Source organism: Hydrogenophaga sp. GW456-12-10-14-TSB4 (assembly GCF_059424305.1).
This window is the reverse complement of the sequence record NZ_JBWKZH010000043.1, coordinates 1-52,675: the sequence shown is the minus strand read 5'-3', so window position 1 is coordinate 52,675 and position 52,675 is coordinate 1. Positions and strand designations below refer to the sequence as shown.

The window sequence follows — 52,675 nt, the reverse complement described above, 5'->3', positions numbered from 1 at the left end:
GCGCCGGCCCGGCCACCTTGGTCGCCAGCACCACCCTTGGCACGCCAGCGCTTGTTCGCAGGACAGTGGCGGTGCCCGCAGGCGCAGGCCCTATTCGCGGTGGCCACAGAGGCTGAGTGCAGGGATGGTGTTGACGAGGTGATATGGGCCTGCCTGGGCAGGCGCCCGCGAGAGGCCGGAGGCCTGCGGGCACCGCCACTGGCCTGACGCGAGGTTCCCGCCGGAAACGCCCCAAAAATCAAGGGAACCGCCGCACCAACTCCACCCCGACGTACAGCGACCGACCAGCCCCAGGCTCGAAGAACCGGTTGTTCCCCTCGTTGACGATCACCGACCCCGCATAAGCCCGGTCGGCCACGTTGTCGACGCGCACGAACTCGCGCCAGGTCCAGTCGCCCCGCTGCTGCTCGAACCGCACCCCCAGGTTGAACACCGTGCTCGCGGACGTGAAATCCGTGTTGCGGTCGTTCACCGCCATGCGCCCGGTGTGCAAGGCCTCCAGCGTGAACACACTGTTGGCCCAGCCCGGCTCCCACGCCACCTGCAGGTAGGCCTGCTGCTTCGCCAGCCCCGGCAGGCGGTTGCCCGCCGCCACCGGCACGTTCGGCGCCGCACATGGCGTGGCCACACAGGTCAGGAAACCGTCGCGGTACCGCGCATCCATCCAGGTGTAGGCCGGCGTCACCGTGACCTGCCCCCACTGCATCACACCCGCGAGCTCCAAACCATGGCGGCGCGTGCGCCCCGCGTTCTGGAACGTGGACCGCCCGCCCGTGTTCGACAGCACCACGATCTCGTCCTTCGTGCGCGTCTCGAACAGCGTGGCGCTCCAGGTGCCCCAGGACTGGCGCCCCCGCAAGCCCGTCTCCGCGCTCAGGCTGCGCGAGGCGTTCAGCGACGGGTTGAGCCCGGTCAGGCCCGAGGCGCGGTACGCCACCTCATTGAGCGTGGGCGTCTCGAAACCCCGCCCCACGCTCGCAAACGCCTGCAACTGCGGCGTGATCTCGCGGCGCACGCCCAGCACCGGGCTCCAGCCGTCGAACGCCACCGCCCCGCTGTCGTCCGGGTTGCCCGCCACGATGTAGCGGTCGGCCGAGTTGAAACGCACCCGCGAATGCCGCAGCCCGGCCATGAGGGTGGTGGCCGGCGTGCGCCACTCGGCCTGGACATACGGGTCCAGCGTGCTGGCGCGGTTGGTCTCGTCGCGGCGCAGCCGGCCCTGCACCCCCAGCGCGGGGCCGATGAAGTTCTCGTACCCCAAACGGTCCTCGGTCTGCCGGTCGCCCGCCAGACCTGCCGCCACGGTGAGCCGGCCGCTGTCGTAGCTGCGGTCCAGCCGCCAGCGCGCGTTCCAGCCCCAGTAGTCGCGGTCCAGATCGATCACGCCGCCCGCGCTGCCGGCCGGCGTCTGCGCACCGGTGGGAATGGCCTGGAACTGCCGCACCGCGCGCTGACCGCCGTAGCCCATGAGTTCGATGCGGTGGCCCTGCCCCAGCGCCTGCTCCCAGGCCAGCCCCGCCTGCGTCTGCGACACGCTCTTGCGCGTGCGAAACTGCGTGGCCGCCGCGGTGGTCTGGCCGGGGTCGGCGTCGAACTCGGCGCGCGTGAGGCCCAGCGGGTCCAGCGCCTGGCTGCTCTGGCGGTTGAGCACGAGCACCGTGCGCCCGCCCTCGTGGGCGCGGCTGAGCTTGAGGTTGCCGCTGCTGCGCGAGGCGGCCGATTGCGGGCGCTCGCCGTCGGTGGCGAACTTGCCCGCGTCCAGCGTGTACGACCAGCCCGGCTGTTCGGCGCTGCCGGTCTGCCCGCTGAGCTGGGTGGAGAAGCGCCACAGGCCGTTGGCGCCGGCCGCCACACCGGTGCGCCACTCGGTGGGGCGCTGGCCGTCCAGCGTGTAGAGCGCGATCACGCCGCCGGCCGAGGCGCCGTACAGCGCCGAGAACGGACCGCGGATGACTTCGATGCGGTCGGCGCTGCCGATCGGGAAGTTGGCCGCCTGGCCCTGCCCGTCGGGCGCGCTGGCCGGGATGCCGTCCACATACAGGCGCACGCCGCGCACCCCGAACGGTGCGCGTGCGCCATAGCCGCGCAGGGAAATCTGCAGGTCCTGCGCGTAGTTCTGCCGGTTGCGCACCACCAGGCCGGGCACGCGGCCCAGGCCCTCGGACAGGTTGATCTGCAATTGGCCCGCGCGCAGTTCCTCGCCGTCCACCACCTCGACCGAACCTGCCGCGAGCCAACGCTCCTGCCAGATCCTGCTGCCGGTGATCACCACCGGCGCGAGCGCGCCAGCGGTGTCACGGTCCGACTGGGCCAGCGCGGGCGGCGCCAGCAAGCTGGCAACCGCCCCGAGAAGAAGGCCGCTAGTTTTTCGGCCGAATGGCATCGGCCGTGCCTTGAATGAACGCCTTGATTTTCTGGACATCGTCTTGGCTGAGTTTCCCGGTGAAGTCCGGCATGCCGCGCGCCATGGCGGGGCCGGCGAACACGAACTTGTCGAGATTCTCGATGAAGGCCGAATCCATGTAGCCCAGATTGGGGATGTTGCCGCCTCGGTCCACACCGGGCACGCCATGGCAGAACACGCAGTTGCTCACGTACAGCGCGGTGCCGGCCGGCACGTGGGCCGGGTCGTACTTCACGCCGGCCACGAGCTTGCCGAGCTGGTAGTTCACGAAGGCCGGCGGTTGCGCCTTGCCGCCCACGGCGAAGGTGTAGACCGTGCCCGGGCCCTGGCGGTCGGTGGCGCGCTGCGCCAGGCCGTAGACACCGCCCCAGCCGACCGCGATCGACACGTACTGCTTGCCGTCCACCATGTAGGTCGAGGGCGCGGCGATCACGCCGGTGCCGGTGGGCGTTTCCCACAGCTTCTCGCCGCTGGTCGCGTTGTAGGCGATGAAGCGGCCGTCAGCCGTGCCCTGGAACACCAGGTTGCCGGCGGTGGTGAGCGTGCCACCGTTCCACGGCGAAATCTGCTCCTGCGTCCAGCGCGCCTTCTGCTGCACCGGGTCCCAGGCCACGAGGCGACCGAAGGGCTTGCTCGTCGGCGGTTCCACGTTGGCGAAGGTGGCCAGGTTCCAGCCCATGTTGGCGTGCGGCTCGCCGGGCCGGTCGGCGTTGAACTTCCAGTCCTTGTTGTCCATCAGCGTGAGCGGCACGCTCTGCACCGGCATGTAGACCAGGCCGGTGGCCGGGTTGTACGACATGGAGTGCCAGTTGCGCGCGCCGAAGGCGCTGGGGATGATCTCGCGCGGCCGGTCGGCGGTGCGCGCGGCCGGGGTTTCGATCGGGCGGCCGTTCTTGTCGTAGCCGGTGGCCCAGTTCACGTCGACGAAGTTCTTGGCCGAGATGAACTTGCCGTTGGTGCGGTCGATCACGAAGAAGAAGCCGTTCTTGGGCGCGTGCAGGATCACCTTGCGCGGCTTGTTGTCGAGCTTGATGTCGGCCAGGATCATCGGCTGCGTGGAGGTGAAGTCCCAGTTGTCGCCCGGGGTTTCCTGGTAGTGCCAGACGTACTTGCCGGTGTCGGGGTTGAGCGCGACGATGGACGCCAGGTAGAGGTTGTCGCCACCGGCCGGGCTGCGCTTGCTGCGCGCCCAGGGCGAGCCGTTGCCGGTGCCGATGTACATCAGGTTGAGCTCGGGGTCGAAGGTCATGGTGTCCCAGGCCGTGCCGCCGCCGCCGGCTTCCCACCACTTGCCGGCCGGGTCCCAGGTCTTGGCGGCCTTGGCCATGGACTCGTCCTCGAACGGTTTGCTCGGGTCGCCCGGCACCGTGAACCAGCGCCACTTCTGGTCGCCGGTCTTGGCGTCGTAGGCGGTGATGTAGCCGCGCACGCCGTACTCCGCGCCGCCGTTGCCGATGATCACCTTGCCTTTGAAGACGCGCGGCGCGCCGGTGATGGTGTAGCTGAACTTGCGGTCGATGATGGTGTCCTTGGACCACACCTGCTCACCGGTGGCCGCGTCGATCGCGATCAGCCGGCCGTCGTAGGCGGCCACGAAGACCTTGCCCTCGTGCAGCGCCACGCCCCGGTTGACCACGTCGCAGCAGCCCTTGTAGCCCGCTTCGCGCGAGACCTTGGGGTCGAAGGTCCACAGGCGCTTGCCGGTGCGCACGTCCACCGCATGCACCACGCTCCAGGACGCGGTGACGTACATGATGCCGTCGACCACCAGCGGCGTGGACTCCACCCCGCGCGAGGACTCGAGGTTGTACGACCAGACCAGGCCCAGGTCCTTCACGTTGGCGGTGCTGATCTGGTTGAGCTTGGAGTGGCGCGTCTCGGCGTAGTCCAGGCCGTAGCTGGGCCAGTCCGGCGTCTTGCCGGCGTTGGCTTTCATGAAGGTGGCGTTGACCTTGCCCACGGCCGCGCGGATGTGCTCCTGCGAGCCTTTGATGGGCGCCGGCAGCTGCGCGAACGCGGCACCGCCGAGCGTGAGCGCGGCGAGCAGGCAGGCGGCTGCGCGGCACCTGACTGAAACAAGTGGTGTCGGTTTCATCGTGTCTCCTTGTGCTGCCTGCGGCGCGCAGGCCTGTTTGTGGGGCTGCCGGGCCGGACCGTGCTCGGCCCAGCGTTGCCATCTTCTGCCTCTCCGGGAGCCGATTCATCTTCGGGATTTCCCTGAAGCCGATGTGTTCCGGCGTGGAACATCCGACCGACGGCAGGCAGGGCTTACCCGCATGCCGCCGCGAACCGATGGACGGGATACTGGAAAAGGAGACGCCCCGCAGGACCAGAACATGCCCCACCCCGTGAACGGGCAGGCGAACACGCCGCGCCAGCTCTTTTTCCAGACCACCGAACAGCGCACCGCGCTGGCGCGCCAGCGCTTCTTCGACGAGGGCACCCGCCCGTCCGGCCTGGTGGGCGAGGCGGTCATCCAGTCCTGGTTGCGCTGCACCTCGGCGCACCAGTTGCCCACCGATCTCGTGAGCTTCGAGCAGGTCACGCGCAGCCGGGCCCACGCCAGCCTGAACCGCAACCGGCAACTGCTGCAGGCCGGCAACCTCGAACTCAACCACATGGAAGCCGCGCTGGCTGGCACCGACTGCCGCGTGCTGCTGACCGACGCGCAGGGTGTGATCATCCACGCCACGCAACTGCCCGCCGCCCGCGAGCATCCCCTGCTCAAGACCGCCTCGCGCGTGGGGGTGAACCTCACCGAAGGCCAGGTCGGCACCAACGCGCCCGGCATCGTGGTGCGCACCGGCGAAGCCTGCACCGTCACCGGCGCCGAGCATTTCTTCCAGTGCCTGCAGACCCTGCATTGCGCGGCCGCGCCGATCCGCGACATCCACGGCCAGCTCGCCGGCGTGCTGGACGTGTCGATCGAGGCCGGGCGCTTCCACTTCGACGCCGCGTCGGTGGTGGGCATGTACGCCACCACCATCGAAAACCGCCTGCTGCAGCTGCAATCGGTCGAACACCTGGTGCTGCACTTCCAGGCCAGCCCCACGATGCTGGGCACGCCGATGGAGGCCCTCGCGGGCATCGACGCCGGCGGGCGCGTGCTCTGGCTCAACGGCGCGGGCCGCCGCCTCACCGGTTGCCGCATGGATCAGCGGCACACGGTGGACGAAGTGTTCGGCGTGGCGCTGGAGCGGTTGCTGGCGCTCTCACGCCAGCACCAGGCACAGACCCTGCGCCTGCCCAACGGCCTGGGCGTGTGGATGACGGGCGCGCTCACCACCGGCGACGGCGCCGACTTCAAGCACGCGGTGGCCGTGTCGCAACCCGCGCCCGAAGCCGTCGAAGCGGTGGCACCACCGGCCGTCGAAACGCCGGCCCCTGCCGAGGCCGTTCACGAAGGCACACCGCAGGCCACCCTGCTGGACCACAAGCAGCGCCTGATCGAAAGCACGCTGGCCGCGTGCGGCGGCAACATCGCCAAGGCCGCACGTGCGCTCGGCGTCTCGCGCGGCATGCTGTACCGGCGATTGCAAAAGGCGCCAGCGCAGGACGCGGGTTAGGGCGCTGACCAGACGGCCAGTTCGTGCCCGTCCGGGTCCAGAAAGTGGAAACGGCGCCCGCCGGGAAATCCAAACACCGGCCTGGAGATCCGGCCACCCGCCGCCTCGATGCGCTGCTGCGCGTCGGCCAGGTCGTCCGCATACAGGATGACCAGGGCACCACCGGGACGGACGGGCTCGCCCGTGGCGAAGCCGCCGGTCATGCGGCCGTCGTTGAACTCGCAGTAGCCCGGCCCGTAGTCGGTGAAGCTCCAGCCGAACGCCGCCCCGTAGAAGGCCTTGGAACGCCCGATGTCGCTCACGTTGAACTCGATGTAGTCGATGCGCCGATCGCGGCCTGGCTGGTCCATGGGGTCTCTCCTTAGCGGGTGCGCAGGCGCTCGATGTCGGCCCGCAGGTCGTTGGCCCAGGTGCGGCGGTCGCGCCCCTGGTCCCGTTGCGGTTCACCGTAGCGCACCACGGCCTGCAGGCCGTCGGCATTGAGGGTGGCCCAGATCGAACCGACCAGGGTGGTGTCGCCCACGAACACCGGCGCCGGGTGCGGCTCGCCGGTGTCGCGCTGCACGAAACGCAGGGCGATGGGCAGCACCGGTGCACGCGCCGCGATGGCCGCCTGCAGCAGGTTGGCGTGGAACGGCAGCAGGGCCCGGCCGTCACCCGTGGTGCCCTCGGGGAACACCGTCAGCACATCCCCCAGCTCCAGCCGCTCGGCCATGTGGTGCACCATGCGCATGGCCGCGCGGCGGTTGCCGCGTTCGAGGTAGAGCGTGCCCGCGCCGGTGATGAGCGAGCCCAGCAGGGGCCAGTGCTCGGCGTCGGCCTTGGAAACGAAGCGGCTCGGGCGCGCGGCGTTCATCACCAGGATGTCCAGCCACGACATGTGGTTGGCCACCTGCAGCAGCGGGCCGTGTTCGGGCGGTGTGCCCTCCACCACCAGCTCCACGCCCATGATGAGCAGCATGCGGCGCGTCCACTCGCGCACCAGCAGCTCGGTCTGCGGCGGGGTCAGGCGGCCGAACTCGGTGCGGATGGTCCACAGCCCGCGCACCACGTGCGCCGTGGCCCGCAGAGCACGCCAGAGCGCGCGCAAGGGTTTCACGCGTGCGCGGCCTCGGCCTGCTGGTAGGCGATCTGCCCGCCCACCAGCGTGGCGTGCACGCGCACCGGCAGCTCATGGCCACCGAAGGGGGTGTGTTTGCCCTGGCTGCGCAGCGCCTCGGGGCGCACCGCCCAGGCGCTGTTCGGGTCGAAGATGCACAGGTCGGCGACACCGCCGACGGCGATGCGGCCCACGCTGGCCTGCAGCGTGCCCAGGCTCGCGCCCAGCACCGACTGCGGGCCGACGGTGAGCACGCCCAGCGCCTGCATCAGGCCCAGGCCGTCCTGCTGCGCCCACGTGCAGGCCAGGCCCAGCAGCAGCTCCACCGCCGTGGCGCCCGGCTCGGCCTCGGCAAACGGCAGCGTCTTGGCGTCGCTGTCCACCGGGTTGTGGTCGGACACCAGCGCATCGACGGTGCCGTCGGCCAGGCCGGCGCGCAGCGCGTCGCGGTCGCGCTGCTGGCGCACCGGCGGCTGCAGGCGCAGGCGGCTGTCGTAGAAGCCGATGTCCACGTCGGTGAGGTGCAGGTTGTGCACGCTCACGTCGCAGGTGACGGGCAGGCCCTCTGCCTTGGCCTGGCGCACCAGCGCCAGACCGGCCGCGCTGCTGATGCGGCAGAGGTGGACGCGCGCGCCCTGGCCACTGCCCTTGGCGCTGCGCATCAGCTCGAACAGCGTGTGCAGCGCGATGGTTTCGGCCGCCGCGGGAATGCCGGCCAGGCCCAGGCGCGTGGCCAGCGGGCCGCTGGCAGCCACGCCCTTGCCGAGCCAGAAGTCCTGCGGGCGCAGCCAGACGGTGTAGCCGAAGGTGGCGGCGTACTGCAGCGCGCGCTGCAGCACCTGCACGTTGACGATGGGCACCTCGGCCTGGCCGAAGCCGATGCAACCGGACTCGGTGAGTTCGGCCATTTCCGTGAGCACCTCGCCCTGCAGGCCGCGCGTGAGCGCACCCAGCGGGAACACGCGCGCCAGGTGCAGCTTCTCGGCGCGGAACTTGAGCATGTCCACCAGGCCGGGCTCGTCGAGCACCGGGTCGGTGTCGGGCGGGCAGACCAGCGAGGTCACCCCGCCGGCCACGGCGGCGGCCATTTCACTTTCCAGCATGCCGGCGTGTTCCTGGCCCGGTTCGCGCAGGCGCACCGCGAGGTCCACCAGGCCGGGCGCGACCACGCAGCCGCGGGCGTCGAGGGTGCGGTTGGCGTGAAAGTCGGGCGCCACGTTGCCGATGGCGATGACGCGGCCGGCGGCGATCGCCACATCGGCGATCTCGTCGCGGCCACTGGCGGGGTCCATCACCCGGCCGTTCTGAATCAGGATTTTCATCTCGTTATGCCTCGTTCCCTGCAACGATGCCCATGACCGCCATGCGCACCGCGATGCCGTAAGTGACCTGCGGCAGGATCACGCTCTGCGGGCCGTCCACCACGGCCGAATCGATTTCCACGCCGCGGTTGATCGGGCCCGGGTGCATCACGATCGCGTCGTCCTTGGCCCAGCGCAGGCGCTCGGGCGTGAGCCCGAAGCTCTTGAAGTACTCCTGGCTCGACGGCAGCAGGGCGCCGCTCATGCGCTCGTTCTGCAGCCGCAGCGTGATCACCACGTCGCAGTCCTTGATGCCCTCTTCCAGCGTGTGGCACACGCGCACGCCCATGTGCGAGAGGTCGCTGGGCACCAGCGTGCGCGGGCCGACCACGCGCACGTCGGGGCAGCCCAGCGTGGTGAGCGCGTGGATGTCCGAGCGCGCCACGCGCGAGTGCAGCACGTCACCCACGATGGCCACCGAGAGCTGGGTGAAGTCCTTCTTGTAGTGGCGGATGGTGTACATGTCGAGCAGCCCCTGCGTGGGGTGGGCATGGCGCCCGTCGCCCGCGTTGACCACGTGCACGTGCGGCGCCACGTGCTGCGAGATCAGGTAGGGCGCGCCCGACTCGCTGTGGCGCACGACGAAGATGTCGGCCGCCATCGCGCTGAGGTTGGCGATGGTGTCGAGCAGCGACTCGCCCTTGGCGGTGGAGCTGCGCGCGATGTCGAGGTTGATCACGTCGGCGGAGAGGCGCGTGGCCGCGATCTCGAACGTGGTGCGCGTGCGCGTGCTGTTCTCGAAGAACAGGTTGAACACGCTCTTGCCGCGCAGCAGCGGCACCTTCTTGACCTCGCGGTTGCTCACGCTCGTGAAGTTGGCGGCGGTGTCCAGGATCTGCGTGAGGATGTCGCGCGACAGGCCCTCGGTGGAGAGCAGGTGAATCAGTTCACCGTTCTTGTTGAGCTGGGGGTTCTTGCGTTGCACGGTCAGGCTTCCTTGGTTTCCAGCACGAAGCTCAGGCGGCCGCTGTCGGCATCGCGCGCGAGTTCGAGTGAGCGGCCCGCCGGCACGTCCACGCGCGCGGCGCACAGGTTGGCCTCGATCGGCAGTTCGCGCCCGCCCCGGTCCACCAGCACCGCCAGGCGCACGCTGGCCGGGCGGCCGTAGTCGAAGAGTTCGTTGATCACGGCGCGCAGCGTGCGGCCGGTGTAGAGCACGTCGTCGATGAGCAGCACGTGCGCGCCGTTCACCTCGAAGGGCAGCACGGTCTGGGCGCTGGAGGCCAGGCCGCGCTGCGCGAAGTCGTCGCGGTGCATGCTCGACGAGATCACGCCCGCCGGCCCGCTCAGGCCCAGGTCGGCCTGCAGGCGCTCGGCCAGCCAGGCGCCGCCGGAGGTGATGCCGACCAGCACCACCGGGGCGGGCGATGCGACCAACAGCTGTTTCACCGCGCGCGCGAGCTCCGCGTAGAGCGCCTCGGCATCGGGCAGGTGGGAAGACAACGACGTCAAGGCAGGCTCCTCAAAAACTGTTCCAGGATGATGCAGGCCGATGCGGCATCGGCGTCTTTGGCCCCCAGGCTGTGGGCCTCGGTGGTGCTGTAGCGCTCATCCACCTCGAACACCGGCAGGCCGTGGCGCCCGCGCAGCTGGCGCGCGAACTTGAGCGCGCGCGCGGTGTTCTCGTGCGGGGCGCCGTCGGGGTGGTAGGGCACACCCACCACCAGGGCGTCGGGCTGCCATTCCTTCAGGCGCTGCGCGATCTGCGCGAAACGCGCGTCGCCTTCGGCGGCGATGGTGGGCTGCGGCGTGGCGCTGCGCGTGAGGCGGTTGCCCGTGGCCACGCCGGTGCGCTTGAGGCCGAAGTCGAACGCCAGAAACACCTGGCAATGCGCCGGGACTTCAATGGTCGTGGGCGCCGGTGCGTTCACGGTCATGCGTGACCTGCGTCAGGCGACAACATCCAGGGCTGCAGGCCCAGCAGGGCCATGGCGCGCTCGTAGCGCTCGGCCACCGGCGCGTCGAAGATCAGGTTGGGGTCGGCTTCCACCGTGAGCCAGCTGTTCTCGGTGATTTCCGATTCGAGCTGGCCCTGACCCCAGGAGGCGTAGCCCAGCGAGACGAACACGCGTCGCGGGCCGGCACCGGAGGCCATGGCCTCGAGCACGTCCTTGGAGGTGGTCATCTCCAGGCCACCCGGAATGGACAGGGTGGAGGCATACACCGACTCGCCCTCGCCCGAGACCGCCTCGTGCAGCACGAAGCCGCGCTCGGTCTGCACCGGGCCGCCCTGGAACACGGGCAAGGTGGCCAGGTCGTCGCGGCCCATGGGCAGGTCGACCTTCTCGAACAGGCGCGACAGCAGGATGTCGCTGGGTTTGTTGATCACCAGGCCCAGGGCGCCGCGCTCGCTGTGCTCGCACATGAACACCACGCTGCGGCCAAAAAGCTCGTCGCTGAGGCCGGGCATCGCAATCAGAAAATGATTGGTCAGGTTGATGGGGGCAAAATCAGCAGACATGGCGCGATTTTAAGCCGCCTACTCTGCTGGTCATTGCCCGGCAGGGGCAACCCCCGCCCTGGCCCATGAACAGCTACGACAAAGGTCTGATGTGGTTCCGCCGTGACCTGCGCGCCGAGGACAACGCCGCGCTGTACCACGCGCTCAAGGTGTGCCGCCGGGTCTGGTGCGTGTTCGTGTTCGACACCGACATCCTGGACGACCTGCAGGGACGCGGCCTGCGCGCCGACCGGCGAGTGGAGTTCATCCGCGAATCGCTGGTGGAGCTCGACGAACGGCTGCGCGCGCTGGGGCGCGAGCACGGTGTGGAGGGAGTGGGCCTGATCGTGCGGCATGCGCCGGCCGCGCGGGCGATTCCTGCGCTGGCCCAGCAGCTGGGCGTGCAGGCGGTGTTCGCCAACCACGACGACGAGCCCGCCGCCCTGGAGCGCGACGCCCGCGTGTTCGGCGACCTCGCGCACGCCGGCATCCTGCTGCACAGCCACAAGGACCACGTGATCTTCGAGCGGCGCGAGGTGCTCACGCAGGCTGGCCACGCCTTCGGCGTGTTCACGCCCTACAAGAACGCCTGGCTCAAGGCGCTCACGCCCTTTCACCTCAAGGCCTACCCGGTGGCCCGGTACGCGGGCACGCTGGCCGGCGTGCCGCCCGAACACGCCGCGCCCGTTCCCAGCCTGTCGGACATCGGTTTTGAACCCACCAACCTCGCGCAACTGGCCCTGCCCCCCGGCGCCAGCGGGGCGCACGCGCTGTTCGAGGATTTCGTCGACCGCATCGACCGCTACGAGGGCGCGCGCAACTTCCCCGCCGTGAAGGGACCGAGCTACCTGAGCGCCCACCTGCGCTTCGGCACCATCTCGATCCGCCACCTCGCCTCGGTGGCCTACCAGATGCACCTGCAGGGCATGGCGGGCGCGAGCACCTGGCTGTCCGAGCTGGTCTGGCGCGACTTCTACCACCAGGTGCTGGCCAACTTCCCGCACGTGGTGGACAAGGCCTTCAAGCCCGAGTACGACGCCATCAAGTTCGAGCATGGCAAACACGCCAGGGAGCAATTCGCAGCCTGGTGCGAGGGTCGCACCGGCTACCCGCTGGTCGATGCGGCCATGGCCCAGATCAACCAGACCGGCTACATGCACAACCGGCTGCGCATGGTGGTGGCCAGTTTCCTGGTGAAGGACTTGGGGCTGCACTGGCAATGGGGCGAGCGCTACTTTGCCGACCATCTGATCGACTTCGACCTCGCGGCCAACAACGGCGGCTGGCAGTGGGCCAGCTCCAGCGGCTGCGACGCCCAGCCCTGGTTCCGCATCTTCAACCCGGTGACGCAGAGCGAGAAGTTCGACCCGCACGGCAAGTTCATCCGGCGCTACCTGCCGCAGCTCGCCGGCCTGCCGGACGCGGCGATCCACGCGCCCTGGAAGGCCAACGAGATCGAGCTGGCGGCCGCCGGGCTGGTGCTGGGCGAGGGCTACCCGCCACCGATCGTGGACCACGCGGTGGCGCGCGAGCGCACGCTGCTGCGCTACGCCGTCGTCAAACAGCCGGGCAAGACGCCCCGCTGAGCATCAGGCTTCCGCCGCCGCCTTGGCGTAGTGGCCGATCAGGGCCAGCAGCTCGTCTTCCGAGTACGGCTTGCCAAGGTAGTGGTCCACCCCGAGTTCGCGCGCGTGCTCGCGGTGTTTCTCCGCGATGCGCGAGGTGATCATGATCACCGGCAGGTCGGACAGGCGCACGTCGCTGCGGATGTTGCGCACCAGGTCGAACCCGTCCATGCGCGGCATCTCGATGTCGGACAGCACCACGGTCGGGCGTTCGGCCTGCAGCTTCTCCAGCGCCTGCAGGCCGTCGGCCGCCAGCGTCACGCGGTAGCCCTCGCGCTGCAGCAGGCGCTGCGTCACGCGGCGCACGGTGATGGAGTCGTCCACCACCAGCACCAGAGGCACCGTGTTCACTTCCGCGGCGCTCTGCGCCAGCGCATCGCCCGACGACGCGGCCTGCGGCGCCGCGCTGCGCTGGTTCGCCACCCACTCGGCCACCTGGGCGCCGTACACGGTGGACAGGGCCACCGGGTTGTAGATCAGCGCGACCGCGCCCGAGGCCAGCACCGACATGCCCGCCAGACCCGGCAGGCGCGAGAGCTGCGAACCCAGGTTCTTGACCACGACTTCCTGGTTGCCCAGCACTTCGTCCACGTGCAGGGCCACGCGCTGCGCCGCGCTTCGGAAGATCACCACCGGCTGCGTGCGGCCGTGCACCTCGGTCGATCGCGGCGAGGACTGCAGCAGCGCACCGGACCAGTAGAACGGCACGTCCTCGCCCGCCACGTTGAGGTGGCCGCTGGCGTAGGCCTTGGCGAGGTCCTCGTTGCCCAGGCGGCGCACCACCTCGACCAGGTTGGACGGCACACCCACGGTGAGCCCGCCCGCGCGCAGCATCACCACCTGGGTGACGGCGGTGGTCAGCGGCAGCACCAGCTTGAAGCTGGTGCCCTGCCCGGCCTGCGTGGCGGTTTCGATGCGGCCACCCAGGGCGACCACGTCGTTGCGCACCACGTCCATGCCGATGCCGCGGCCGGCCAGTTCGGACACTTCGCGCGCCGTGCTGATGCCCGGCTCGAAGACGAGCTGGGCGGCTTCTTCGTCGCTGAGCTGCGTGCCCGGCGGGATCAAGCCCTGCGCCTGGCCCTTTTCGCGCAGCCGCACGAGGTCGAGTCCGGCGCCGTCGTCGGTGAACACCAGCGACACGTCGTTGAGTTCATGGCCCAGCACGATTTCGATCTGGCCTTCGGCCGGCTTGCCGGCCTGCTGGCGCCGCTCGGGCACCTCGATGCCGTGGGCCACGCTGTTGCGCAGCAGGTGCTCGAAGGCGGCGGTCATGCGGTCGAGCACGCCCCGGTCCATTTCGATGTTGCCGCCAGTGATGTCCAGCCGCACCTGCTTGCCGGTTTCCTTGGAGGCCTGGCGCACCACGCGGTACAGGCGCTCGGAGATGCCCTCGAATTCCACCATGCGCGTGCGCAGCAGGTCGCGCTGCAGCTCGCGCGTCTGGCGCGCCTGCGCGACCAGGCTGTCTTCGGTGGCTTCCACCGCGCGCTGCAGGTTGCGCTGCACGGTGGCCACGTCGTTGACCGACTCGGCCATCATGCGGGTGAGTTCCTGCACGCGGGTGAAGCGGTCGAATTCCAGCGGGTCGAACGACTGGTCGGCGTCGCGCGCCTGGGCCAGCCGCGACTGCATCTGGGTCTCGGCCTGCAGCTCGATGTCGCGCAGCTGGCCGCGCAAGCGGTCCAGGTTGCCTGTGAGGTCCTTGAGCGAGCCGCGCAGGGTCACCAGCTCGGACTCCATGCGCGAGCGCGTGATCATCACCTCGCCGGTCTGGTTGACCAGTCGGTCCAGCAGCTCGGGGCGCACGCGCACGGCGGCACCGGCACGGGCCTGCAGCACGGCCGGCGCCTGCGGCAGCGGGATGCCGGACAGGCCCCCTTGCGTGGCGGTGGCAGCGGCATCGGCTGCCTCCGGCGCGGCGGCGGCCGGCACCGGCCGGGCGGGCACGGACTCGGGCACCGGCGGCACGATGTCGATGATCTGGGCGTCGGCGTTGCGCAACTGCTCGAAGCGCGCGCTGATGGCGTCGAAGGCGGTCTGCAGGGCTTCGAGGTCGGCGCCCCGCTGAAGATCGGAGCCCAGCCGCTCGGCGGCGGTTTCCATGCGGTGCGCCATCTCGCCCAGGCGCAGGGCGCCGGCCAGGCGCGCGCTGCCCTTGAGCGTGTGCAGGTTGCGCAGCACCTCGGCGCGCGCGCTGCCGTTGTCGGGGCGCGCCACCCACTGGCGCAGGGCGCCATCGAGCTGGGGAATGAGTTCCTGGGCTTCTTCGGCAAAGATCGGGAACAGGTCGACGTCGACGGTGTCGGTCACGTCGATGTCGTCGTCGATGTCCTGCACCGCCTCGTGCGCGCGGCGGATGTCGGCGTGCGGTGCGGTGAAGGCGGTGACGTGTTCGGCCCGGTCGGGCACCTCGAAACCGGTCAGGGCCAGCACCGGCGCGCTGTCGTCCTGGGCCACCGCTGCCTCGGCAGGCGGCTCGAAGACGGGTTCGGGCTCGGGCTCGGCCGGCACGAACTCGGGCTGCGGGTCGTGCACCACGCGGTACAGCGCCTCCATCAGCTCGGCGTTGGGCTCCTTGAGGAAGCCGGCGGCGAACTGGTGCAGCAGGCGGCGGATGTCGTCCGAGGCCTCGACGAACAGCTGGGCCTGGCCGGCGGTCGCCGCGTGCCCAGCGTGCTGGTGAGAAGCCACCGAGCCGATCGCGTGCTCCAGGGCGCGCGCGATGTCGGACAGCGAATCGAAGCCCACCGTGGCCGAACTGCCGGCCAGCGAATGCGCCAGCGCCTCGGCCTGTTCGGGCACCGGTTCGTGGCGCTCCAGCGCCCACTCGGTCAGCACGGTGTTGAGGCGGCGGGACCATTCGTCCGCCTCGTTGAGGTAGACGTTGTACAGCTTGAGGCCGATGCGCAGCGGACCGATGACCTTGGTCTGTTCGTCGGGAATCGCCTCGGGCTCGGGCAACACGACCGGCTCGACCGACTGCACGACCTCCAGGGCCACGCTGTCCTCTTCGGGCACCACCTCGGGGATCACTTCAGGGGTGGCCTCGATGAATTCGGCCACCGGCTCAGCCACGACCTCGGGCTCGGCCGTCGTCTCGGCCGGCTCGGTCTGCGCGGTCGACGACAACGCCGCCAGGCTGCCGAAATCGATGTCGGCCAGCAGCGGTTCGGCGTCCGGGGACAGCTCCGCCGCCGGGAGCTCGACCGGTGCATCCACCACCGGGAAGTCCGGCACGGGCTCGACCGGCACCGCCGCAGCCGCAGCCGCAGCCGCGGCCACGGCATCCAGATCGAGGTCGAACGAAGGCGCGGCCACGGCATCCGCCACGGGCGCTTCCTCGGTCGGCGGCGGTTCGTACACGGCCGCTTCCAGCGGCACGGGTGCGGACACGGTCGCCTCCACGTCCGGCGACGCCAGCGGCAGGTACTGCCCCTGGTCGCGCAGCGCCTCGGCACTGGCGCGGAAGGGCAACGAACGCCAGGGCACGGCGCGGCGCGCCGAGATGTCGTCCACCCAGCGCCCGAATTCCGTCATGGCCTCGCCCGCCAGCGTGAGCAGGGGCGGGCTGGCAGGCCGCTGTTCGGCCAGCACGGTGTTGAGCAATTGCTCCATGGCCCAGGCCGCTTCGCCGAACTCGTCCAGGCCGACCATGCGCGAACTGCCCTTGAGCGTGTGGAACGCCCGGCGCAGGGTGGTGAGGTGCTCCAGATCGCTGGGCTGCACCTGCAGGTGCGACACGGCTTCCAGGCCGTTGGCCACCACCTCGCGGGCCTCTTCCAGGAAGATGTCGAGCAGGTCGTCTTCGTCGTTGTCGGCCTCCGGCGGTGCCGGCGGCTCCGGCTCGTGCGCGGGAAGGGACGACGCGGACAGACCCACCAGGGCCTGCGCGCCGGCGGCGGCATCGTCCTTGACCACCGCCTCGGCCGCTTCGCGCGCGGCGCGCGCCACGCCCGATTGCTCGGCCAGCGAGGCCTGGTCCGCCAGCGAATCGAGTTGCTCGCTCAGATCGACCAGGCTCAGGCCACCCTGCACGCTGTCGACCACGCGCTGCACGCCGTCGCTGATGGCTTGCGCCTCTTCCTGGGCCGGCTGGTGCGCGCTGCCGGTGCCCACCGTGCGGCCCATCAGGGGCAGCAGCTCGCCTTTCTCCTCGTCGAACACGAAGAGCTTCTTGGCCAGCGTGGGCTGGTAGTTGAGCATGTCGACCAGGAAACTCATCGCGCTGAGGTTGTTGCCCAGCTGCTGGAAGGTGCCGGCCTCGCGCGCCAGGGCCTCGTCCACTTCGGTGTCGAGGATCTGGTCCACCGCGTTGCGCATGCGGGCCACGGTGAGCACGGCCTGCTCCAGCCCCAGCACGGAAAGCACGCCGCGCATCTGCCCCAGTTGGGACACCGCCACGTGCAGACCAGCCTTCTCCTGCGGGTTGCGGAAGAACTGGTCGAGTGATTTTTCCGCCTCGCCCAGCGAGGCCTTGAGTTCGCCGACCACGCTGCCCATGGTCTGGCGGTCGCTCACGCGCCGGTACAGCTGCTCCATCCAGACGTCCAGCGGCTGCGCGGGCCGCCCGGCGAGCACGCCTTCCAGGCGTTCGGCCAGGGCCTGCATGCGCTCGGTCAGCTCGGGTGCACCGGGATCGAAATCTTCAAAGGCCGCTTCCAGGTACAGCGTGGTGGTGGCGACTTCCATCGCCAGTTCGGGGCGCACATTCCCGGCTTCCTGCACCGCCTGGTCGGCGGCTTTCACCAGGGCCTGGGCCAGCACGGTGCTGGCCGGGTGCAGCTTGAGCAGCGAATCGCCGATCAGGCTGAACTGGTCGGCGACCTGCCGCGCGCGGCTGTTGTCGCCGCCGGAGTACAGAGACCAGACTTCCTTGGCCGTGTGGATGCGCTTGCGGGCCTGCGCGAGCACCGCCGGGTCGTAGCGGCCCAGCGTGGCCTGGTGGTAGTCCACCGGCGGCAACTCGCCCAGGCCGAAGGCCTCGCGCACCGCCGCCAGGTGGGGCGTGGCGGTGGCGGAGACGGACGCCGGCTGGGCACAGAAGAACAGCAGGTCGTGCAGCAGGGTCTCCGACACCTGGGCCTTGCCCTGGCTGAGGTTGACGAACTGCAGCAGGATGCGCGAGGTCGCGCGCTTGACGTAGACGTCGGGCGGCAGCAGGTGGTTGGCCACCGCCTCGAAGTAGGCAGCCGCCACGCGCCAGAACGTGCGCGCGCGGGCGTCGGCCGCGCCGGCAGACAGACCGCCGCTGAGCTTGGCCAGCTGCTGGGCAGCGGCCACGCTTTGGGTCTTGACGACCAGCAGCACCAGGCGGTCGAACAGCGAGCGCACGGCCGCGCTGGACTCGAGCGGCGTGACGCCGGCCGGCGCGCCGACTTCCTTGCCCCGGTGCTCGAAGGGCCACAGGTCGGCCGGGTGCACGCGCTCGGCCGCCGCCAGCTCCTGCACCTCGCGGTACTGGGCGAACAGCGCCACCGGCTGGATCGGCTTGTTGTTGAGCACCGCCTCCAGGTATTCGATCAGCGCGAAGCTGGCCCGCTCCACCTTGCCCGCGGCTTCTTCGGTGCAGGTGTTCGGTCGCTGCACGAAGCGCTGCACGGCCGCTTCCATGGCACGCAGGACCTGGGCCGGCGAGGTCAGCCCCACCATCTCCAGCGCGCCCACGGCCTGGTGCAGTTGCTGGCGCGCCAGCCGCAGGGAGCCGGGGTCCACCGCCTCCAGGTCGTTGTTGCGCGACAGTTCGGTTTCGCGCACGAAGCGCTTGATGGCCTTGTTGGCACCGTCGAGCGATTTGCGCAGTTCCTCGAAAACCCAGGCCAGGGGGCCGAGGTCGGCGACCGGCGCGTCCGCTGGCAGGCTGTCGGTGTCGATGGCGGAGTCGAGCATGTTGTTCCCGTGGGTTGACGCGGGCGCTGACCGAGGTCAGGCGATCTTGAATCGGGCCACCGACTGGCGCAGCTCCTCGGCCATGGCCGAGAGTTCACGCACCTGCTGGGCCGTGGAACGCGTGCCTTCGCCGGTCTGCTCGGTCACGGCAAAGATGTGCTGGATGTTGCCGGCCACCTCGTTGGCCGAATCGGCTTCGCGGGACGCGGCATCGGAAATCTGCTCGATCAGCTCGGCGAGGCGGCGCGACACGCGGTCGATCTCCGACAGCGCGGTACCGGCGTTGTCCGACAGCTTGGCCCCTTCGACCACACCCTGCGTGGAGCGCTCCATGGCGGCCACCGCGTCCTGCGTGTCGGTCTGAATCGCCTTCACCAGCGCCGAGATCTGGCGCGTGGCATCGGCGGAGCGTTCGGCCAGCCGCTGCACTTCTTCCGCCACCACCGAGAAGCCTCGACCGGCTTCACCGGCCGACGCGGCCTGGATGGCGGCGTTGAGGGCCAGCACGTTCGTCTGTTCGGTAATGTCGGAAATCAGCTCCGTGATTTCACCGATCTCCTGCGACGATTCGCCCAGCCGCTTGATGCGCTTGGAGGTTTCCTGGATCTGGTCGCGGATGGCGTTCATACCGCCGATGGCGTCCTGCACCGCCTGCAGGCCCGACTCGGCGGCCTGCAGCGAGGCACGGGCCACCGTGGCCGACTCCTGCGCCTGACCCGACACCTGGTTGATGCGCTGCGCCATGTCCAGCACCGACTGGCCGGTTTCGCGGATCTCGCGCAGCTGTTCGGTGGACGCCGCCAGCAGCTCGGTCGAGGTGCTTTCCACCGCCGACGTGGTTTGCGCCACGCGGGTGGCCGTGGCCTGCACGTTGCCCACCAGCGATCGCAGTTCCTCCACCGTGTAGTTCACCGAGTCGGCGATGGCGCCGGTGATGTCTTCCGTCACCGTGGCTTCCTGCGTCAGGTCGCCTTCGGCCACCGTCTGCAGTTCGTTCATCAGGCGAAGAATGGCCGCCTGGTTGGCGTCGTTGACGCGCTTGGCGTCCTGCTGTTGCGACTCGGCCGCGAGCCGCTGCGATTCCGCCACCGACTGGCGCTGGCGGCTGTCCAGCAGCTGCACGTAGGCCAGACCGCCGGCGCACAGCAGGGCAAACAGGGCCGAGAGCGCCAGGGCTGCCAGCTGGCCGCCGCCCAGGCCGGAGCGCGAGGACAGGTCGCCCTGCAGCTTCTCCAGGCTCAGGCGCAGGGGTTCGCTGTCGGCAATGATGCCGGCCTGCGCTTCGCGCGCCGACACCAGGCCCTGCAGGTTGCCCAGAATGGCGCCGGCTTCGACGCGCGTGGCTTCGTACAGCTTGAGCAGGGCCTCCAGGCGCTCGCGCACCTGGGGATCGCGCGCGGCGGCCAGGCGCAGTTCGTCGCTGCCCTTGAGCAGGCCTTCGGCGATTTCCTTGAAGGTGTTCAAGTCCTTGCCCAGCAGGAACACCGCCTCGGGGCTCACACCTTCCATAGTCAGGAACTCGTTGGCCGACTTGCCGATGCGCTGGGTCAACATCACCAGCTGGCCCGAAGCGGAAATCTCGGCCGCGGGCGCGTTCTGTTGCAGCTTCAACGAGGAGACCGTCTCGGCGATCTCCAGCAGATCGGACGATTGGCGGTTGATCGTGCGCAGGGCGTTGCCCACCTGGGTCAGGATGTTCTGCTGCGCCAGCACCGCCGCGGCATTGCGTTCGGCCTGATCCACCTTGGGCAGGATCGCGTCGAGCTCTTCCGAGTACTCGGTGCCCAGGGCGTCGAGCGACATCTCGCTGTCGCCGCCCTTGAGGCCGCGCAGGGCGCGGGCCATCACGGTCGAGCTGTCGCGCACTTCGGGGAATGCCGCCGGGCTGCCGATCAGCGCCTGCGAGACGCTCTTGGCCAGCCGCTGCGACTGCATCAGGGCCTGGCCGCTGGCGGCCACCTGCTGACCCACCTTCTCCGTCTGGGTCAGTGCATAGAGCGTCACGCCGCCCAGCGCCACCAGGCCAAGCGCGAGCAGGATGGCCAGCGTGCGCTGGTGCTGCTCGGCGGGTTTGCTGCCCAGCAGCGGCAGGGTCACCTCGCCGCTGAGGTCGGTGCTGTCCTCATCCACCATCGCATTGCCGACGAGTCCTTCCGACGCCAGCGTCGGCGCCAGACGGGCCGCCGCGAGTTCGGCGACCTCCTGGTCGGTGGCATTGGAAAGGTCGGGTTCGTCGCCGGCTTTTTTCTTGAAAAGACCCTGGAATCGATCAAGCATAGCCATGTAAAAACCTTCCAACTGAAAACAGAATGACAAAAGGACCCCATGCGGTCCGCGGGTTCAAGCTTCAGGCGGCGATCGCCAGAAATTCGGGCTCGGCCACCAGCATCTGCAGATCCAGCTCCTGCCAGGCCTGGCCCTGGGCATCGACCAGCGAGCGGGTGAAATACGAAGGCGCACCCTCGGGATTGGTCCCGAGCGCGGTGAACATGGAGGGGTTGCGCAGACCGAGCAGGCGGTCGATCCAGATCACGGCATTGAAGCCGAGCGCGGTGTGCAGGCTGACCAGGCGCGACTCGGAGGTCACGCGCTCGCCACTCTGCGAAGGAAGTGCCTGGGCCGAAGACCCGACCAGCCGGGCCAGGTCGATCACGCCGTGCAGGCCGCCGCGCAGGCTGGCGACCCCGGCGTACCAGGGCTTGGTGTAAGGCACGCGCTGCAGCGCGGACCAGGGGAAAATTTCACCGGACTGCACCAGAGGGAGCAGGTAGCGCCGGTCACCGGCTTCCACCGCCAGCCAGGTGGCGGTCACGGCCTCGGTCTTGGCGGCTGTCAAACGCTGGGCCAATCGTTCCTGGAGTTCCTTGAGTGATTGACGTTTGGCCATGCTCGGTGCGATTCAGGTCGTTGGTGCGATCAACCCAGCGCGCGAATCTTCGACAACAGCTCTTCCGCGTTGACCGGCTTGGTCACGTAATCGCGTGCGCCCTGGCGCATGCCCCAGACGCGGTCGGTCTCCAGATTTTTGCTCGTGCACATGACGATGGGAATGCTCGAATACTGAGGGTCCCGCGTGATGGCACGCGTGAGTTGAAACCCATTCTGACCGGGCATCACCACGTCCATCAGGATCAGGTCGGGCTTTTCCTCGCCAAGCCGACGGAAGGCCTCGTCCGCGTTCTCAGCGGTGGCGACGGTGTAGCCGTTTTTCCCCAGCAGATCGGACAGGACCAGCAACTCCGTTTTCGAGTCGTCCACCACGAGGATTTTCCGAATGGGCATCACACTGCTCCTGTCAGGTTGGCGCCGAACTGCTGCACCGCTTGCAGCAGTTGGTCTTTGGTAAAGGGTTTGGTGAGGTAGTCCTGCGAGCCGACCATGCGGCCGCGCGCCTTGTCGAAGACGCCGTCCTTGGACGAGAGCATGACCACCGGGATGCTGGCGAAGCGGGCGTTGCGCTTGATGATTGCGCAGGTCTGGTAGCCGTCGAGGCGCGGCATGAGGATGTCGCAGAACACCAGATCGGGCTGGTAGTCGTTGATCTTGGCGAGGGCGTCGAAGCCGTCATCGGCGAGCAGCACCTCGTGCCCACCCTGCTTGAGGAAGATCTCGGCACTGCGGCGGATGGTATTGCTGTCGTCAACCACCAGGACTTTGAGGGCAGGCGTTGTGCTCACGTTTCACTAGCTCCAGAGGGTGGGACAGAACGAGGAAAGCGAGACCGGAGAAATACCCCTACCGGGTTCGCCTGGACACCATCAAGCGCGCAGATCCCAACCTCAGATCTGCACCATCTCAAAATCTTCTTTTCGGGCGCCGCACTCGGGACAGGTCCAGTTCATCGGCACCTCAGCCCAGGGGGTGCCGGCGGCCACGCCATGCTCGGGTGCGCCGGCGGCTTCGTCGTAAATCCAGCCGCAGATCAGGCACATCCAAGTCTTCGATTCGGTCATGGTTATAGGGGGCATTGTCTTAGAATGCAAGCATTGTATCGAGCGACCTGCGCCGCTCCGCAAGCCAGTTGGACCGGCTGTCGATCGCGTTTGGCGCCCTGCGCAAACCACCCTCGGGTGACCCGCGCCGCAACCCCTTCCCCCCCACCGTACCCATGCCCGATACACCCGCAACTTCCGAGCCCGCATCGGGCGAGAAGCCCGGCGAGATTTCCCTGCCCTGCGTGCTGACCTTCAATGCCAGCGACCCCAGCGGCGCGGGCGGCCTGAGTGCGGACATCACGGCCATGTCGAGCGCGTCCACGCACGTGCTGCCCATCGTGACGGGCGCCTACGTCCGGGACACCTCCGACATCCACGACCACTTTGCCTTCGACGAAGAGGCGGTGGCCGACCAGGCGCGTTGCGCCCTGGAAGACATGCCGGTGCAGGCCTTCAAGGTCGGCTTCGTGGGCAGCCCCGAGAACCTGAGCGTGATCGCGGAGATCACCACCGACTACAACGAGGTCCCGGTCATCACCTACATGCCCGACCTCTCCTGGTGGGACGAAATGGCGATCGACACCTACCTCGATGCCTGCGCCGAACTGCTGCTGCCGCAGACCACCGTGCTGGTGGGCAACCACAGCACGCTGTGCCGCTGGCTGCTGCCAGAATGGGAAGGGGATCGCCCGCCGACCGCCCGCGAAGTGGCGCGCGCCGCCGCCGTGCACGGCGTGCCATACACGCTGGTCACCGGCTTCAATGCGGCCGACCAGTACCTCGAAAGCCACCTGGCCACGCCCGAGACGGTGCTGGCCACGGCGCGCTACGAACGCTTCGAGGCCACCTTCACCGGTGCCGGTGACACCCTCTCGGCCGCGCTGTGCGCGCTCATCGCCGGCGGCAGCGACCTGCAGGCGGCCTGCGCCGAGGCGCTCACCTACCTCGATCAATGCCTGGACGCGGGCTTCCAGCCCGGCATGGGACACGCCGTGCCCGATCGCCTGTTCTGGGCCCACGACGACATGGACGAGGAAGAAGAGCCCGCGCCCGGCGAGGGCACGCCCGACAGCACGCTCGACGCCGACGATTTCCCGCTCGACACCACCAGACATTGACTTTCGCTCCATGACCACCGACCGCAACCAGCAACTGTTCGACCGCGCCAAGGCGCTGATCCCCGGCGGCGTGAACTCGCCCGTGCGCGCCTTCCGCGCGGTGGGCGGCACGCCCCGTTTCGTGCAGCGCGCCCAGGGCGCCCATTTCTGGGACGCCAACGGCCAGCGCTACATTGACTACATCGGCTCCTGGGGCCCGATGATCCTGGGCCACGGCCACCCGGCGGTGGTCGAGGCGGTGCAGAAAGCCGTGCTGGAGGGTTTCTCGTTCGGCGCCCCGACCGAGCGCGAGGTCGAGCTGGCCGAGGCCATCGTCGAGCTGGTGCCCAGCATCGACATGGTGCGGCTGGTGAGCTCGGGCACCGAAGCCGGCATGAGCACCATCCGCCTGGCGCGCGGTGCCACCGGGCGCAAGAAGATCATCAAGTTCGAGGGCTGCTACCACGGCCATGCCGACGCCCTGCTGGTCAAGGCCGGCTCGGGCCTGGCCACCTTCGGCAACCCGACCAGCTCCGGCGTGCCGCCCGAAGTGGTGCAGCACACCCTCGTGCTCGAGTACAACAACCTCGAACAGCTCGAAGCCGCCTTCGCCGAGCACGGCCCCGAGGTGGCCTGCCTGATCATCGAGCCGATCGCGGGCAACATGAACTTCGTGCGCGCCAGCGTGCCGTTCATGAAGCGCTGCCGCGAGCTGTGCACGCAGCACGGCGCCCTGCTCGCCTTCGACGAGGTCATGACCGGCTTCCGCGTGGCGCTGGGCGGCGCGCAGAGCGTGTACGCCCAGCTCATTCCCGGCTTCGAGCCCGACATGACGGTGATGGGCAAGGTGATCGGCGGCGGCATGCCGCTGGCCGCCTTCGGCGCCAAGCGCGCGGTGATGGAACAGCTCGCACCGCTGGGCGGCGTCTACCAGGCCGGCACGCTCTCGGGCAACCCGGTGGCCACGGCCTGTGGCCTGGCCACCCTGAAAGAGATCCGCAAGCCCGGTTTCTACGACGCACTCGCGGCCACCACGCGCTCGCTGGTCGACGGCCTCAAGGGCGCTGCGGCGGCCGAGGGCGTGGCCCTGAGCGGCGACAGCGAAGGTGGCATGTTCGGCTTCTTCCTGTTCGACGAACTGCCGCAGAACTACGCCAAGGTGATGACCACCGACGGCCCGCGCTTCAACACCCTGTTCCACGGCCTGCTGGAGCGCGGCGTCTACATCGCACCGGCCCTGTACGAAGCCGGCTTCGTGAGCGCAGCCCACACGGCGAAGGACATCGAAGACACGGTGGCGGCGGCGCGCGAGGTGTTCAAGCAGCTGGCCCGCTGAGCGCAGGCCTCGGGTCAGTAGGCCCGGAAGAAGCGGGCGTGCTCCCGGTGCATGTGCGAACGCAGCGTCAGCCAGTCCTGCAACGCGGCCTGCGTCAGCGGTGACAGGTCTTGCGCGCACAGGTCGAAGGCGTCCCCGAGGCGCTTGAACTCGACATCGAGGTCGCGCTGCGGCGCCGGCGCATCCGGCATCGGGTTCATCGCAACGACGACATGGCCCAGGACCGCAATTTCTGCGATGAGGCGCCTTCGCTCCAGCATGAGGCGGCGGTGCATGGCCGAACGCCGGCGCGCACCGAAGCGGCGAAGCACGGGGTTTGAATCGCCGCTCTGCACGATCGCGAGGATCAGGTCGAGCTGCTCGATCAGGTGAATCCAGGGTTCGAGGCGAAAGCGCGCGGTGGAGGCGTCGGGCATCTTCTGCATGATGAGCATGCGGGTCTCCTGTTGTTCTTCTTGAATGGGCGAAACAAAGGCCACCCGAGGGTGGCCTTTGTCATGCACGCTGCATCAGCGGATCACGCGAGATCGAACCGATCGGCGTTCATCACCTTGGTCCAGGCGGCCACGAAGTCCTTGACGAGCTTCTCCTTGCCGCGCGCACTGGCGTACACCTCGGCATAGGCGCGCAGCACCGAGTTGGACCCGAACACCAGGTCGCTGCGGGTGGCCGTGTACTTCAACTGGCCGCTCTGGCGGTCCTTGCCCTCGAACAGCTCGGCGTCGGTGTCCTTCGCCGTCCACACCGTGTTCATGTTGAGCAGGTTGACGAAGAAGTCGTTGCTCAACGCCCCGACCTGGTCGGTGAACACCCCGTTCTGACCACCGTCGAAGTTGGCCCCCAGCACCCGCAGGCCGCCGACCAGCGCGGTCATCTCCGGCGCGGTCAGGGTCAGCAACTGGGCTTTGTCGACCAGCAACGCCTCGGTGGAGGCCGCGCTGCGGCCCTTCTTGTAGTTACGGAAGCCGTCGGCTTCGGGTTCAAGCACCTCGAAGGCCTCGACATCGGTCTGGTCCTGGCGGGCATCGACGCGGCCCGGCGCAAACGGCACCTCCACCGCCACGCCAGCGGCCTTCGCACCCTGTTCGACGCCGACCACGCCGGCCAGCACGATCACGTCGGCGAGCGACGCCTTGCCCGAGGCCTTCTGGATCTCGATCAGCCTGGGCAGCGCCTTCACCGCACGCTGGTTGACCGCCCAGTCCTTCTGCGGAGCGAGGGCGATGCGCGCGCCGTTGGCGCCGCCGCGCTTGTCACCGCCCCGGAAAGTGGATGCGGAGGCCCAGGCCACCGAGACCAGGTCGCCCACCGAGACGCCTGAGGCCGCGATTCTGGCCTTGAGGTCGGCGATGTCGGCGGCCGTGGGTTGGTGCGTGGCCGCCGGCAGCGGGTCCTGCCAGATCAGGTCTTCCTTCGGTACTTCCGGGCCAAGGTAACGCGCCTTCGGCCCCATGTCGCGGTGGGTCAGCTTGAACCAGGCGCGTGCGAAGGCTTCGGCGAAGGCCTGCGGGTCTTCCAGGAAGCGCCGGGAGATCTTGCCGAACTCCGGGTCGAAGCGCATCGTGAGGTCGGTGGTGAGCATCTTGGGCTTGTGGAACTGGCCCTTGATGTGCGCGTCGGGAATGATGTCCTCTGCGTCCTTGGCCACCCATTGCTTGGCACCGGCGGGGCTCTTCTCCATTTCCCATTCGTACTTGAACAGGTTCTCGAAGAAGTTGTTGCTCCACAGCGCGGGGGTCTTGGTCCAGGTCACTTCCAGGCCGCTGGAAACGGTGTCCTTGCCGAAGCCGGAACCGAAGTTGCTGGTCCAGCCCAGGCCTTGCGCTTCGATCGTGCCGCCCTCGGGTTCCGCGCCCTTGTGCGACTCGGGCGCCGCGCCGTGGGCCTTGCCGAAGGTGTGGCCGCCGGCGATGAGCGCGACGATCTCCTCGTCGTCCATGGCCATGCGGTAGAAGGTGGCGCGGATGTCCTTGGCCGCGGCCATGTAGTCGCCGCTGGCGTTCGGGCCTTCGGGGTTCACGTAGATCAGGCCCATGTGGGTCGCGCCCAGGCTCTTGACCAGCACGCGGTCGCCCTCAAAGCGCTGGTCGTCGCCCAGCCATTTGGTCTCGGCGCCCCAGCTCACGTCCATGTCGGGTTCCCACACGTCTTCGCGGCCGCCCGCAAAACCGAAGGTGCGAAAGCCCATGGACTCCAGCGCCACGTTGCCGGCGAGGATCATGAGGTCGGCCCAGGAAATCTGCTGGCCGTACTTCTGCTTGATCGGCCACAGCAGGCGGCGCGACTTGTCGATGTTGACGTTGTCGGGCCAGGAGTTGAGGGGCGCGAAGCGTTGCTGGCCGCGCCCGCCGCCGCCACGGCCGTCGGTGGTGCGGTAGGTGCCGGCCGAGTGCCACGCCATGCGGATGAACTGCGGGCCGTAGTGGCCGAAGTCGGCCGGCCACCAGTCCTGGCTGTCGGTCATCAGCTTGTTCAGGTCGGCCTTGAGCGCCTTGTAGTCCAGCTTCTTGAATTCTTCCGCGTAGTTGAACGATTCACCCAGCGGGTTGGACCGGGCCGAGTGCTGGTTCAGCACGTCCATGCGCAGTTGGTTGGGCCACCAGTCCTTGTTGGTGGTTCCGACGCCGGAACCGTGGTGGAAGGGGCATTGGGCTTCTGGGGCAGACATGGGTGTTCTCCTTTGTAGTGAGGGGGGACGTGAAGGGAGGCGGAACCGATCAATGCGCCAACGCCAGCGCGGCGAGGGCTTCGAGCCAGGAGGGACTGACCATGGGGGCTCCTTTTTGTGGAAGAAACCACAAGCATAGGGAGCTGACTTCAAAACGGCCATTTGATTGGCCGCATTCCATCAATAGAAATTAACTATTTAAAATCGGGAGGCCATGCAAAAGAAAGGGCCGCGGCAGGTTCTGCGGCGGCCCGGGTCGGCGTTCAGGCGCGCAAGGCGCCGTCGCTCAGTGGCGGAAGTGGCGCACGCCCGAATACACCATCACCACGCCGCGCTCGTCTGCGGCGTCGATCACTTCCTGATCGCGCATGGAGCCACCCGGCTGGATCACGCAGCTCGCGCCGGCGTCCACCACCACGTCCAGGCCGTCGCGGAACGGGAAGAAGGCATCGCTCGCCACCGCCGTGCCCTGCAGCGACAGCTTGGCGTGGCCGGCCTTGATGCTGGCGATGCGCGCCGAGTCCAGGCGGCTCATCTGGCCCGCCCCCACGCCCATGGTCATGCCGTCCTTGCAGAACACGATGGCGTTGGACTTCACGAACTTCGCCACATTCCAGGCGAACAGCAGGTCTTCGAGCTGCTGCTCGGTCGGCTGCAGCTTGGTGACGACCTTGAGGTCGCTGCGCTGCAGCACGTGGTTGTCGGCGCTCTGGATCAGCAGGCCCGAGCCCACGCGCTTGACGTCGCTGAGGTTCAGGCCCTTGTCCCACGCGGTCGGGCCGCCCGGGGGCAGCGCGATCTCGAGCACGCGCACATTGGCCTTGGCCTTGAACACCTCCAGCGCCTCGGGCGTGTAGCCGGGTGCCATCAGCACCTCGACGAACTGTTTGCTGATCGCCTGCGCGCCCGCGCCGTCGAGCACGCGGTTGAGGGCGATGATGCCGCCGAAGGCGCTGGTGGGGTCGGTCTGGAAGGCCTTGCTGTAGGCCTCCAGCGCGTCCTTGCCCACGGCCACGCCGCAGGGGTTGGCGTGCTTCACGATCACGCAGGCCGGCGCGTCGAAGCTCTTGACGCATTCCCAGGCCGCGTCGGCATCGGCGATGTTGTTGTAGCTCAGCTCCTTGCCCTGCAGTTGCTTGGCCGTGACCAGCGAGCCCGGCGCGGGGTGCAGGTCGCGGTAGAAGGCGGCGCTCTGGTGCGGGTTCTCGCCGTAGCGCAGGTCCTGCAGCTTGACGAAGCGGCCGTTGCTCTGCGCCGGGTACTCGCTGCGCTTGGGCACGGCGGCGCCGGCCTCGAACTCGATGGACGAGAGGTAGTCGCTGATGGCGGCGTCGTAGTTGCTGATGCGGTTGAACGCGGCCACCGACAGCGCGAAGCGCGTCTTGTCGCTGAGCTTGCCGCCGGCCTTGAGTTCGTCGATCACGGCCGGGTACTGGGCCGCGTCGGTCAGCACCGCCACGTCCTTCCAGTTCTTCGCGGCGCTGCGCACCATGGCCGGGCCACCGATGTCGATGTTCTCGATCGCGTCTTCCAGCGTGCAGCCGGCCTTGGCCACGGTGGCCTCGAAGGGATAGAGGTTGACGATCAGCAGGTCGATGGTGTCGATGCCGTGCGCCTTGAGCGCGGCCATGTGCTCGGGCAGGTCGCGGCGCGCCAGCAGGCCGCCGTGCACCTTGGGGTGCAGCGTCTTCACGCGGCCGTCGAGCATCTCGGGGAAGCCCGTCACCTCGGCTACCTCGGTCACCGGCAGGCCCTTGTCGGCCAGCAGCTTGGCGGTGCCGCCGGTGGAGATCAGGGCCACGCCGAGGCCGTGCAGGGCCTGGGCGAGTTCGACGATGCCGGTCTTGTCGGAGACGGAGATGAGTGCGCGCATGGAGGAAAGGGCTTGGGAGGTTGGGAAATCGGTCGGGCTCAGTCGATGAGCTTGTGCTCAAGGAGCTTCTTGCGCAGCGTGTTGCGGTTCAGCCCCAGCCATTGCGCAGCGCGCGACTGGTTGTTCTGTGCCTGCTCCATCACCACTTCGAGCAAGGGCTTCTCGACCGCCTTGACCAGCATGTCGTGCAGGTTGGCGGGATCGGTGCCGTCGAGGTCGCGGAAGAAGTCTTCCATGCTGGCACGCACACAGTCGTGCAAATTGTTCTGTTTCATGCGGCCAGTTTCCAGTCGTCGCTCGGGGTTGTTGTTGTTGCTGTGCCGGACCACTCGTCCAGGCTCTCGCTCACGCAGCGCAGTTGCGCCTCCACCGTGGTGACGGCGTTGACGCGCGAACGGAACAGGGCGGCCGCGCCCGGGGGCAGCGGCAGCGATTGTGCATACCACCCCAGGTGCTTGCGCGCGCTGCGCACCCCGGTGTCTTCGCCGTACAGGTCGTAGTGGTCGTGCAGGTGATCGAGCAGCCAGACCCGCACGTCGGCCAGGTCGGGCGGCGGCAGGTGTTCGCCGGTGGCGAGGAAGTGGGCGATCTCGCGGAAGATCCAGGGCCGGCCCTGGGCGGCGCGGCCGACCATGATGGCGTCGGCCCCGGTGCGGCGCAGCACCTCGCGCGCCTGCTCGGGGCTGTCGATGTCGCCGTTGGCCACCACCGGGATGCGCACGCGGCTCTTGATGTGGGCGACGGTGTCGTGCTCGGCCTGGCCCTTGTAGCCCTGCTCGCGGGTGCGGCCGTGCACGGTGAGCATCTGCACACCGGCGGCCTCGGCCGCGAGCGCGAGCGTGGGGGCGTTGCGCACGCTGGCGCACCAGCCGGTGCGCATCTTGAGCGTGACGGGCACACCGTGCGGCTCGCAGGCGGCCACCACGGCCTGCACGATCTCGATGGCCAGCGCCTCGTCCTGCATCAGCGCCGAACCGGCCCACTTGTTGCAGACCTTCTTGGCCGGGCAGCCCATGTTGATGTCGATGATCTGCGCGCCGCGGTCGATGTTGTAGCGCGCGGCGTCGGCCATCATCTGCGCGTCGGTGCCGGCGATCTGCACCGAGATCGGCGCGGCCTCGCCTTCGTGGTTGGCGCGGCGCGAGGTCTTGAGGCTGTCCTGCAGATCGGGGCGCGAGGTCACCATCTCGCTCACCGCATAGCCCGCGCCCAGGCGCTTGCACAGCTTGCGGAATGGCCGGTCCGTCACCCCCGCCATGGGCGCGACGAACAGGGCATTGGGCAGGGTGAAAGCCCCGAGTTGCATGGCGGTGGGAGAATCGGTGTCGAGCGGTGGATCTGCCGCGATCCCCGCTGGCGCGGGGGGCGAAGGAAGGCGATTGTATCTGCCTGTTTTTTCAGCAGGCGATATATCGCCCCTCTTTTTTCGCCCGCCATCCGACTTCCCGATCGCCGGTCTTCCCCTCCCCCCAAAACACCGCCCATGCCCGACTGGATCACCTACCTGATGGAACTGCTGGCCTTGCCCGAATTCGGCCTGAGCACGGTGCTGGTGGTGTCCTTCATTTCGGCCACCCTGCTGCCCCTGGGATCGGAGCCCGCGGTGTTCGGCCTCATCAAGCTCAACCCGCATCTCTTCTGGCCCGCCATCCTGGTGGCCACCGCCGGCAACACCGCCGGCGGTGCCGTGAGCTGGCTCATGGGCCTGGGCACGCACAAGGTGGTGGACCGCGCGCGCGGCAACCACGTCGATCTGCGCGCGCTGCGATGGCTGGAGCGCTTCGGCCCCAAGGCCTGCCTGATGTCCTGGCTGCCGGTGGTGGGCGATCCGCTGTGCGCCGTGGCCGGCTGGCTGAAATTCCCCTTCTGGCCCTGCCTGGCCTACATGGCCATCGGCAAATTCGCCCGCTACCTCACCATGACAGCCGCGCTGTTGTGGTTCTTCCCAGGAACCCTGCACCCATGACCCTCGCCCGCAACGGCCTGCCCCGCGCCCTCTGGGCCCTGATGGTCGGCAACTTCGTGATCGGCACCGGCGTGATGGTCGTGCCCGGCACGCTCAACGACATCAGCCAGTCCCTGGGCGTGTCGATCCCGCAGGCCGGTCAGCTCATCACCGCGGCGGCCATCCTGATGGGGCTGGGCGCGCCGCTGTTCGCCAGCCTGGTCGCGGGCTGGGACCGGCGCCGCCTGCTCACGGTCTCGCTGATCTGGTATGGCGTGCTGCTGCTGGCCTGCGCGCTGGCACCCAACTACGCGGCCCTGCTGCCGCTGCGCGTGCTGGCCGTCATCGCGCCGGCCATCTTCACGCCGCAGGCGGCGGCCAGCGTGGGCCTGCTGGTCGGCCCGGCGATGCGTGGGCGCGCCATCACCTTCATCTTCCTGGGCTGGTCGCTGGCTTCGGTGCTGGGCATGCCGCTGTCGGCCTGGATCAGCGGCGAGCTCAACTGGCGCTGGGCCTTTGGCCTGGTGGCGCTGACCTCGTTCCTCAGCGGCGCCTGGGTGTGGCGCGAGATGCCCGACGGCATCAAGCCCGCCGCGCTCTCGCGCGAGGCCTGGGGCCGCACCCTGGGCTCGGGCCCGCTCATGACCGCCGTGGCCGTGACGCTGCTCTTCTCCTTCGGGCAGTTCACGCTGTTCTCCTACTTCGCGCCCTACTTCGCCCAGACCCTGGGCGCGGGTGGCGCGCTGCTCTCGCTGATGTTCCTGTGGTTCGGCGTTTTCGGCCTGGCCGGCAACGTCGCGGTCACGCGCTTCATCGACCGCCTCGGCGCACCCCGGGCGGTGCTCATCACGCTGGGGGCGATCGTGCTGAGCCTGCTGCTCTGGCCGCTGGGTCGCCACGGCGTCTGGGCCCAGGCCTTCGTGCTCATCCCCTGGGCGCTGGGCTGCTTCTCGTGCAACTCGGCGCAGCAGGCGCGGCTGGTTCAGATCTCGCCCGAACTGGCCCCGGCCACCGTGGCGCTCAACACCTCGGCCCTGTACGGCGGGCAGGCACTGGGGGCGGCATTGGGTGGCGTGATGATCTCGCAGGGCCGCATGCTCGACCTCCACCAGGTGGGCCTGGCCGTGATGCTGGTCGCGATGGCCGTGAGCGCGTGGGCCGCGCGGCTTCAGAAGCGCTCGTGCGCCGCCAGGTAACGCCACTGGCCTGAGGGCAGGCCGTCCAGCCCGATGCGGCCCAGGCGCTGGCGCCGCACCGACGCCAGGCGCAGGCCGGCGCGCTCGGCCAGGTGCGCCACCTGCCCCGGCAGCGTGCCCTTGATCGCCAGCCGCAGGCGCCGCTCGCTCTGCCAGCTCGCGCGCGCCGCGGGCACCGCCCAGCCGTCGAAGAACAGCGCCTTGCCCAGGGACTGCAGCACCGCCTCACGCCGCGCGTCGTCGTCGAGTTCGGGGTCGTCCTGCACCTCCACCAGCCACTCGTGCTCCAGCGGCGACGAGGTGTCGGTGATCTTGCGCGCCACGCCCGGGTTCTGCGTGAACACCATCAGGCCGCTGGAGAGGACCTCCAGTGGCGCCACCGGCAGCAGCCGATGGCCGTGCGCCTTGAGCGGGCGCATGCCCGAGCGGTCGCCCTGGAAGCGCGCACCGGGTGCGAGCCAGCGCGCGGCCAGCTCATCGGGCAGGGGCGATTCGTCGGGCAGGGCCTGGCCCGAGGGCTTGTGCCAGACCAGCGTGACCGGTACCAGCGGTTCCAGCCGCGCCTTGGGGTCCAGCACCACGGCCTGTTCGTCGCGCACACGCGCCATGGGCTCTTCCACCACGGCGCCGTCGACCCGCACCCAGCCGCCGGCGATGTAAATCTCGGCGTCGCGGCGCGAGCAAGGCAATTGGGTGGCCAGCCGTTTGGCCAGGCGCTGGGGTTCGGGTCGGGTCGGATCGCTCATGCCGCCGACTCTACGCCCTGGCTGGCCCATGCGGGCAGCACGCGCTTCGCGGTGTCGATGTTCAGCTCCAGGTGGGAGCGGCGCGGGGGGACGGCGTTTTGGGGTGGCATGGAAAGCGGTACTTTCGCGGTACGGGCTGCGTGGTCCATCGAGTGTTTCCCAATGAACGGTCGAGCGGCCCGAATGACCCTCGAGGGTCAGGGGCGCAAAGCCGGGCTTAACTGCTGAACAGGAAGTTCATCACGTCGCCGTCCTTGACGACGTAGTCCTTGCCTTCGGCGCGCATCTTGCCCGCGTCCTTGGCGCCCTGCTCGCCCTTGAAGGCGATGAAATCGTCAAAGCCGATCGTCTGGGCACGGATGTAGCCCTTCTCGAAATCGGTGTGAATCACGCCGGCAGCCTGCGGGCCGGTGTCGCCCACGTGGATGGTCCAGGCGCGCACCTCTTTCACACCGGCGGTGAAATAGGTCTGCAGGCCCAGCAGCTGGTAGGCCGCGCGGATCAGGCGGTTCAGGCCCGGCTCTTCCTGCCCGAGTTCCTTGAGGAATTCGAGCCGGTCGGCGTCGTCCATCTCGGAGAGTTCGGCCTCGATCTTGGCGCAGATGGCAACCACAGGCGCGTTCTGCTTCTGCGCGAATTCCTTGAGGCGGTCGAGCAGCGGGTTGTTCTCGAAGCCGTCTTCGGAGACGTTGGCCACGAACATCGCCGGCTTGGCGGTGATCAGGAAGAACTGCTTGAGCTGCGCCTGTTCTTCCTTGCTGAAGTCGATGGTGCGCACCGGCTGGGTGTCGTTGAGCGCGGCCTGGCATTTCTCCAGGATGGCGACCTGCTTGATCGACTCCTTGTCGCCCGAGCGCGCGGTCTTGTTCACGCGGTGCAGGGCCTTTTCCACCGCGGCGAGGTCGGCCAGGCAGAGCTCGGTCTGGATGACCTCGATGTCGGCGATCGGGTCGACCTTGTTGGCGACGTGGATCACGTTCGGGTCTTCGAAGCAGCGCACCACGTTGACGATGGCGTCGGTCTCGCGGATGTGCGCGAGGAACTTGTTGCCCAGGCCTTCGCCCGTGCTGGCACCGGCCACCAGGCCGGCGATGTCCACGAATTCCACGATGGCCGGCACGATGCGCTCGGGCTTGACGATCTCGGCCAGCTGCTGCAGCCGCGGATCAGGCACTTCCACCACGCCGGTGTTGGGCTCGATGGTGCAGAACGGGTAGTTCTCGGCCGCGATGCCGGCCTTGGTCAGCGCGTTGAAGAGGGTGGACTTGCCGACGTTGGGCAGGCCCACGATGCCGCATTGGAGGCTCATGGAAATTCCTTGTAAATCAACCCCTCTGCACCATCGAGCCCGCACACGGTGTGGTCGAAGTGCCCGAGATGCGCGGATCGCAGACGGCTGGCAACCGGTGAATCGGGATGGGAGGTGCCGCGATTCGGTGAGGACGCTGTCCTCGTTTTGCCAAGGGGGAACGGGTGCCGATTGTACTCAGCCGCCCGCGCGCCGGGCCTGCTCGCGGACCCACAGCGCAAAGGCCTCCACCGCGCGGGAGCCGGCGGTGGCGCGCGGACGGCACAGGTAGTAGCCCCGCCCGGTGCTGGCGCTGCCGGGCACGGGGGTCACCAGGCGGCCGGTGGCCAGCTCGGAATGCACCATGCAGCGCTGGACCACCGCCACGCCCATGCCGGCCCGGGCCGCTTCGATCAGGTTCATGACCAGGTCGAACCCCGTGCCGCGCCACTGCGCAGGCAGCTGGCCGCCCACGGACTGGGCCCAGGTGGCCCAGTTCTCGCGGTAGTTGCTGTGGTAGAGCAGCGGCAGGTTCAGCAGCGCGTCCACGCTGTCGACGCCCTGGGCCAGGGCGGGCGCACACACGGCCACGATCTCGCGGCCGATGAGGTACTGCGCCGCCACCTGCCGCGGCCAGGGTTTCCCGGCGCGCGCCTTGAGCGCCACCCACAGGTCCACGTCGTCGCGGGTGAAGCCCTCGTCGTGGTGGTACTGGCGGAATTCGATCTCGATCTCCGGGTGCCGCTGCCGGAAGTCTTCCAGGCGCGGCAGCAGCCAGAGGTTGCCCAGGCTGGGCACGACGGAGAGGCGCAGGCGCAGAGCCTCGGGCAGGACGCGGACGTGGCTGGCCGCCGCCTCCAGCGCGGCCACCGGCCCTTCGACCTGGCGGCGCAGCTCGGTGCCCGCCGGCGTGAGGCGCACCCCGTTGACGGCGCGGTCCAGCAGTTGAACGCCCAGGTGCGTTTCCAGGCGGGCGACCGCGCGGCTCACCGCCGCCTGCGTGACGCACAGATCATCGGCAGCGCGGTGGAAGTTGCCATGGCGGGCAACCCCCAGAAAGGCGTGCAGCTCCACCAGGGACGGGCTTCGGATGCGCATGCGAGCGATTACATCATGTCATCGCCACAGCCGAAAATGTCGTTTGCCCGGGGTCGCCGGATTTCCTACCCTTCGGCTCCCATCCCTGAGGAGGAGACCTCTCATGAAAATCCAGACCTTGTTGCGCACCGCGCTGACCGTGACCGCCGCCCTCGTCGTGGGAGGCGCCCAGGCCCAGAGCCCCTACCCCAACCGGCCGGTCAAGCTGATCGTGCCGTTCGCCCCCGGCGGCTCGACCGATCTGGCCGCGCGCCTGGTGGCCGAGTACGCGGGCCGCGAGCTGGGCCAGTCCATCGTGGTGGAAAACAAGGCCGGCGCCGGCGGCTCGACGGGCATGGAGTTCGTTGCCCGCGCGCCGGCCGACGGCTACACCCTGGGCATGGCCACCGTCAGCACGCACGGCAGCAACCCGGCGGTCTACGGCAGCAAGCTGCGCTACCACGCGGTGAAGGACTTCGCCCCGATCACCAACGTGGCGACCACGCCCAGCGTCTTTGCCGTCCATCCCGGCACACCGGCCAAGGACATGAAGGAGCTCATCGCCCTGGCCCAGGCCCACCCGGGCAAGTACAGCTTCGCCTCGCCGGGCATCGGCTCGCTGGGCCACGCCAACATCGAGCACTTCATGGCCTTGTCCAAGATGAACCTGCTGCACGTGCCGTACAAGGGCGCCGGGCAGGCCATGACCGATGCCATGGCAGGCCAGGTGACCGCGATCACCGACAACCTGCCCTCGGCCCTGCCGAACATCCAGTCCGGCAAGCTGCGGGCGCTGGCGGTGCTGAGCGAGAAGCGCTCGCCCTCGCTGCCGGATGTGCCCACCTACGGCGAACTCGGTTTCCCCCAGATGGGTGGCGGCGGCTGGTTCGGCGTTGTGGCACCGGCGGGCACACCACCCGAGGTGGTGGCCAGGCTCAACGCCGCCATCCACAAGGGCATGAAGCACCCCGAGTTCGTCCGGCAGATGGAAGCCTCGGGCTCCACGCTGATCCCCGGCACGCCCGAGGCGTTTGCCCAGCAGATCCAGCAGGCCATGGAACGCTATGAGCGCGTGGCCAAGATGGCCAAGATCTCGGTGGACTGACGCATGCCGATCGACGCGCCAACGTTCACGCTGCACCGTCCCGCCGCCACGCCCGTGCCCCTGGTGTGCGATTCGCCGCACAGCGGCACCGACTACCCGGCGGACTACGACCACGCCGTGCCCCGGGCGCTGCTGCGGCGCGGCGAGGACACGCATGTGGACGCGCTGTGGGCGGCGGTGCCCTCGGTCGGCGGCAGCCTGCTGGCCGCCCACTTTCCCCGCACCTACATCGACTGCAACCGCGCCGAGGACGACCTCGACCCGGACCTGCTCGACGGCGCCTGGCCCGCTCCCCTGAACCCCGGCGAGAAGACCCGCCTGGGGTTCGGGCTGGTGTGGCGCAACATCGACGCCGCCACCCCGATCTACCGCCGCCGGCTCACCGTGGCGGAGGTGCGGGCGCGCATCGAACGCTGCTACCGCCCGTACCACGCGGCCCTGTCGCAATGCATCGAAGAGACCCTGCAGCGGTTTGGTGCGCTCTGGCACCTGAACCTGCACTCCATGCCCGACAACGCGTACGAGCGGCTGCAGATCCGCAGCACGCGGCCACTGGCCGACTTCGTGCTGGGCGACCGCGACGGCACCACCTGCGACCCGGCGTTCGTCGATCTGGTGGAGCGCGAGCTGCGCTCGCGCGGCTACTCGGTGGCCCGCAACGACCCGTACAAGGGCGTGCAGCTGATCGCCCGCATCGGCCAGCCCGCGCTGCGGCGCCACAGCCTGCAGATCGAGATCCGCCGCCCGGTGTACATGGACGAAGCCACGCGGGAGCGCAACGGCAGCTTCAGCGCCGTGCAGCGCGACCTGGGCGAGCTGGCGGCCACGCTGGCGCGCTACGCGAGCGAGGCATCAGCCCGGGGCTGAGTTCAGTCGAACTTCCAGTCGGCGCCCACGGGCTGGCCGACGCGCAGCACCTGCCCGTCGCCTTCGAGCACGATGGCGTTCATGCCGAAGGTGATGGCGCCGTCCAGGCGCGGGTCCTGCCGGTAGACCTGCAGGGTGTCGTTCACCTCCGGGCTGGCCTTGGCGGTGGCCGGGTCGATGTTGGGAATCGGACAACGGCCGCAGGGCTTGACCGGCTCGATCAGCGCGGACGCGCCGTCTCCGGTGCCGATGCGCATCGCGCCCACGCGGTCCTCGTCGTGGGCTTCCACACCGGCCAGCACGATGTTGGGCCGAAAGCGCAGCATCTCCACCGGCGCGTGGCCGGCCGCACCCAGGCGGGTATTGAGCTCGTCCAGCGAGGCGGTGCTGGTCACCAGCAGGCTGAAGCCGTCGGCGAACTGCGTGACGGCTTCACGGCCGCCGGTCCACTTCAGGCTGCTCACGCGCCGCACCTCGGGGTCGAAGCGCGCCAGGCGCAGGGGCCGCCCGAGGAAGTCGCTGAACCATTGCGCGGCCAGATCGCCCATGTCGTAGGCGGGCACCTCGTCGTCCCACACGCGCACCTTGAGCGGGCCCTCGGCCGCGTCCAGCGCCAGGTGCAGCGCCAGCATGCCGGGCGCACGCAGCACCAGCTGGCCCATCTTGAAGGCGGTCTGGATCAGGGCCATGCGGGGCAGCTCGCGCTGCGTCACGAACTCGCCGTCGGCGTCCACCACCATCCAGGCGCGGTCGTAGAGCAGGCCGGTGTCGGTCAGCTCGGCTTCGGTCAGCGAAATGCCGGCGCAGGACTTGACCGGGTAGACCCAGAGCTGGGCGATGGTGGCTTGCACGTCGGCGGCGGTTTGGTCTGCACTCATGGGAATGGTCAGGAGGGGGGTACCGGGTATCGCCCGGGGAAGGCCCGGATTGTGCCCTGCTCCTAGAATCCCCCTCATGAACTCCCCAGCCCCCCGCACCGGTTCCACCCGGCGCTTCGACGTTGCCATCCGAGGGGCCGGCGTGGTGGGCCAGACCCTGGCCCTGCTGCTGGCCCGCGACCGCCTGCGCGTGGCCCTGGTCGGCGCGCCACGCGGCCCGCAAGACGCGCCGGACGTGCGCGCCTACGCGATCAACGCCGCCTCGCGCGACCTGCTGCGCTCGGTGCGCGCCTGGCCCGAAGCCGATCCGCAGGACGCCCGCGTGCCCCCCATCACGCCGGTGAGCGCCATGCAGGTCTGGGGCGACGACGGCGGCCAGCTGGAGTTTTCCGCCGACGACCAGGGCGCCGACGCGCTGACCTGGATCGTGGACGTGCCCGCGCTGGAGCAGCGCCTGTCCGACGCCATCGGCTTCCAGGGCGGCATCGAGCGCGTGAGCGAAGCGCCCAACGCCGCCCTCACGGTGGTGTGCGAGGGCAAGCGCAGCCAGACGCGCGCGGAACTCGGCCTGGAATTCGATGTGTGGCCCTACCCCCACAAGGCGGTGGCCGCGCGGCTGCACTGCGACCAGCCGCACGGCGGCATCGCCCGGCAGTGGTTTTCCAACGGCGAGGTGATGGCCTTGCTGCCCTTGGGCGGCGCCTTCGGGAACTCCGTGGCGCTGGTGTGGTCTGTCCCTGCACAGCAGGCCGACACCTGGCTGCAAGCCGACCCGACCACCTTCACCCAGGCCGTGCAGGCGCGCTGCGCCCAGGCCCTGGGCCACATGCACATGGAAAGCCCCGCCCAGGCCTGGCCTCTCGAACTCTCCCGCGCCCAACGCTGGATCGCCCGCACCGCCCAGGGCGGCGTGGCGCTGGCCGGCGACGCGGCGCACGCCATGCACCCGCTGGCGGGCCAGGGCCTGAACGTGGGCCTGGCCGATGCCGCCGAACTGGCGCGCGTGCTGCAGCAGCGCGAGTACTGGCGCGAGCTGGGCGACCTCAAGCTGCTGCGCCGCTACGAGCGAGCGCGCGCCGCCGAGGTGGGCGCCATGGGCTGGGTCACCGACGGTCTGTTCGGCCTGTTCGCCAACGGCGACTCGCGCGTGCAGGCGCTGCGCAACTGGGGCCTCACCGGCTTCGACCGCAGCGGCCCGCTCAAGCGCTGGATCGCCCGCCAGGCCATGGGCCAGCCCAGCCTTTGACATCTCCTTTTCCAAGACCTCTCACGATGAACATCCTCAAATCCCTCCTGGTCGCGGCGCTCGCGGCCCTGTCCCTCGCCGCCACCGCCCAGGAAGCCGCCATCCGCAAGAACCTCGCCGAGCGCCTGCCCAACCTGCCCACCATCGACGAGGTCAGCAAGACGCCCATGCCCGGCATCTACGAGGTGCGCGTCAACCAGAGCGAGCTGTTCTACACCGATGCCGAAGGCAACTACCTGATCCAGGGCTCGATGATCGACACCAAGGCCCGCGTGGACCTGACCGAGCAGCGCCTGGACAAGCTCACCGCCATCGCCTTCAAGGACCTGCCGCTGAAAGACGCCTTCACCATCGTGCGCGGCAACGGCAAGCGCAAGATGGCGGTGTTCGAGGACCCCAACTGCGGCTACTGCAAGCGCTTCGAGCGCGACCTGATGAAGATCGACAACGTCACGGTGCACGTGTTCCTGTACCCCATCCTCAGCGCCGATTCGGGCGAGAAGTCGCGCAACATCTGGTGCGCCAAGGACAAGGGCAAGACCTTTGTCGACTGGATGGTGCGCGACGTGGCCCCGCCCTCGGCCACCTGCGACGCGTCCGCCGTGGCACGCAACTTCGAGTACGGCAAGAAGGCTCGCATCACCGGCACGCCGACCATCATCTTCGCCAACGGCACGCGCGTGCCGGGCGCCATCGGTGCCGAGCAGATCGAGAAACAGCTCGCGGAAGCCAAGCCTTGAGCACCCGGGCGAAGGCGGCCAGGGCCGCGCGCACCGCCGCCGCCGTGCGCTGCACCGTCTCGGTGCTCAGCGCGCACGCCCACCTGTTCGCCGTCACGCTGCGCATCGAACAACCCGCGAAGAACCAGCGCGTGGCCCTGCCGGTGTGGATACCGGGCAGCTACCTGGTGCGCGAGTTCTCGCAGAACCTGCAGCAGTTGCGCGCCTGGCAGAACGGCCAGCCGATCGCCCTCAAACAGCTCGACAAGCATCGCTGGCAGGCCCAGGCCGCGGCCGGCGAACCGCTGGAGCTGCGCTACGAGGTCTACGCCTTCGACGCCTCGGTGCGCACCGCCTTCCTCGACGCCTCGCGCGGTTTCTTCAACGCCACCAGCCTGTGCCTGCGCGTGCTCGGCCAGGAGGATCTGCCGCACGCGCTGGAGCTCGTGTCCGGTAAGGCCACCGCCGGCTGGCAGGTCGCCACCGGTCTCACCCCCCAGGCCGTAGACGACCAGGGCTTCGGCCACTACCTTGCCGAAGGCTACGACGAACTGGCCGACTGCCCGGTCGAGATGGGCCGCTTCTGGAGCGCCAGCTTCACGGCCGGCGGGGTGGAACACCGCTTCGTGGTGGCCGGCGCGGGCGAGTGGATGGACGGCGAGCGCCTGATCGAAGACACCCGCAAGATCTGCGAGACGCAGATCGCTTTCTGGCACGGCCAGCAGCCCCCGCCTTTCTCGCGCTACGTGTTCATGCTGTACGCCAGCGCCGACGGCTACGGCGGCCTGGAACACCGCAACTCCACCGCGCTGATCTGCCAGCGCGCCGACCTGCCGCGCGCACCCGCGCCGGGCGACAAGCCTGCCGCCCTCAAGGCCACCGACGGCTACACCACGCTGCTGGGCCTGATCAGCCACGAGTACTTCCACACCTGGAACGTCAAGCGCCTGCGCCCGGCCGAGTTCGCGCGCTACGACTACGACACCGAGAACCACACCGAGCTGCTCTGGTTCTTCGAGGGCTTCACCAGCTACTACGACGATCTGATGCTGCGCCGCGCCGGCCTGATCGACGAGGCGACCTACCTGCAGCTGGTGGCCAAGACCCTCAACCAGGTGCAGCAGACGCCGGGCCGCCTGGTGCAGACCGTCGCCGAAGCCAGCTTCGACGCCTGGGTGAAGTACTACCGCATGAACGAGAACACGCCCAACGCGACGGTGAGCTACTACACCAAGGGCTCGCTGGTGGCGATGTGCCTGGACCTCACGCTGCGCGCCGAAGGCCACAGCTCGCTCGATGCGGTGATGCGCGAACTCTGGCAACGCTGCGAAGGCGGCCCGATGCGCGAGGCCGACGTGCTGCGCGCGCTCAAGCGCCTGGGCCGGCGCAGCTACGAAGGTGAAATCGCCGCCTGGGTGCACAGCACCGACGAGCTGCCCCTGCCCTCGCTGCTGCAGAACCACGGGGTGAAGGTGGCGCACGACAAGGCGCCGCTGGCACAGCAGCTTGGCCTGCGCGTGAGCGAGGCTGGCGGCGGCGTGGTGCTCAAGACCGTGCTGCGCGGCGGTGCGGCCGAGGCCGCCGGCATGGCCGCGAACGACGAATGGCTGGGCGTGGAGTTCGCGCCCGCGCAGCGCGGCGGCGAGGCCGAGGCCTGGCGCATCCACAAGCTCGACGAACTGCCGCCCCTGCGCGCGCGGCGCGCCAAGTTGACGGCGCTGGTCTCGCGCGACAAGCGCCTGCTGCGCCTGCCGCTGGACTGGCCGACCGAGTCCTTCACCGTGCGGCTGACAGTGGACGACGCGCCCAAGCTCGCCAGCTGGTTGAACTAGCGCCCTCGCTGATCCAGAACGCGCTTGGCCTTGCCCTGGCTGCGCTCCACGCCGCCTTCGGGTTTGAGCTGCACCATCACGCTGCTGCCCACGAACACCTTGATGTCGTGCTGCAGCAGGCGCGCCGCCCCCTGCGCCTCCTCGCTCTCGGGTGACAGGCCCGAGCGCGTTTCCACCACCACCGTGAGGTCGTCCATCGGCCCCTGGCGCGTGAGCACGCACTGGTAGTGCGCGCTGAGTTCCGCGCGCTTGAGGATGAGCTCTTCGATCTGCGTGGGGAACACATTGACGCCGCGCACGATCATCATGTCGTCGCTGCGGCCGGTGATCTTCTCCATGCGGCGCATGGGGCGCGCCGTGCCGGGCAGCAGGCGCGTGAGGTCGCGCGTGCGGTAGCGGATGATGGGCAACGCCTCCTTGGTCAGGCTGGTGAACACCAGCTCGCCCATCTCGCCGTCGGGCACCGGCTCGCCGGTGTCGGGGTCGATGATCTCGGGGTAGAAATGGTCTTCCCAGATCGTCGGGCCGTCCTTGGTCTCCACGCACTCGTTGGCCACGCCCGGCCCCATCACCTCGGACAGGCCATAGATGTCCACCGCGTCGATGCCCATGCGCTGCTCGATCGCCAGCCGCATGTCGTTGGTCCAGGGCTCGGCGCCGAAGATGCCCAGGCGCAGGCTGCTCTCGCGCGGGTCCACCCCCTGGCGCTCGAACTCGTCGGCGATCGCGAGCATGTAGCTTGGCGTGACCATGATGATGTCGGGCCGGAAGTCCTGGATCAGCTGCACCTGCCGCTCTGTCTGGCCGCCGCCGAAGGGCACCACCGTGAGGCCCAGCTTCTCGGCGCCGTAATGCGCCCCCAGGCCGCCGGTGAACAGGCCATAGCCGTAGCTCACGTGCACCAGATCGCCAGGGCGCGCACCGCTGGCGCGGATGCTGCGCGCCATCACCGTGGCCCAGGTGTCGATGTCTTTCAGCGTGTAGCCCACCACGGTCGGCTTGCCGGTGGTGCCGCTGCTGGCGTGGATGCGCGCGCATTGTTCGCGCGGCACCGCGAACATGCCAAAGGGGTAGCTGTCGCGCAGGTCCTTCTTGGTGGTGAACGGGAACTTCGCCAGGTCGGCCAGGCTGCGGCAATCGTCCGGGTGCACCCCGGCCGCATCGAACTTCGCGCGGTACACCGGCGAGTTCTGGTAGGCGTGGCGCAGCGTGGCCTGCAGGCGCTTGAGCTGCAGCGCGCGCAGCTCGTCGATGCCGGCTTTTTCGATGGGTTCGAGGGGAAAGGTCTTCATGTTTGCTCGTCCTCGGGAAACACGGTGCCGGCGATCACGGCGCTCTTGCCGCGGAACAGGGCCACCACCTCGCCGCGCTGGTTGCTCACCCGCATGTCGTAGATGCCGTGGCGGCCCGACAGGGTCTGCTCCACACCTTCGCAGGTGAGCACGTCGCCCGCGTGCGCGGGCCGCAGGAACTCGATGCCGCAGCCGGCGGCCACCGCATTCTTGTTGTGGCTGTTGCAGGCAAAGGCGAAGGTGGAGTCGGCCAGCGTGAAGATGAAGCCGCCGTGGCAGATCTGGTGGCCGTTGAGGTGCAGCGGGCGCACGGCCATGCGCATGACCGCGCGGCCGGGTTCGCAGGCCAGCAGCTCCATGCCCATGGTGTCCTTGCTCGCGGTGTCCACCGCGAACATGGTTTCGCCCACCTTGCGGGCCTTGTCGTGCGGGCTCATCCTCACTCGCCCTTGAACTGGGCCGGGCGCTTCTCGCGAAACGCCATCACGCCTTCGATGTAGTCGTGCGTGCGGCCCAGGGCCGACTGGGTGTCGCGCTCCACGTCGAGCTGCTGGTCGAGCGTGCGCGTGCCGGCGTCGCGCAGCAGACCGCGCGTGGCCACCAGCGCCTTGGTGGGCATGACGGCCAGGCGCGCGGCCAGGGCCAGGGCCGCACCCACGCAGTCGTCGGACACGTCCCAGACCAGGCCCCATTCCTTGGCCTGCGCGGCCGGCAGCTTGTCGCCCGTCATGGCCAGGGCCATGGCGCGCGCCAGGCCCAGGCGCTCGACCAGGAACCAGCTGCCGCCGGCATCGGGCACCAGGCCGATCTTGCTGAAGGCCTGGATGAAGCTCGCTCCCGTGGCGGCGATCGCGATGTCGCAGGTCATGGCCAGCGAGGCGCCTGCGCCCGCGGCCACGCCATTGACGGCCGCGATGGTGGGCATGCGCAGCCCCTGCAGGCGGCGCGCGGTGGGGTTGAAGGCCTGCTCAATCACCGGACCGGGGTCGGCCCGCTTGATGAGATCGGGGCCGGGTTCAAAATCGAATTCGGCCAGGTCGGCCCCGGCACAGAAACCGCGCCCGGCGCCGGTGAGCACCAGCGCGCGCACCGCCGGGTTGGCCTCGGCCCGGTCCAGCGCCGCCCACAGCTCGCGGTGCATCTGGCGGGTGAAGCTGTTCAGGGCCTCGGGGCGGTTGAGCGTGACCAGGGCCACGGCCCCGCGCTCTTCGTACACAACGGTGGCGTTGCTCATGGTCGGCTTGTCTCCTGGTGGATCGTTGGGCGATGGACCGCAATTTACCATTAGCCAACCAATCGGTCGGCTAATGTTTTCCCGGGGGTTGGGGCCCGATATAGTGGTGGGCTTTCAACCCGACGCCATTGCTTCAGGAGACACCATGACCGCCGCCACCCCACCCGAATGCATCACCGTGCGCACCGAAGGCCGCGTGGGCATCGTCACACTCAACCGGCCCAAGCAGCTCAATGCGCTCAACAACCAGCTCATGGACGAGCTGGGCGCGGCGCTCAAGGCCTTCGACGCGGACGAGGGCATCGGCTGCATGATCGTCACCGGCAGCGAAAAGGCCTTCGCGGCCGGCGCCGACATCGGCGCCATGGCCACCTACACCTTCGCCGACGTCTACAACGGCGACTACATCACCCGCAACTGGGAAACCATCCGCACCATCCGCAAGCCGGTGATCGCGGCCGTGAGCGGCTTTGCCCTGGGCGGCGGCTGCGAGCTGGCCATGATGTGCGACTTCATCATCGCGGCCGACAACGCCAAGTTCGGCCAGCCCGAGATCAAGCTGGGCATCATCCCCGGCGCCGGCGGCACGCAGCGCCTGCCGCGCGCGGTGGGCAAGGCCAAGACCATGGACATGGTGCTCACCAGCCGCATGATGGACGCCGCCGAAGCCGAGCGCGCCGGGCTGGTCAGCCGCGTGGTGCCGCTGGACAAGCTGATGGACGAAGCCCTGGGCGCCGCCCTGGTGATCTGCGGTCTTTCGCTGCCCAGCGTGATGGCGGCCAAGGAGGCGGTGAACCGTTCCTTCGAAGGCACGCTGTCGGACGGCGTGATGTTCGAGCGCCGCCTGTTCCACGCGATGTTCGCCACCGAGGATCAGAAGGAAGGCATGGACGCCTTCGTGAACAAGCGCAAGCCGGCGTTCCAGCACCGCTGAAACGGCCCAAAAATCGGGCTATAATGCGCGCTTCGCTGGCGATATAGCTCAGTTGGTTAGAGCGCAGCATTCATAATGCTGATGTCGGTGGTTCAAGTCCACCTATCGCCACCAGCATCTCAAAAAGCGGGCTCCGGCAACGGAGCCCGCTTTTTTCATTCCCGATCCGTTCCGCCATGGCCATCAAGTCCACCATCTTCAAGGCGCACCTGCAGATCGCCGACATCGACCACGGCTACTACGCCGACCACGCGCTCACCCTGGCCCGCCACCCCAGCGAGACCGACGAGCGCATGATGGTCCGGCTGGTGGCGATGGCCCTGCTCGCCCACGAACTGCAGGACACCTGCCGGGGCGACGGCACGCTGGCCTTCGGCGCGGGCCTGTCCGACCCGGACGACCCGGACGTCTCGCTGACCGACTTCACCGGCCGCAAGCGCCTGTGGATCGAAGTCGGCCAGCCGGAAGACAAGCCGCTGGCCAAGGCCTGCAGCAAGGCCGACGCGGTGATGGTCTATGCCTTCAGCAGCGCGGCCGATGTGTGGTGGCGCGGCATCGAAACCAAGCTCACGCGCCTGGACCGCCTGCAGGTCTGGCGGCTGCCGACCGAGGTCGCGCCCGCGCTGGCCGAACTCGCCGAGCGCAGCATGCAGCTGCAGGCCACGGTGCAGGAAGGCGCGCTCACGCTCTCCAGCGAGCGCGGCAGCGTGCTGATCGAACCGATTCGCTGGAAGTAAGCCCCGGCCTCGCGCCATGCGCTGCCCTGTCTGCGAAGGCCTTGAGGGCCGGGCGTTCCAGGTCGTCGGCGAGCGCGCCTATGGCCGCTGCGGCCGCTGTGAGGCCACCTTTCTCTTCCCCGAGCAACGGCCTTCGCGCGAGGCCGAGCGCGCCGAGTACGCGCTGCACCAGAACACCGGGGACAACGCGGGCTACCGCGCCTTCCTGTCCCGCATGGCCACGCCGCTGCTGCAACGCCTGGCGCCCGGATGCAGCGGCCTGGATTTCGGCTGCGGCCCCGGCCCGGTGCTGGCCGACATGCTGCGTGAGGCCGGCCACACAGTGGCCTTGTACGACCCGTTCTTCCACCCCGACACGGGTCCCCTGGCCACCACCCACGACTTCATCACCTGCACCGAAGTGGCCGAGCACTTCCACGACCCCGCCGCCGAGTTCCGCCGCCTGGACACGCTGCTGCGCCCGGGCGGCTGGCTCGCGCTGATGACCGGCTTCCAGACCGACGACACGCGCTTTGCCCAGTGGCACTACCGCCGCGACCCGACGCATGTGGTGTTCTACCGCGAGACCACGCTGCGCTGGCTGGCCCGGCACCACGGCTGGCACTGCGAAGTGCCTTGCGCCAACGTCGCGCTGATGCAGAAAATCTGAGCCTGAAATCTCCTGTACACCGTACAACGATTCCGGTACAGTGAACAGCTCCACGCCCTGCCGGAGCCGTTTCCATGACCTCAGCCACCCTGTCCCGCGACGAGGCGATCACCGCCGCCGTCGAACAAGCCAGTGCCGACTACGCCCGGCGCAACCCGGCCAGCCAGGCCCAGCACGAACGGGCCCTGGAGGTGATGCCGGGCGGCAACACGCGCAGCGTGCTGTTCTACGCCCCCTTCCCGCTGGCCATGCGCCGGGGCGAGGACTGCAGGCTGTGGGACGCCGACGGCCACGAGTACACCGACTTCCTGGCCGAGTTCACGGCCGGCCTGTACGGCCACTCGCACCCGGTCATCCGGGCGGCGGTGCAGGCGGCGCTGGAGAACGGCATCAACCTGACTGGCCACAACCTGCTGGAGAGCCAGCTCGCGCGGCTGGTCTGCGACCGTTTCCCCTCGATCGCGCAACTGCGCTTCACCAACTCGGGCACCGAGGCCAACCTGATGGCGATCGCGGTGGCCAAGGCCTTCACGCAGCGCGGCAAGGTGCTGGTGTTCAAGGGCGCGTACCACGGCGGCGTGCTGACGTTCGCGGGCGGCCCCTCGCCGGTGAACGTGCCGCACGACTTCCTGATCGGCCGCTACAACGACACGGCCGATGCGCTGGCGCTGATCCGGCGGCACGCGGGCGACCTCGCCGCGGTGCTGGTCGAGCCCATGCAGGGCGCGGGCGGCTGCATTCCCGCCACGCCGGCCTTTCTGCAGACGCTCCGCCAGGCCAGCACCGAGGCCGGCGCGCTGCTGATCTTCGACGAGGTGATGACCTCGCGCCTCGGCCCCAACGGGCGCCAGGGCCAGCTCGGCCTCACGCCCGACCTCACCACCCTGGGCAAGTACATCGGCGGCGGCATGTCCTTCGGTGCCTTCGGCGGCCGGGTCGACGTGATGGCGCTGTTCGACCCGCGCCGCGCCGGCGCGCTGGCGCACGCCGGCACCTTCAACAACAACGTGCTCACCATGTCGGCCGGCATCGCCGGTCTGCGCGACCTCTACACACCCGAGGCCGCGCTCGCGCTCAACGCGATGGGCGACGCGATGCGCGAGCGCCTGAACGCGGTCTGCCGCGCCCAGGGCGTGGACCTGCAGTTCACCGGCCTGGGCTCGCTCATGAACCTGCAGGCCACGGCCCGGCCGATCGGGCACATCGGCGACACGGACGGCGGCGACCCACGCCTCAAGGACCTGTTCTTCTTCCACATGCTGGAGGCCGGCCTCTACGTCGCGCGGCGCGGCTTCACCGTGCTCTCGCTGCCGATCCGCGCCCCGCACATCGACCGGTACGTGCAGGCATTCGAGACCTTCGTGCAGCGCCACCGCCCTCTGCTCGGCAGCGCGTGAGCACCGAAAAAACCCCGCGCCGCCGCCGCGCCGAACCGGCGCCCGACGGCCTCACCCACGAGAAGATCGCGGCGGTGGCGCTCGCGCTGATCGCCGAAAAAGGCCTGGACGGTTTCAGCCTGCGCGACGTGGCGCGCTCGCTCGGCGTCTACCCGACCGCGCTGTACTGGTACTTCCCGAACAAGAACGCGCTGCTGGGCGAGGTCTGCACCGTGACCATGGCGCAGGCGATCCCGCCGCGCGGCCGGCTGGGCTGGCAGGACTGGCTGCGCGCCCTGTTCCGGCAGTACCGCAAGACCATGCGGCGGCACCCGCACATGGCGCAGCTGGTGGGTGCGCGCCTGCTGTCCAACTCGGAGCAGCGCAACACCGACCTGATCGAGCGCATCCTGCAGGCGCTGGAGGATGCGGGCTGCCCCGACGCGCACATCGTGCCGGCCTACAACGCCATCGTGGCCGCGATGTGCGGCTTTCCCACCATGGAGCTGGCGCCGGTGCCCACCGAAGACACCGAGGCCTGGCAGACCGCCATGCAGGCGCGCGCGCACGAGATTTCCGCGCTGCGCCACCCCACGGTGGCGCGCCACCTGCCCGCGCTGGTCAACCGCGCCTTCATCCTGCGCTGGCAGAGCGGTCATGCCCAGCCGCTGGACAGCGGCTTCGAGACCTACCTGGCGGTGTTCATCGGCGGGCTGGAACGGCAGATCGACGCCTGGCGCGCCGCCGCCGGCTGACGGCCCACAGGGGCCGCCGCGGCCCCGCGTGAGACAATCGCTCCTCGCGCGCGGGAGCGCCGCGCCCCTTCCCCACAGCCTCTGGACACATACCATGAACCGCTGCCGCTTGGCCCTCGTGGCCGCCCTCCTCTTCTCCGCCGCCGCCGCCCACGCGCAGGCGGTCCAACGCGAATTCCCGGCCAAGGCGCTGCGCGGCACCATGGTGGTGGTGCAGCCGCCCCTGGTGGCCATGGACGACCGCGCCACGCGCTTCGCACCGGGCGCCCGCATCCTGGATGCCTCCAACAAGCTGGTCATGTCCTCCACCCTGGTCAACCAGGAGCGGGTGGTGAACTACACGCTCGACCAGCGCGGGCAGATCCACCAGGTGTGGCTGCTGACAGAGGCCGAGGCGAAGGAAAAGCGCGCGGGTTTCGGCACGCAGCGCAACTACGTGTTCGAGTCGCAGCAGAGCTCGACCACGCGCACCACCAACTGAGTCCCCCGGCGCCCGCTGCGGCCCCCACGGCCGCGGCCGCGCCCATGGCGTGCGCCCGCTGCGCGACGCCCTTTCCCGAACGGAATTCCCCATGAGCAAAAAAGTCTTCATCAAAACCTTCGGCTGCCAGATGAACGAGTACGACTCGGACAAGATGGCCGACGTGCTGGGCGCCGCGCAAGGCTACGAGCCCACACAGGACGTGGAAGAAGCCGACCTCATCCTCTTCAACACCTGCTCGGTGCGCGAGAAAGCGCAGGAGAAGGTGTTCAGCGACCTGGGCCGCGTGCGGCACCTCAAGGAAAAGGGCGTGCTGATCGGCGTGGGCGGCTGCGTGGCCAGCCAGGAAGGCGCCGAGATCATCAAGCGCGCGCCCTACGTGGACGTGGTGTTCGGCCCGCAGACCCTGCACCGCCTGCCCGAGCTGCTGAACCAGCGCGCGCGCCAGGCCCTGCCGCAGGTGGACATCAGCTTCCCCGAAATCGAGAAGTTCGACCACCTGCCGCCGGCCAAGGTGGAGGGCGCGTCGGCCTTCGTGTCCATCATGGAAGGCTGCTCCAAGTACTGCAGCTACTGCGTCGTGCCCTACACGCGCGGCGAAGAGGTGAGCCGCCCGTTCGACGACGTGCTGGTGGAAGTCGCCGGCCTGGCCGACCAGGGCGTGAAAGAAGTGACGCTGCTGGGCCAGAACGTGAACGCCTACCGGGGCGCGATGGGCGAGACCAGCGAGATTGCCGACTTCGCCCTGCTGCTGGAGTACGTGGCCGAGATCCCGGGCATCGAGCGCATCCGCTACACCACCAGCCACCCCAACGAATTCACCCAGCGCCTGATCGAGGCCTACGGCAAGATCCCGCAACTGGTGAACCACCTGCACCTGCCGGTGCAACACGGCAGCGACCGCATCCTGATGGCGATGAAGCGCGGCTACACCGCCATGGAATACAAAAGCACCGTGCGCAAGCTGCGCGCGATCCGGCCCGAGCTGTCCATGAGCAGCGACTTCATCGTCGGCTTCCCCGGCGAGACCGAAGACGACTTCCAGAAGACGATGAAGCTCATCACCGACGTGGGCTTCGACGCCAGCTTCAGCTTCATCTTCAGCCCACGCCCCGGCACGCCGGCGGCCAACCTGCCCGACGACACGCCGCACGAGGTCAAGCTGCAGCGGCTGCAGCACCTGCAGGCCGTCGTCGAGGAGAACGTGCGGCGCATCAGCGCCAGCCGCGAGGGCACGGTGCAGCGCATCCTGGTGGAAGGCCGCTCGCGCCGCCCGGGCAAGAACGGCGAGATCGAGCTGATGGGCCGCACCGAGTGCAACCGCATCGTCAACTTCGACGGCGGCCCGCAGGCCGAGCGCCTGATCGGCCAGATGCTCGACGTGCGCATCACCGAGGCGCGCCCGCATTCCCTGCGCGCCGAGGTGCTGGTGCGCCAGGAAGCGTAAAGCCGCGTGAAACCGCTGCGCTTCTCCTTCCAGCAACTGCTGCTGGTTGCCTTCCTGCTGATCGGGGCGCTGCTGGGCGTGGCGGCGGTGCGCGCGCTGTTCTCGCTCGAAACCCTGATGGCGCAGAGCCGCGAGAGCGCGGCGCAGGCCATCGCGCTGTCGACCGCTGCGCAGTCGCTGTCCGAGCGCAGCCTGACCATGGAGCGCGCGGCGCGCCAGTCGCTGGTGCTGCGCGACCGCCAGCTGCGCCAGCGCTTCGACGAAGCCGCCGGCAACGCGCGCGACATCCTGCGCCGGCTCGAAGACAACGAACTGCCGCCCGACTACGCCGCCAACTGGCGCGACCGGCTGGACGCCATCACCGTGCTGCTGGACGGCCCGCCCGAGACCGCCCTGGACCGCGAGCGCGAGGTGGCCCAGGTGTTCCGCGAGATCGACGGCCACAGCGCCTCGATCGCGCAGAAGGTGCAGTCCATCATCACGGGCCGCAACGAGGCCCTGCAGGCCCGCTTCGAGACCAGCCGGCAGGAACTCACGCAGCAGGTGGTGGGTTCGATCGGCATCGCGGCCATCCTGGCGCTGGGCTTCGGCATCTGGCTCGCGCGGCCATTCAAGCGGCTGGAGAAGGCCATCCAGGGTCTGGGCGAGAACCGGCTCGACGTGCCGATCGACATCCCCGGCCCGTCGGACGTGCGCCGCGTGAGCCAGCAGCTCGAATGGCTGCGGCTGCGGCTGACCGAACTCGATGCCGACAAGGCGCGCTTCCTGCGCCACATCTCGCACGAGCTCAAGACGCCGCTGGCCTCGCTGCACGAAGGCGTGGCGGTGCTGGGCGACGGTGTGGCCGGGGCGCTCAACCCCAGCCAGGCCGAAGTGGTGACCATCCTGCAGCACAACACACAACTGCTGCAGCATCAGATCGAGGCACTGCTGCGCTTCAACGCGGCGGCCTTCGAGGCGCGCCAGCTCCGGCGCGAGCGCACCGACCTGCTGGCGCTGCTCGAGGACCAGGTGGACACCCAGCGCCTGCAATGGCAGGCCCAGTCGCTCAAGGTGCGCGTCGAGGGCGTGCCGACGACCATGCCGCTGGACCGCGAGAAGATCGCCTCGGCGGTGGGCAACCTGCTGTCCAACGCGATCCGGTTCTCGCCGCAAGGCGGCCACATCCGCCTCGTGCTGCTGGACCTGCCGGGCCGCGCCTGCATCGACATCGTGGACCAGGGCCCGGGCGTGGCCGAGGCGGACCGAGACCGCATCTTCGAACCCTTCTACCGTGGCGAACGACAACCCACCGGCGCCGTGCGCGGCACCGGCATCGGCCTGTCCATCGTGCACGAGTACATTCTGGCCCACGGGGGCCGCATCACCCTGCTGCCCCAGCGCCAGGGTGCCCACTTCCGCATCGAACTGCCCCATGCTCACTAGCCCCTCCTCCCATCCACGCGCAGGGCGCCTGGCCGGCCTGATCGCCGCGCTGGCCCTGTCACAGGCCGCCTGCGGCACGGCGCCGGCGGCACCCGGGACCGTGGACAGCGGCACCACCGCCATCCCGATGGCCGCCCCTGCCCTCCCCCAGCC

46 protein-coding genes and 1 tRNA gene are annotated in these 52,675 nt (G+C 69.1%); 20 read left to right on the top strand and 27 right to left on the bottom strand.

Going from position 1 to position 52,675, the window contains the following annotated elements:
- Positions 1 to 238: 238 nt before the first annotated feature.
- Complete coding sequence (locus AC07ZS_RS19815; protein WP_494800245.1) at positions 239 to 2,383, bottom strand: TonB-dependent receptor family protein; 2,145 nt, start codon at positions 2,381 to 2,383, stop codon at positions 239 to 241.
- Positions 2,361 to 4,499, bottom strand: a complete 2,139-nt coding sequence (locus tag AC07ZS_RS19810) for a PQQ-dependent dehydrogenase, methanol/ethanol family (protein ID WP_494800244.1) — start codon at positions 4,497 to 4,499, stop codon at positions 2,361 to 2,363. Before AC07ZS_RS19810 ends, AC07ZS_RS19815 begins: the two co-directional genes overlap by 23 nt.
- Positions 4,500 to 4,740: 241 nt before the next feature.
- Here AC07ZS_RS19810 and AC07ZS_RS19805 point away from each other — a divergent pair, with 241 nt between their 5' ends.
- Entirely contained in the window at positions 4,741 to 5,970 is a 1,230-nt protein-coding gene (locus AC07ZS_RS19805; protein WP_494800243.1) for a helix-turn-helix domain-containing protein, read from the top strand.
- On the opposite strand, the gene AC07ZS_RS19800 is transcribed toward AC07ZS_RS19805, so the two are convergent.
- From AC07ZS_RS19800 to AC07ZS_RS19770, 7 genes are read right to left on the bottom strand one after another with little or no spacing between them, the layout of a single operon-like run.
- Positions 5,967 to 6,320, bottom strand: a complete 354-nt coding sequence (locus tag AC07ZS_RS19800) for a VOC family protein (protein WP_494800242.1) — start codon at positions 6,318 to 6,320, stop codon at positions 5,967 to 5,969. The genes AC07ZS_RS19805 and AC07ZS_RS19800 overlap by 4 nt on opposite strands.
- 11 nt (positions 6,321 to 6,331) lie before the next feature.
- Positions 6,332 to 7,069, bottom strand: coding sequence for a lysophospholipid acyltransferase family protein (locus AC07ZS_RS19795; protein WP_494800241.1), 738 nt, complete (start codon positions 7,067 to 7,069; stop codon positions 6,332 to 6,334).
- Positions 7,066 to 8,391 carry a dihydroorotase gene (locus AC07ZS_RS19790; RefSeq protein WP_494800240.1) on the bottom strand — a complete coding sequence of 442 codons (1,326 nt, stop codon included), beginning with the start codon at positions 8,389 to 8,391 and terminating at the stop codon, positions 7,066 to 7,068. Before AC07ZS_RS19790 ends, AC07ZS_RS19795 begins: the two co-directional genes overlap by 4 nt.
- A 4-nt stretch (positions 8,392 to 8,395) precedes the next feature.
- Positions 8,396 to 9,355 (bottom strand): aspartate carbamoyltransferase catalytic subunit, encoded by a 960-nt coding sequence (locus AC07ZS_RS19785; protein WP_494800239.1) that lies wholly within the window; start codon positions 9,353 to 9,355, stop codon positions 8,396 to 8,398.
- Positions 9,356 to 9,357: 2 nt separating this feature from the next.
- Positions 9,358 to 9,873, bottom strand: a complete 516-nt coding sequence (gene pyrR / locus AC07ZS_RS19780) for a bifunctional pyr operon transcriptional regulator/uracil phosphoribosyltransferase PyrR (RefSeq protein ID WP_494800246.1) — start codon at positions 9,871 to 9,873, stop codon at positions 9,358 to 9,360.
- 5 nt (positions 9,874 to 9,878) lie between these two features.
- A complete protein-coding gene (gene ruvX, locus AC07ZS_RS19775; RefSeq protein ID WP_494800238.1) occupies positions 9,879 to 10,307 on the bottom strand; it encodes a Holliday junction resolvase RuvX in 429 nt (142 codons plus the stop codon).
- Positions 10,304 to 10,891 carry a YqgE/AlgH family protein gene (locus AC07ZS_RS19770; protein ID WP_494800237.1) on the bottom strand — a complete coding sequence of 196 codons (588 nt, stop codon included), beginning with the start codon at positions 10,889 to 10,891 and terminating at the stop codon, positions 10,304 to 10,306. Before AC07ZS_RS19770 ends, ruvX begins: the two co-directional genes overlap by 4 nt.
- Positions 10,892 to 10,956: 65 nt before the next feature.
- On the opposite strand from AC07ZS_RS19770, the gene AC07ZS_RS19765 reads away from it, so the two are divergent.
- The gene (locus AC07ZS_RS19765; RefSeq protein WP_494800236.1) at positions 10,957 to 12,456 is read left to right on the top strand and encodes a cryptochrome/photolyase family protein; all 1,500 of its coding nucleotides are present in this window, start codon (positions 10,957 to 10,959) and stop codon (positions 12,454 to 12,456) included.
- A 3-nt stretch (positions 12,457 to 12,459) separates the two neighbouring features.
- Here the strand turns inward: AC07ZS_RS19765 and AC07ZS_RS19760 are convergent, their stop codons facing one another.
- The 6 genes from AC07ZS_RS19760 to AC07ZS_RS19735 form a co-directional block, all read right to left on the bottom strand.
- Positions 12,460 to 18,384: a hybrid sensor histidine kinase/response regulator gene (locus AC07ZS_RS19760; RefSeq protein ID WP_494800235.1), complete on the bottom strand. Its 5,925-nt coding sequence runs from the start codon at positions 18,382 to 18,384 to the stop codon at positions 12,460 to 12,462.
- A gap of 36 nt (positions 18,385 to 18,420) precedes the next feature.
- Positions 18,421 to 20,667 carry a methyl-accepting chemotaxis protein gene (locus AC07ZS_RS19755; protein ID WP_494800234.1) on the bottom strand — a complete coding sequence of 749 codons (2,247 nt, stop codon included), beginning with the start codon at positions 20,665 to 20,667 and terminating at the stop codon, positions 18,421 to 18,423.
- Between the two features lie 64 nt (positions 20,668 to 20,731).
- Positions 20,732 to 21,271 (bottom strand): chemotaxis protein CheW, encoded by a 540-nt coding sequence (locus tag AC07ZS_RS19750; RefSeq protein ID WP_494800233.1) that lies wholly within the window; start codon positions 21,269 to 21,271, stop codon positions 20,732 to 20,734.
- A gap of 29 nt (positions 21,272 to 21,300) precedes the next feature.
- Entirely contained in the window at positions 21,301 to 21,666 is a 366-nt protein-coding gene (locus AC07ZS_RS19745; RefSeq protein WP_494800232.1) for a response regulator, read from the bottom strand.
- A complete protein-coding gene (locus AC07ZS_RS19740; protein ID WP_297397748.1) occupies positions 21,666 to 22,061 on the bottom strand; it encodes a response regulator in 396 nt (131 codons plus the stop codon). The genes AC07ZS_RS19745 and AC07ZS_RS19740 overlap by 1 nt, the downstream gene beginning before the upstream one ends.
- Positions 22,062 to 22,163: 102 nt before the next feature.
- Entirely contained in the window at positions 22,164 to 22,337 is a 174-nt protein-coding gene (locus tag AC07ZS_RS19735) for a rubredoxin (RefSeq protein WP_494800231.1), read from the bottom strand.
- 155 nt (positions 22,338 to 22,492) lie between these two features.
- On the opposite strand from AC07ZS_RS19735, the gene thiD reads away from it, so the two are divergent.
- Together thiD and hemL are read left to right on the top strand one after the other, a co-directional pair.
- On the top strand, positions 22,493 to 23,437 hold the full coding sequence (thiD, locus tag AC07ZS_RS19730) for a bifunctional hydroxymethylpyrimidine kinase/phosphomethylpyrimidine kinase (protein ID WP_494800230.1): 945 nt from the start codon (positions 22,493 to 22,495) through the stop codon (positions 23,435 to 23,437).
- A gap of 10 nt (positions 23,438 to 23,447) precedes the next feature.
- Complete coding sequence (gene hemL, locus AC07ZS_RS19725; RefSeq protein WP_494800229.1) at positions 23,448 to 24,752, top strand: glutamate-1-semialdehyde 2,1-aminomutase; 1,305 nt, start codon at positions 23,448 to 23,450, stop codon at positions 24,750 to 24,752.
- A 14-nt stretch (positions 24,753 to 24,766) separates the two neighbouring features.
- Here the strand turns inward: hemL and AC07ZS_RS19720 are convergent, their stop codons facing one another.
- From AC07ZS_RS19720 to dusB, 5 genes are all read right to left on the bottom strand, one after another.
- Complete coding sequence (locus tag AC07ZS_RS19720) at positions 24,767 to 25,186, bottom strand: hypothetical protein (protein WP_494800228.1); 420 nt, start codon at positions 25,184 to 25,186, stop codon at positions 24,767 to 24,769.
- A gap of 83 nt (positions 25,187 to 25,269) precedes the next feature.
- Positions 25,270 to 27,420: a catalase/peroxidase HPI gene (gene katG, locus AC07ZS_RS19715; RefSeq protein ID WP_494800227.1), complete on the bottom strand. Its 2,151-nt coding sequence runs from the start codon at positions 27,418 to 27,420 to the stop codon at positions 25,270 to 25,272.
- 286 nt (positions 27,421 to 27,706) lie between these two features.
- Complete coding sequence (gene purH / locus AC07ZS_RS19710; RefSeq protein WP_494800226.1) at positions 27,707 to 29,293, bottom strand: bifunctional phosphoribosylaminoimidazolecarboxamide formyltransferase/IMP cyclohydrolase; 1,587 nt, start codon at positions 29,291 to 29,293, stop codon at positions 27,707 to 27,709.
- 38 nt (positions 29,294 to 29,331) lie between these two features.
- Positions 29,332 to 29,568: a helix-turn-helix domain-containing protein gene (locus tag AC07ZS_RS19705; protein WP_494800225.1), complete on the bottom strand. Its 237-nt coding sequence runs from the start codon at positions 29,566 to 29,568 to the stop codon at positions 29,332 to 29,334.
- Complete coding sequence (gene dusB, locus AC07ZS_RS19700; protein ID WP_494800224.1) at positions 29,565 to 30,599, bottom strand: tRNA dihydrouridine synthase DusB; 1,035 nt, start codon at positions 30,597 to 30,599, stop codon at positions 29,565 to 29,567. Before dusB ends, AC07ZS_RS19705 begins: the two co-directional genes overlap by 4 nt.
- Before the next feature lie 177 nt (positions 30,600 to 30,776).
- Here dusB and AC07ZS_RS19695 point away from each other — a divergent pair, with 177 nt between their 5' ends.
- Positions 30,777 to 31,259, top strand: a complete 483-nt coding sequence (locus AC07ZS_RS19695; RefSeq protein ID WP_494800223.1) for a YqaA family protein — start codon at positions 30,777 to 30,779, stop codon at positions 31,257 to 31,259.
- The gene (locus AC07ZS_RS19690; RefSeq protein ID WP_494800222.1) at positions 31,256 to 32,434 is read left to right on the top strand and encodes an MFS transporter; all 1,179 of its coding nucleotides are present in this window, start codon (positions 31,256 to 31,258) and stop codon (positions 32,432 to 32,434) included. Before AC07ZS_RS19695 ends, AC07ZS_RS19690 begins: the two co-directional genes overlap by 4 nt.
- Here the strand turns inward: AC07ZS_RS19690 and AC07ZS_RS19685 are convergent.
- The 3 genes from AC07ZS_RS19685 to AC07ZS_RS19675 form a co-directional block, all read right to left on the bottom strand.
- Positions 32,407 to 33,180, bottom strand: coding sequence for an RNA pseudouridine synthase (locus tag AC07ZS_RS19685; RefSeq protein WP_494800221.1), 774 nt, complete (start codon positions 33,178 to 33,180; stop codon positions 32,407 to 32,409). The genes AC07ZS_RS19690 and AC07ZS_RS19685 overlap by 28 nt on opposite strands.
- A gap of 217 nt (positions 33,181 to 33,397) precedes the next feature.
- On the bottom strand, positions 33,398 to 34,489 hold the full coding sequence (ychF, locus tag AC07ZS_RS19680) for a redox-regulated ATPase YchF (RefSeq protein WP_494800220.1): 1,092 nt from the start codon (positions 34,487 to 34,489) through the stop codon (positions 33,398 to 33,400).
- Positions 34,490 to 34,666: 177 nt separating this feature from the next.
- A complete protein-coding gene (locus AC07ZS_RS19675; RefSeq protein ID WP_494800219.1) occupies positions 34,667 to 35,566 on the bottom strand; it encodes a LysR substrate-binding domain-containing protein in 900 nt (299 codons plus the stop codon).
- 103 nt (positions 35,567 to 35,669) lie between these two features.
- Here AC07ZS_RS19675 and AC07ZS_RS19670 point away from each other — a divergent pair, with 103 nt between their 5' ends.
- Complete coding sequence (locus AC07ZS_RS19670; RefSeq protein WP_494800218.1) at positions 35,670 to 36,650, top strand: Bug family tripartite tricarboxylate transporter substrate binding protein; 981 nt, start codon at positions 35,670 to 35,672, stop codon at positions 36,648 to 36,650.
- A 3-nt stretch (positions 36,651 to 36,653) separates the two neighbouring features.
- Entirely contained in the window at positions 36,654 to 37,517 is an 864-nt protein-coding gene (locus AC07ZS_RS19665) for an N-formylglutamate amidohydrolase (RefSeq protein WP_494800217.1), read from the top strand.
- A gap of 2 nt (positions 37,518 to 37,519) precedes the next feature.
- Here AC07ZS_RS19665 and AC07ZS_RS19660 read toward each other — a convergent pair whose 3' ends face one another.
- Positions 37,520 to 38,395, bottom strand: coding sequence for an MOSC domain-containing protein (locus tag AC07ZS_RS19660; protein ID WP_494800216.1), 876 nt, complete (start codon positions 38,393 to 38,395; stop codon positions 37,520 to 37,522).
- 76 nt (positions 38,396 to 38,471) lie between these two features.
- Here AC07ZS_RS19660 and AC07ZS_RS19655 point away from each other — a divergent pair, with 76 nt between their 5' ends.
- Genes AC07ZS_RS19655 through AC07ZS_RS19645 form a run of 3 tightly spaced genes read left to right on the top strand, consistent with a single transcriptional unit; the run spans position 38,472 to position 42,192 of the window.
- Positions 38,472 to 39,641, top strand: coding sequence for an FAD-dependent monooxygenase (locus tag AC07ZS_RS19655; RefSeq protein ID WP_494800215.1), 1,170 nt, complete (start codon positions 38,472 to 38,474; stop codon positions 39,639 to 39,641).
- A 26-nt stretch (positions 39,642 to 39,667) separates the two neighbouring features.
- A complete protein-coding gene (locus AC07ZS_RS19650; protein WP_494800214.1) occupies positions 39,668 to 40,381 on the top strand; it encodes a DsbC family protein in 714 nt (237 codons plus the stop codon).
- Positions 40,378 to 42,192, top strand: coding sequence for a M61 family metallopeptidase (locus AC07ZS_RS19645; RefSeq protein ID WP_494800213.1), 1,815 nt, complete (start codon positions 40,378 to 40,380; stop codon positions 42,190 to 42,192). Before AC07ZS_RS19650 ends, AC07ZS_RS19645 begins: the two co-directional genes overlap by 4 nt.
- On the opposite strand, the gene paaK is transcribed toward AC07ZS_RS19645, so the two are convergent.
- The 3 genes from paaK to AC07ZS_RS19630 are packed head-to-tail and all read right to left on the bottom strand — an operon-like array spanning position 42,189 to position 44,718.
- Positions 42,189 to 43,484, bottom strand: coding sequence for a phenylacetate--CoA ligase PaaK (paaK, locus tag AC07ZS_RS19640; RefSeq protein WP_494800212.1), 1,296 nt, complete (start codon positions 43,482 to 43,484; stop codon positions 42,189 to 42,191). The genes AC07ZS_RS19645 and paaK overlap by 4 nt on opposite strands.
- Complete coding sequence (paaI, locus tag AC07ZS_RS19635) at positions 43,481 to 43,921, bottom strand: hydroxyphenylacetyl-CoA thioesterase PaaI (protein ID WP_494800211.1); 441 nt, start codon at positions 43,919 to 43,921, stop codon at positions 43,481 to 43,483. The genes paaK and paaI overlap by 4 nt, the downstream gene beginning before the upstream one ends.
- A 2-nt stretch (positions 43,922 to 43,923) precedes the next feature.
- Positions 43,924 to 44,718, bottom strand: a complete 795-nt coding sequence (locus tag AC07ZS_RS19630; protein ID WP_494800210.1) for an enoyl-CoA hydratase-related protein — start codon at positions 44,716 to 44,718, stop codon at positions 43,924 to 43,926.
- Positions 44,719 to 44,863: 145 nt separating this feature from the next.
- Here AC07ZS_RS19630 and AC07ZS_RS19625 point away from each other — a divergent pair, with 145 nt between their 5' ends.
- From AC07ZS_RS19625 to AC07ZS_RS19585, 9 genes are all read left to right on the top strand, one after another.
- Entirely contained in the window at positions 44,864 to 45,652 is a 789-nt protein-coding gene (locus tag AC07ZS_RS19625) for an enoyl-CoA hydratase (RefSeq protein ID WP_494800209.1), read from the top strand.
- Positions 45,653 to 45,689: 37 nt separating this feature from the next.
- Positions 45,690 to 45,766, top strand: a tRNA-Met gene (locus AC07ZS_RS19620).
- 62 nt (positions 45,767 to 45,828) lie between these two features.
- On the top strand, positions 45,829 to 46,389 hold the full coding sequence (locus AC07ZS_RS19615) for a YaeQ family protein (protein WP_494800208.1): 561 nt from the start codon (positions 45,829 to 45,831) through the stop codon (positions 46,387 to 46,389).
- A gap of 16 nt (positions 46,390 to 46,405) precedes the next feature.
- Positions 46,406 to 47,038: a class I SAM-dependent methyltransferase gene (locus tag AC07ZS_RS19610; RefSeq protein ID WP_494800207.1), complete on the top strand. Its 633-nt coding sequence runs from the start codon at positions 46,406 to 46,408 to the stop codon at positions 47,036 to 47,038.
- Between the two features lie 74 nt (positions 47,039 to 47,112).
- Entirely contained in the window at positions 47,113 to 48,435 is a 1,323-nt protein-coding gene (locus AC07ZS_RS19605) for an aspartate aminotransferase family protein (protein ID WP_494800206.1), read from the top strand.
- Complete coding sequence (locus AC07ZS_RS19600) at positions 48,432 to 49,169, top strand: TetR/AcrR family transcriptional regulator (protein WP_494800205.1); 738 nt, start codon at positions 48,432 to 48,434, stop codon at positions 49,167 to 49,169. The genes AC07ZS_RS19605 and AC07ZS_RS19600 overlap by 4 nt, the downstream gene beginning before the upstream one ends.
- A 94-nt stretch (positions 49,170 to 49,263) precedes the next feature.
- Complete coding sequence (locus tag AC07ZS_RS19595; RefSeq protein ID WP_494800204.1) at positions 49,264 to 49,650, top strand: hypothetical protein; 387 nt, start codon at positions 49,264 to 49,266, stop codon at positions 49,648 to 49,650.
- A 91-nt stretch (positions 49,651 to 49,741) separates the two neighbouring features.
- On the top strand, positions 49,742 to 51,097 hold the full coding sequence (miaB, locus tag AC07ZS_RS19590) for a tRNA (N6-isopentenyl adenosine(37)-C2)-methylthiotransferase MiaB (protein WP_494800203.1): 1,356 nt from the start codon (positions 49,742 to 49,744) through the stop codon (positions 51,095 to 51,097).
- 6 nt (positions 51,098 to 51,103) lie between these two features.
- On the top strand, positions 51,104 to 52,522 hold the full coding sequence (locus AC07ZS_RS19585) for a sensor histidine kinase (RefSeq protein WP_494800202.1): 1,419 nt from the start codon (positions 51,104 to 51,106) through the stop codon (positions 52,520 to 52,522).
- The last annotated feature ends 153 nt before the right edge of the window (positions 52,523 to 52,675 follow it).

Bases quoted from the DNA above. Each gene is read 5' to 3' on its own strand.
- AC07ZS_RS19610 (WP_494800207.1), top strand. From the start codon at position 46,406: ATGCGCTGCCCTGTCTGCGAAGGCCTTGAGGGCCGGGCGTTCCAGGTC.
- AC07ZS_RS19745 (WP_494800232.1), bottom strand. From the start codon at position 21,666: ATGCCCATTCGGAAAATCCTCGTGGTGGACGACTCGAAAACGGAGTTG.
- ruvX (WP_494800238.1), bottom strand. From the start codon at position 10,307: ATGACCGTGAACGCACCGGCGCCCACGACCATTGAAGTCCCGGCGCAT.
- ychF (WP_494800220.1), bottom strand. From the start codon at position 34,489: ATGAGCCTCCAATGCGGCATCGTGGGCCTGCCCAACGTCGGCAAGTCC.
- AC07ZS_RS19675 (WP_494800219.1), bottom strand. From the start codon at position 35,566: ATGCGCATCCGAAGCCCGTCCCTGGTGGAGCTGCACGCCTTTCTGGGG.
- AC07ZS_RS19695 (WP_494800223.1), top strand. From the start codon at position 30,777: ATGCCCGACTGGATCACCTACCTGATGGAACTGCTGGCCTTGCCCGAA.
- thiD (WP_494800230.1), top strand. From the start codon at position 22,493: ATGCCCGATACACCCGCAACTTCCGAGCCCGCATCGGGCGAGAAGCCC.
- AC07ZS_RS19655 (WP_494800215.1), top strand. From the start codon at position 38,472: ATGAACTCCCCAGCCCCCCGCACCGGTTCCACCCGGCGCTTCGACGTT.
- purH (WP_494800226.1), bottom strand. From the start codon at position 29,293: ATGCGCGCACTCATCTCCGTCTCCGACAAGACCGGCATCGTCGAACTC.
- paaI (WP_494800211.1), bottom strand. From the start codon at position 43,921: ATGAGCCCGCACGACAAGGCCCGCAAGGTGGGCGAAACCATGTTCGCG.
- AC07ZS_RS19735 (WP_494800231.1), bottom strand. From the start codon at position 22,337: ATGACCGAATCGAAGACTTGGATGTGCCTGATCTGCGGCTGGATTTAC.
- AC07ZS_RS19690 (WP_494800222.1), top strand. From the start codon at position 31,256: ATGACCCTCGCCCGCAACGGCCTGCCCCGCGCCCTCTGGGCCCTGATG.
- AC07ZS_RS19790 (WP_494800240.1), bottom strand. From the start codon at position 8,391: ATGAAAATCCTGATTCAGAACGGCCGGGTGATGGACCCCGCCAGTGGC.
- AC07ZS_RS19810 (WP_494800244.1), bottom strand. From the start codon at position 4,499: ATGAAACCGACACCACTTGTTTCAGTCAGGTGCCGCGCAGCCGCCTGC.
- AC07ZS_RS19760 (WP_494800235.1), bottom strand. From the start codon at position 18,384: ATGCTCGACTCCGCCATCGACACCGACAGCCTGCCAGCGGACGCGCCG.
- AC07ZS_RS19815 (WP_494800245.1), bottom strand. From the start codon at position 2,383: ATGCCATTCGGCCGAAAAACTAGCGGCCTTCTTCTCGGGGCGGTTGCC.
- AC07ZS_RS19605 (WP_494800206.1), top strand. From the start codon at position 47,113: ATGACCTCAGCCACCCTGTCCCGCGACGAGGCGATCACCGCCGCCGTC.
- AC07ZS_RS19765 (WP_494800236.1), top strand. From the start codon at position 10,957: ATGAACAGCTACGACAAAGGTCTGATGTGGTTCCGCCGTGACCTGCGC.
- dusB (WP_494800224.1), bottom strand. From the start codon at position 30,599: ATGCAACTCGGGGCTTTCACCCTGCCCAATGCCCTGTTCGTCGCGCCC.
- AC07ZS_RS19660 (WP_494800216.1), bottom strand. From the start codon at position 38,395: ATGAGTGCAGACCAAACCGCCGCCGACGTGCAAGCCACCATCGCCCAG.
- AC07ZS_RS19705 (WP_494800225.1), bottom strand. From the start codon at position 29,568: ATGAAACAGAACAATTTGCACGACTGTGTGCGTGCCAGCATGGAAGAC.
- AC07ZS_RS19615 (WP_494800208.1), top strand. From the start codon at position 45,829: ATGGCCATCAAGTCCACCATCTTCAAGGCGCACCTGCAGATCGCCGAC.
- katG (WP_494800227.1), bottom strand. From the start codon at position 27,420: ATGTCTGCCCCAGAAGCCCAATGCCCCTTCCACCACGGTTCCGGCGTC.
- AC07ZS_RS19650 (WP_494800214.1), top strand. From the start codon at position 39,668: ATGAACATCCTCAAATCCCTCCTGGTCGCGGCGCTCGCGGCCCTGTCC.
- paaK (WP_494800212.1), bottom strand. From the start codon at position 43,484: ATGAAGACCTTTCCCCTCGAACCCATCGAAAAAGCCGGCATCGACGAG.
- AC07ZS_RS19670 (WP_494800218.1), top strand. From the start codon at position 35,670: ATGAAAATCCAGACCTTGTTGCGCACCGCGCTGACCGTGACCGCCGCC.
- AC07ZS_RS19755 (WP_494800234.1), bottom strand. From the start codon at position 20,667: ATGGCTATGCTTGATCGATTCCAGGGTCTTTTCAAGAAAAAAGCCGGC.
- AC07ZS_RS19750 (WP_494800233.1), bottom strand. From the start codon at position 21,271: ATGGCCAAACGTCAATCACTCAAGGAACTCCAGGAACGATTGGCCCAG.
- miaB (WP_494800203.1), top strand. From the start codon at position 49,742: ATGAGCAAAAAAGTCTTCATCAAAACCTTCGGCTGCCAGATGAACGAG.
- AC07ZS_RS19625 (WP_494800209.1), top strand. From the start codon at position 44,864: ATGACCGCCGCCACCCCACCCGAATGCATCACCGTGCGCACCGAAGGC.
- AC07ZS_RS19800 (WP_494800242.1), bottom strand. From the start codon at position 6,320: ATGGACCAGCCAGGCCGCGATCGGCGCATCGACTACATCGAGTTCAAC.
- AC07ZS_RS19665 (WP_494800217.1), top strand. From the start codon at position 36,654: ATGCCGATCGACGCGCCAACGTTCACGCTGCACCGTCCCGCCGCCACG.
- AC07ZS_RS19770 (WP_494800237.1), bottom strand. From the start codon at position 10,891: ATGTCTGCTGATTTTGCCCCCATCAACCTGACCAATCATTTTCTGATT.
- AC07ZS_RS19805 (WP_494800243.1), top strand. From the start codon at position 4,741: ATGCCCCACCCCGTGAACGGGCAGGCGAACACGCCGCGCCAGCTCTTT.
- AC07ZS_RS19630 (WP_494800210.1), bottom strand. From the start codon at position 44,718: ATGAGCAACGCCACCGTTGTGTACGAAGAGCGCGGGGCCGTGGCCCTG.
- AC07ZS_RS19595 (WP_494800204.1), top strand. From the start codon at position 49,264: ATGAACCGCTGCCGCTTGGCCCTCGTGGCCGCCCTCCTCTTCTCCGCC.
- AC07ZS_RS19685 (WP_494800221.1), bottom strand. From the start codon at position 33,180: ATGAGCGATCCGACCCGACCCGAACCCCAGCGCCTGGCCAAACGGCTG.
- AC07ZS_RS19720 (WP_494800228.1), bottom strand. From the start codon at position 25,186: ATGCTCATCATGCAGAAGATGCCCGACGCCTCCACCGCGCGCTTTCGC.
- hemL (WP_494800229.1), top strand. From the start codon at position 23,448: ATGACCACCGACCGCAACCAGCAACTGTTCGACCGCGCCAAGGCGCTG.